Raw genomic sequence first — 57,671 nt, 5'->3', positions numbered from 1 at the left:
CACGCCGTGAATGCATCTCTGGGGTCGCATGCCGTTTCCGGCTCCACCTGTTGATCTGGAATCGTGTCACTGGGAAAGTCCGGCCTTTTTAGGCCATCAGTTGAGCCCCTGATTCTTATGGCATGTCGAGTCGGGTTTTGTAGGCGGTGGTTTTGTTGATGTTCCAGCCGGCGATGATGCCGGCTCCGAGCATTTGGTCGGTGAGTCTGGCGAAGCGGTAGCCGGGGTCGGTGTCGAGGGCGAGTTGCATGTATTGGTGTGCTTTGGAGCCTCGGCCTTCCCACCAGTTGATGTAGCCGATGGTGGTGAGGATGGGTGCGGCGTGTTGCGGGCTGGTTCTGGTGTACGCGTGGAGGAGGAGTTGTTGGGCCCATTCGATGCGCGGCCACTTCGGCGCAGTCTCCGTTTGCGCGAAGAGGATGTGTTGGGGTGGTTCGTCGATGCCTGGGATGTCGGCCATGAGCCGGTCCCTGATGTGGGGGAATTGGAAGTTCGCGATGAGGGTGGCGCAGTCCTCGTCGGTCGGGAAGTCGTTTGCGCCGAGCATGGCCTTCCAGAGTTGGCTGGCTTGTAGCGCCGCTTGATGGGGTGTCTGGGCTCGGATGGTGTTCATGAGATTCTCGACGGCGATGGCGTGGTCTGCTTCGTCGGTCGGTGTGGGAAGGATGATTCGATTGGTGGGTTCGATGGTGCTGCCGCGGTAGATGAATTCGGCGTTGACGCGGCTGTATTCGGTGGTGCTGATGGGCAGGCTGATGTCTTGTCCGGGTTCGCTGTCGTAGGGGGAGTATGTGTCGTCGCTGACGAAGATTCCGTCGCGTATGGTGATGCCGTTTTCGGCGAGGACTCCGGTGAGTGCTGCGATGGTGGCTGCATGCGGTTTGGGCTGGCCTGGTTCGGAGTGGGTTGAGGTGTAGAGGGCGAAGACGATGCTTGTCGCGCTGGTGTCGCTGGTGAGGTAGCTGCTGACGGTGCGGGCGTAGGGGAGTTCTGTTCCGGGTTGGCGGGGGAGGTCGATGCGGAGGGTGGCGCCGACTTTGCCCTTGTCCAGGGTGATGCAGACGAGGCTCTCTTGGGGCCAGAACCCTAGGGTGTGCCCGATGAAGCTGAGCAGGTCTGCTGGGTCTTTGATGGTGAGCGCATTCATTGCCCTGTTCCTTTGTGCGTGCGTTGTGTCTTTGGTCTTGTAGGCCGTTCTGATAGGGGCCCCGAAGTGCAACTCATGGGTCTGGATCCGCCAGGTCAACGCCCTGGTTATGCGCGTACCGTCCAGCGGTGATCGGGGTATCAGAATGACAAACAGCGTTGTTGCTTATGACTATTCATCGGCAGGCTGATGCGCGGCGTCATGACGTAAGCTGCCTGTTCTTCGGTCTGTGGCATCGCTTGGCGAGGATGGCTGAGCTGGGTCGGCGGGGGCTGCTTCAAGACTCGACATATGCGCCATTATGGGCATTTTTGCCAGAGAGAACACGAAAATTGTCACTGGCGAGAGACGGGAAGCCAGTACACGGTCTTGCTCTCAGTGAGGTCCGGGTTGGTGCGCTCAATCCCAAGGACGAAAGTCTTGCTTCCTGCAGAATGCGGTACAACCGGAGTGGGCAAGCCAACGCGCTCTAAGGCCTCACCGGTCACCGTTGTGTGGTGCTGGCGCTCGCAGCCGCGACTCCGAAGAGGACGAGGAAGGCGGCGCCGCACATGCGCGTCTCCTCACCGCACGAGTTGCCAGAGAATTCCTCGCCCGCATCGGCGGCGACCGGCGCCTGCTCCTCGGTATCGGCACCATCGCCGAAGACCATGCGGCACTCCCAACTTCCCGCGTCAACGCCGATCGCGCCCTTCGCGTGCTTCAACTGCGCCGGTCGCACGCGCAGCTCGTGATCTTCGACGACGTGCAGGTTGATTCGCTTCTGGTCGGACTCGGAGATCTCGCCGCCGCCCGCGGCGACCGCCCGAGCGGCACGGTCGCACGGCTGCGAGAGTACCATCGGGCACGCAACGCACACCTTGTTGAAGCTCTCCGCGCCTGGCTGGATGCCTTCGGCGACGTCGGCGCGGCGTCCGCGCTCGTGTACACCCACCCGAACACCTTCCGCTACCGCCTGCGCCGGCTCTCCGCCATTGGATAGATCGACCTGAACGACCCGGAAGCGCGCTTCGCAGCCATGATCCAGTTGCGCCTACTCACCAACGGGAAACGCCCCCGTAGCAGTCTGCGCTCACCGTCGGGCGCGAATCCGGGCCAACGTCGACGCCGATGCAGACATCCGTGGGATCGTGTTCCTTGATCACCCACAACCTGCCAGCTGGCATGTCCTGCGGCCCAGCTCGGCATCCACGGTGCGGCCGGCTTCGTGCGGCGACGTCTGCGTCTGGTCTGGTCCCCTTTGGCGACCCCTTGGTGCCTTTCGCACCCCGGTGACAACAGCTCCGGATCACCGTCGACTGGGGGCTAAAACACGCCGGGGCCGGCAACCCCGAGTCATGCTCAGTTAGGGGCTGTAAGAACGGTAACGTGGGGTTGTAGCCTGAGGGGCTCAACGTGGTTGCATCCGCAGGGCTCCATCCATGCGGATTACTTCACCGTTGATGTAGTCGTGGTCGATGATGGACAGCGCAAGCTGAGCAAATTCTTCTGGGCGTGCGAGGCGCTGCGGGAATGGGACGCCGGCTGCGAGGTCTTCTCGGATTTCCGGTGTAACAGTGGCAATCATTGGTGTTTCGACCACCCCTGGGGCAATGGCGTTGACTCGAATACCGTGAGTGGCCAGGTCTCGGGCGGCGGGTAGTGTCATCCCGACGATGCCAGCCTTGGATGTCGCGTAGGCGACCTGACCTATTTGACCTTCGTAGGCGGCGATCGAGGCGGTGTTGATGATGATGCCCCGTTGACCCTGGGCGTCCGGCTGTGTCTTCTGGATTTCAGCGGCGGCTATTGCCAAGACGTTGAAGGAGCCCATGAGGTTGACTTCGAGAACTTTTGCGAAGAGAGATGGGTCGTGTGGGCCATTCCGGCCAAGAACACGCGCCATGGGTAGGATCCCTGCGCAGTTTATGACCACCCGCAGAGGGAGCTCTGCTGCGGCCCGCTGAACGGCCCTTCGCACAGTTTCGGGGTCAGTTACGTCGGCAGCCAGATAGGTAATGCCTTCCACCGGCTGGGCATCTGCCAGAGACTGTTCCAGATCAATGGCAAATACTTCAACATTCCGTGCTGCCAAGGCGCGGGCGGTAGCCGCTCCCAGCCCGGAAGCTCCGCCAGTTACGATGGCGGCTGTGCTCTGGATGTCCATGAGCTTTTTCCTCTCGACTACGTCTTGGTCCAAGGGGTAATTGGGCCAGACGTGGGATTATTTGGTGTTCGGGTTAGATGAATGCAGAAATGCCTGTGACGGCTCGACCAACGAGCAAGCTGTTGATTTCATAGCTTCCCTCGTAGGAGTAGATCGCCTCGGCATCTGCAAAAATTTTCGCCATTTCGAAGTCGGTGCTGATTCCGTTGCCACCGAGCATCGCCCTGCCCAGAGCGACAGACTCGCGCATTCTGTCGGTGCAGCTGGCTTTGGCAAGAGCCGCCTGGTCCATGGTGAGTTTTCCGCTGTCTTGAAGCCGGGCCATCTGAATCATCAGCGATAGGGACAATGTGGCGTTAGCCATCATCTTGGAAAGTTGGCTTTGGATGATTTGGAACGAGGCAATTGACTTTCCGAACTGGTGCCGTTTTAGGGCGTACTCTCTGGCGACGTCAAATGCGGCAAACTGTTGTCCGACAGCCTGCCAACTGACCCAGACCCTCGAGTTGCGTAGCAGGACATTGGTGTCCCTGAATGATGTCGTTCCGGGCAGCCAGTTTGTGAACGGGATCGTGACGTTTTTGAGCACGATGTCAGCGTTCTGCACGATGCGTACAGCGGTCTTGTTCTCAATGGCTTGTGTCCGAAATCCTTCCCGGTTCTTCTCTACGAGGAAGCCCTTAATCTCGTTATCGGACACGTCTTTTGCCCAGACGAGGACATAGTCGGCGAACGTGCCGTTCCCGATCCAACGCTTGGCACCGTTTAGGACCCACTCATCTCCAACGCGTTCAGCGGTAGTACCAATGGATCGAGATATATCCGATCCGTTCTCAGGTTCGGTCAGAGCAAAGGCACCGATCTTCTTCAGTGCCAGGAAGTCCGGAAGGAGGTTCCGCCGCTGCTCGTCAGAGCCCAGATCCTGAATCGCGGTTGCGACGAGCTCGTGGTGGACGCCAAAAAAGGTGGAAATCGATGTGTCGGCCCGTGCGAACTCCATTTGGATAAGCCCGCTGAGGAGATGGCTGGAAGCGTTCAGGCCGGAGAGGTTCTGAGCTGCAAGTTTGGGCAGCAGCTCAAACGGGAACTCGGCACGGTTCCAGTAGTCCGTTGCAATGGGCCGTACCTCACGCTGAAGAAAGGCGCGGGCTGTGTTGTATCGATCGATCTCCTCATCGGTGAGGAGATCTTCCAGCAACAAAAGGTCCCCGTCCGGATAGGGTGTCCCGTGGTTAGCGTCTGTGACGGCGGGCAGGGCTTCTTCTTTGAACGGTGTCATGGCGTATGTCTCTTCTTGGCTTGTGTAGGACCGCACGGGTTTGGCGGCGAGGGCTGCCCGGCTTCGGCGGAACCCTCCTTCGAACGCAACCCATAGAGCACATCCGTCTCGCGTTACTTCCTCGACTTCCCCGGACTGGAGGTGAATGTGTTCCAGGGTTAACTGGTTTGCGCGAGATTGCGGCTTTATCCCGCTAGAGTAGCGACAGCCCCGGCTCGGTCATGATTGCGGCAGTGTCAGCCAGCAGCCGAGACCCTTGCTGTCCATCCATCACACGGTGGTCGAACGAGAGAGCCAGCTGCAGAACCGACCGGATACCGAGCCGTTCACCCTCTTCGTCCTGTATCACCCAAGGCATCCGGCGGACGGTTCCCACAGCGAGGATGGCTGTTTCGCCAGGGTTGAGTATCGGCGTGCCCGTATCGATTCCGAACACACCGATATTGGTAATGGTCACCGTCCCGCCGGTCATGGCAGTCTGGGGTGTTTTTCCCTCTCGGGCCGCGGAGCCGAGGGCATTGATTCCCAGGGCAAGTTCCTTCAAGGACAGGGCCTCTGCGCCCTTGATGTTCGGCACGACCAGACCTCTTGGCGTAGCGGCTGCGATCCCGAGGTTTACCTTTCGCATTTGGACAATTTCCTGTGCCGCTTGGTCCCAGCGCGAGTTTGCCTCCGGGGTGTCGCGGAGCGCCTTCAAGAATGCCTTGGCAACGAACGTCAGCGGGGTCAGCTTGACCTCCCTGAAATCCCGGCGTTGGCCCACCTGCCGAATAAGCTCAAGAGACTTCGTCACGTCGACACTGACGAACTCAGTAACGTGCGGCGCAGTGAATGCGGACTTAACCATGGCCGCCGCGGTGTGCTTGCGGACTCCCTTGATGGGGATCCGCAGTTCATCATTGTCTGCAACATCAGTCCCGGCTCCCGGGGAGTCTTGCCCAGCCGCATTGGACGCTGTACTTGCGGATGCTTTGAGGACGTCTTCGCGCGTCCTGACTCCGCCTTCCCCTGTAGGGGCGATAGTGGCCAAATCCAGGCCAAGATCTTTGGCCAGCTTGCGGACCGGTGGGGACGCTTTTGGCGGACCCACCACGGGTGTCACGGGTGCAACAGAGGGTCGCTCCGCGGGCACCTCACCTTTCACTTTCCTTCGCCTCCGGTGCGTGCCGATTTCCCGGGCACCGTACCCGACCAGGAGCTTGGGGTCTTCTCCTGTTTCGTTGGCCGTTAGGGCTTCCTCTGCCGGTGTTGGTGGGGTTTCCGTTGACCCGGTTTCGCCTGTTTCGATGCTGATGATGGGGTTCCCAACGTCTACGGTCTCGCCGGCTACGGCATGAAGTTCGTGGACTTCTCCGGCAAACGGAGATGGAAGCTCCACCAATGACTTAGCGGTCTCGATCTCGACGATGGCCTGGTTAACCTCGACAATATCGCCGCGTTTGACGAGCCAGGTGACAATCTCGGCCTCGGTAAGGCCTTCGCCGACATCCGGCAGGGAGAACTGTTTGATGCTCATGTTTGCGTCTTGTCTTCTAGTAGGTGAAGCTTCGGTCGATACCGTCGAGAATGCGGTCCAGCCCGGGGAGCCATTCCTCCTCGAGACGGCTGGCAGGATACGGAGTGTCGTATCCTGTTACGCGGATGACCGGCGAAATCAGCGAATAAAATGCTTCGTCCTGTACCCGTGCGGTCAGTTCTGCTCCCAGACCGACGGATCGTGATGCTTCGTGGGCCACGACGAGACGGCCTGTCCTCTGGACGGAGGCAACGACTGCCTTGTCGTCGATGGGTGACAGGGATCGAAGGTCAATCACGTCAATGTTCCGGCCCTCTTCCTGACAGACGTCGGCGGCTTTCATTGCTACCGGCACGAGTGCGCCGTAGGTCACGAGAGTCAGGTCGGTGCCCTTCCGGACCGTCACAGCTCTGTCGAGGTTTGCCGGGGTGGTGGTGTTGGTGCTTACGTCGCCCTTGAGCCAATAGTTGCGTTTGGGTTCCAGGAAGATGACCGGGTCGTTGCTGCCAATGGCGAGCTTCATCATGTCGTAGGCATCCTGGGGGTTGGATGGGCTCACGACTTTGAGGCCGGCAGTGTGTGCGAAGTAGGCCTCGGGGGACTCGGAATGGTGTTCAATGGCCCCGATACCACCGCCGACTGGGATCCGAATGACCACAGGTAGGGTAACTGCGCCTTCCGAGCGGTGCCTGTATTTTGCCAGTTGCGTGATGATCTGGTTCATCGCTGGGAACACGAATCCGTCGAACTGGATTTCACAGACGGGGCGGTAGCCAGCCATGGCAAGCCCGATGGCGCTTCCCACAATGCCGGCCTCACCGAGCGGCGAGTCAACAACGCGGTGGTCCCCGAAGGTCTTTTGGAGGCCGTCGGTCACACGGAAAACTCCGCCGAGTTGACCGATGTCTTCCCCAATAAGCATCACTTTCTCGTCTGCCTCCATGGCGTGCCGCAGCCCGAGGTTCAGAGCGTGGGCAATAGGCATCCGGCTTGTCACCGCGGTCATTCCGCTGCCTCCACAAATTCCAGGTGTTCGTTCATCTGCCGCTCGAGTTCATCCGGCAATTCGGCGTAGGTGTTTTGAAATGGTGACGCGTGCCCAGGGACGGGAAGTGCACGGCATCCTGACCGAAGGTGTTCGGCGAGGGCTTTTCCCCGACGGGAAATGTCTTCGACATTTGCGTCGTTGAGCAGCCCTATGGACTGCAAGTAGGTCCGGAGACGGTCGATGGGATCCAAAGCTGCCCACGCATCATTTTCAGCAAGGGTCCGGTAGCGGCCATCGTCGTCTGAAGTGGTGTGCGGGTTCCTGCGGTACGTGAGGGCTTCAATCAAGGTTGGCCCTTGGCCGGCACGCGCGGCTGCCAGCGCTTCGCGTGTTGCTGCCAAGCAGGCGAAGACGTCGTTGCCGTCGACGCGAACACCCTTGAATCCATAGCCTTGGGCGCGTTGGGCGACAGATACCCTGCTTTGTACTGAGTAGGGCGCTGATATAGCCCATTGATTGTTTTGGCAAAAGAAGACCACAGGGAGGTTCTGAGCTGCCGCCCAGACAAAGGCCTCATTGGTCTCGCCTTCACTGAGGGCGCCGTCGCCCAGGAATACCAGGACGGCCCGATCACGAGCGGGGTCTCCGGTGCCGACGTCGCCATCTCTTAGGATGCCCATAGCATATCCGACGGCGTGAAGAGTTTGGGCGCCAATTACCAGCGTGTAGAGGTTGAAGTTGTTTTCAGTGGGGTTCCACCCGCCGAGGGTAGTTCCGCGGAAGAGCCCCAAAAGATCCACCGGATCAACGCCTCTGCACCAGGCAACACCGTGCTCCCGGTAGGTGGGAAAGACGACATCCCGGGGGAGGAGCGCGTGAGCTGCCCCTATTTGTGCTGCTTCCTGTCCCAGCATTGAGGGCCAGAGACCCAGTTCACCCTGTCGTTGCAGGGCGATAGCCTCCGTGTCGACTGTTCGGGCCATGAGCATGTCGTTGTACAGCGCAAGCACATCGGTCGAGTCCGTCTCGAACGGCAGTTCCGGGCTGGAAGTGAAGCTTCCTCCAGCGTTCAACAACGAGATAGGTTCGCCGTTCATGGTTGTTCTTTCCTCCCGGCACCGAGCCGGGTCCGGACCAGAGTGTAGGCAGCATTGCCGGGCGTGGTCGAGCGTTCCAGGGCAATTCGGAGGATCTCCGTGACGGTCAATCCGATGTGACCGATGCGCATCCCGACCTCGTCGGGCTGGATCACGTCAATCTCGGACGCGACCTGAATCAGTCCCCCGGCATTGGCTACATAGTCAGGCACCCACAGCACCTCCTGGGCCGCGAGCTGATTCTCCACATCTGCGTTCAGCAACTGGTTATTGGCTGCCCCGCACACCAGACGTGCTTGAATCGATGGGACAGTTTTTGGGTTTAGGGTGGCGCCCATGGCGCACGGCGCGTACACGTCGACTTCAGCGTCGATCACTGACGGTGCGATGCGGATGCCAGGGTGCTCTGTCAGCGCACGTTGCAACGACGCCGGATGGGATTCAGCGAGGACTACGTCAGCGCCGGTTTCCAGAAGCATGGTGATCAGCTGCTTGCCGACCTTGCCGGCTCCTTCGACGCCAACTGACCGGCCCGTGAGGCCTTCGCTGCCCCAAATGGTGCTCGCAGCGGCGGCCATCGCAGTGAAAACACCGAGCGCGGTCGAGTAACCGCTGTCGCCAGACCCTCCTTTTGTTGCATTTCGCCCGACCACCCATTTGGTCGATTCACCGATGTGGTCCATGTCTGAGGACGTGGTGCCCACGTCGCCAGCGGTTATATAGGAACCAGCGAAGGAGTCGACAAAACGCCCATAGGCCCTCAGCAATTCGGGCGTTTTAATGGTGGCCGGCTCTCCGACGATCACAGCTTTTCCGCCACCCAGCGGCAAACCCGCTGCTGTTGCTTTGTAGGTCATGCCTTCGGAAAGCCGGAGTACATCGTTCAGGGCGGCGGCATCGCTTTCGAAGGCGAAGAATCTCGTTCCTCCGAGAGCCGGACCGCGGACCGTATTGTGAAGGGCGACGATGGCATGCAGGCCCGTTGCCTCGTCCCTGAAGACCTTGACGCTTTCATGGGTTCCTGCCAGCTCACGTGAGAGGTCGGTTACTACACCGCCTCCGAGATCTGTTGTCAAAGTGGAAGACATGCTGGCTCCTCTGTCAGGTAGTCCAAGGGAAACAAACGGATATGTTGGACTAACTGTCAATCTACGACTTGATATGGTCAACTCAATTGCCAACAACTGCACATCTCGCCAATGTGATTGATCCAACCAGGAAGGCTTCTTGACATTATGACCAGAATTGATCGCCTCGATTCAGAACTACTGAAGCGTCTTAACCTCAACGCGCGGGCGGGGGTTGCCGAGCTGGCCGGGCAGCTCGGAATATCCCGGAATACCGTGGTTGCCCGTCTTCAGAGACTCGAGGACTTAGGGATACTGAAGGGCTACCAACCTGTCATCGATCTCGAAGCCGCCGGGCTTCCCGTCCAGGCTTTCGTAGGGCTGGAGCTGGATCAACGCCAACTCGCACAGGTAATCACCGCTCTAGGCGAAATCCCAGAAGTTCTCGAGGTGACAACGCAGGCCGGCAGGGAGGATCTCCTGGTCAAAGTAGCAGCCGCAACTCTCACGCAGCTGCAGCAAGCCGTGGGGCGGATGATCGCGATCCGGGGAGTTCGGCATTCGAACACGACAATGTCAATCAGCACTCCCATGCCCTACCGTGTACAGCCTCTATTGGATCACTTGACCAGCGAAGCCGGGTGGGGACGATCTACAGCTCTACCGGGCTAAGCCATCGTCCGCAAGGTTGAAGGGTTTGGCAGGGCCCGGGTTCTTTTCATCCAGGTGCTGCTGCTTTCCCTCCGCCATTAAGATGGCGTGCGGTCCATCAGGTTCCCTCAGTCCAGCCCCTCCGATATCTGCCGGCGGGGTGTCGCTGCCAGTTCCCTCATAAGCAGTCCGAGTCCGGCACACGGGACCCGGCCGCCTCCTATGACGCCGAATCGCGTTGGACTAGGCCCCGGCAGCGCCTTGGGACACGGCAAATCCGTTTTCTGGAGCGACCCCTGTTGTGGCAGGGAATTCATGCCGCGGTCCGAGCCTTGGGTGTTCGACGTATCTGCTCACTCGGAACCAACTTGGTCAGAAGCACTAAAAAGCCGATAATCGACGTTCGGTCAAACTACTCAAGCTCGGCAGCGATGTTTTATGGCATGTCGAGTCGGGTTTTGTAGGCGGTGTTTTAGTTGGTGTTTCAGCCTGCGATGATCCAGGCTCCGAGCATTGGTCGGTGAGTCGGGCGAAGCGGTATCCGGGGTCGGTGTCGAGGGCGAGTTGCATGTATTGGTGTGCTTTGGATCCTCGGCCTTCCCACCAGTTGATGTAGCCGATGGTGGTGAGGATAGGTGCTGCGTGTTGGGGGCTGGTCCGTGTGTAGCATGGAGGAGTAGTTGTTGCGGCCACTCGACGCGGGACCATTGCAGTGCGGGACTGCCCCGGCTTTCGTTGACTCGGGGTCTTAGGCCGTTATGAGCGCGGTCCGGTTGATTGTTTCAAATTCAATGGGCGTGAGTTTTCCCAGCCGTCGTTGCCGACGCCGGCGGTGGTAGGTTCTCTCGGTCCAGGTTGTGATGGCCAGTCTAAGTTCCTGTCTGGTGAGCCACCGCTGACGGTCCAGGATGTTCTTTTGCAGCAGTGAGGAGAACGACTCCATCGCGGTGTTGTCCGCGCAGGCCCCGACCCGGCCCATCGATCCGGCGGGACCGGAACTGGGACCCACGATCCGAATGCACCACGGTCCCTGCAGGTTTGCGTGCCCTCACCGCGTTCTCCAGTGCCGCCACGGCCAGCGAGGATTCATCCGCGAGTCCATCGAATACCCGACGATCCTGCCGGAATAGACGTCCTTCACCGCGCAGAGGTAGAGCTTGCCCTCGGCCGTGGGATGTTCGGTGAAGTCTGTCAGCCACAGCTCGTTCGGTGCCACGGCGGTAAAGTCCCGCTCGACCAGATCGTCATGAACTGGCGGCCCGGGTCTGCGGTTCAGGCCGCGTTTCTTCGAGAACACCGACCAGATTCCGTGGTCCCTGCATAGGCGCTGGACCCTGTTCTCGCCCGCCGTGATGCCCTTCCCAGGAAGTTCGTCGGCGATAAACCGGTACCCGAATGCCGGGTCGTCGGCGTGAATGTCCAAGGCGGCGTTGACCACGTGCGCATCGATCCAGTCCCGTTCTGTTACCGGGCTGGCTCTCCAGCAGGCGGTTGCGCTTCTTTAGCTCCCGCATCTCGGCCGAATCACCGCCGGCAGGTCCGGCTCCGGATTCTTTACGTTCGGCAATGGCAATCCACCGCTTAGGCATTGTGACTGACAGCCCGAAATCTTTTGCAATCTGCGCCAGAGGCGCTTCGCCCTTGCGGGCCACATCAAAAACATCCTGGCGGAACTCCGCCCCATAAGCCGTGGGCATGGTCAACATCCTTCCACGAGCACAGGCTCGCTAGGTCAAGGAGTCAACAAAACCGGGGGCAGTCCCACCTGTTCAGATTCGGAAGGTGTGGGCAGAAGAAGAGATCCTCAGTAGGCATTCACCCGGGCTCCGCTTCTTGCGAGCCTGTTCATGGATTGAGAACCACCTGCGTGCTGGTTCTGTGCTGGTCACTACACCACGTGTGTGGGCAAGTGAGCGCTGCTCAGTCAGGCAAGCCAGCCTATCTAGACTTCTGCCAAATCGGTCCCAAGGGCTGTGACCGGAAGCATGGTCGTAGACGAGGACGTCGCTGCGCTGCTGAGAACTTTCTCGACAGCCTCAGTCACCAGGGTCAGTGCACTGCGTAGCTCGTCCTCGGTGTGTAGTGCCGTGATGAAGAAGCGCAGCCGCGCCTGGTCTTTGGGTAGCGGGGTAGAGTGGCGGGTGCGCCAGCAGGCCGCGGCGGAATAGGGTGAAGGAACTTTCCAACGTCGATCCGCGTTCTCCCAAGATCACCGGGCATGATGGGTGTTTCTGCGGAGGTGCCTTGTCCAGCCCCAAATCGTTGGCAATTGCGCGCGCGTCGCTCACCCGCTGCTGTAGCGTCCGTAATCGGTGAGGTCCGCGATCGATCACCGACAGTGCCGCTGATGCGGCCGCTGCGCTTACTGGCGCCAATGCTGTTGCGAAAACGTAAGCTGGGCAGTGGCCGCGCAGGTATGCGACGAGGTCTGCGTCGCCAGCAATGTAGCCGCCGCTGCTGCTGAGTGACTTCAACAGCGTGCCCATTCACAGGTCGACGTCGTTGCGGGCAACGGCGGCGTGTTCGGCAATGCCTCGGCCCGTTGCACCCAGAGTGCCGAGTAAATGGGCTTCGTCGACCATCAACTGGAAGTCGTACTTTTTCTTTAGTGCGACGATCTCGCGAAGGGGCAGATTCGCCGCCCATGCTGTAAGCGCTCTCAACCAGTACAAAAGTGCGCCTGTGTTGGGGCGCATACCGGCGCAGTGCGTCTTCGAGAGAGGTGTTGTCATCGTGCGCGAATCCGACGAGGGTCGCGCCCGATAGTCGGATGCCCTCCAACCCGCTTAGGTACAGCAGACTGTCGTGGATGACCAGATCGTGCGCATCGAACAGGAAGCCGATGGTGCTGGCGTTGGTGGCGAAGCTCATCGCGTCCTCGGTGCCCAGGAACTGAGCTATGCGCCCATCGAGAACTTCGTGTGCCGCGGTCTGGCCAGCCACCACTCGGCTCGCAGACGACGAACTGCCAAACCGATCGAGGGCGTCGTACGCTGCCTTCCAAGTGCTGCGACAGCCCCAAGTAGTCGAAACTTGAGACGTTGAGGATGCGACGGGAGCCAATGTCGATCTGAGTGCCCCTCGTGCGGTCCCGGCTGATGAAGAAGTTGCCGTGTAGGGGGAGCCGATGGCGCGAGGCCTGCTGCTGGATTGCGATGATGTCCTGGTGCCAACGGCTCCAGCGGGCAATTTCGAAGAAAGACAGGTGTTCTCTCCCTGGGTTAAGGTTGTTATGCAGTGGGTGCGGCAGCCTCGCGCACGTGGGTGACTATGGATTCCTTCGTCTTCGCCCTAGTGCCTTTGCTGGACCTCTAGTCAATGGGCCCACAGGGCGGAGACGATGGATATCCCTGATGTTGCTCTATTCCCCGACCGTAGTTAGCGCAGCCTCCCTTCGGCCTGCTGTTTGCTTGCCCAGGCCTCGATGGCCCGGCCGCGTCGACCCTTGACCTGCTGAGAGAGGTTCACCCAAGTCTCGGTCATCGCCTAGTTTGCGAGCGAGGTCAGGTGGAAATGATCAACAGCGACCGCGGTGCGGGGCAGCCACATCCACAAGGCTTTGCGGAACGCCCCGGAGGGGTCGATCGCGACGACCTGCACAGCCAAGCGCCACTCCAAGGGCCGGGCGAACAGCCATTCCCCGACGCCCCTGTGGGTCGCGGGCGTCGACCACGCCCAGGACCTGTCAGGTGTCCAGGTCGACGATGGTTGTCATCCAGGGCTCGAACCGGGTCCACGCCTTTGTGACGGGTCCTGAAAGTAGCGCACGGACGGAACCGGTGTTCATCGATGCCGAGCATCCGCGGGCTGAGTTTGTCCACTTCGGGCAGCCGTAGCAGGCAGACCTCGGTCACCGCTGCCCGGACCATCCACCAGGAAACGGCGAAGTCGGCGGCGGCTCCGACACTGGCCCTGGAGCGGGCACGGGGCAGCACCTGAGGGGTGGATTCAAAGAAGGACAGCCGGTCGCACGCGACTTCTTCGCAGTACCAGCGGTACTCGGGCCAGGGCACGTCCACGGGCCCGGCGACGGGAATATCGCGGAGTCGTTGAAGGCAATGTTCCTTCCTCCGGGACGCAATGGCCCCACAGCTCGGGCAGCTCGGAAGCTGGTCGGTTTCGACGATCACTTGCCGCCGGCCGGCGATAACAGCGGTGGAAACGACACGGTAGTCGAGCAGATTGAAGAATGGCAGGGTCAACTGGGACCACGGTAGGCTCGATGGCTCGCGGTCCTGTTCTAGGTTGAATGCTTAGACACACTCATCCCAGCAGGGCCACGGGCCCCTTGTCTTCAACGACACGAACTCATTTCCCCAGCAACCACGATGAGCCAGTTTGATGCCTACCTTCTCGGTCTGATGGCCTTGGACCACTTTGATTTGAAGATTCTGAGCTGCGCACTTGAGGACTACGAAGCAAATCCCACCTCAAGTATTTATCGGCAGCGCTGGTTGAGGTCGGTCCCTGGACGCGCTGGCCGACCCAGCGCATCCCGGCCAGGTTGAATACTCAGTGTTTGGGGCCAACGCGCAAGCACCGATGCGCCCTTTGAGTAGCCGAGCGGCGGCAGATTATTCGCCTGCTTGGCCAGAGTGATCATGGTGGCGCCTTTTCGTGGCCGATGAGCCGAGCGCTCACGGCGCGGCCGCGACCGCTACCTGCCGCCTGGCCTCGTCGATGGTGGACATGATCGAGACCATCTCATCGTGCGGGTGCAGCGGTGACTCGGTCCGGCTCTCGGCAACGTAGGACGCGAATGCCGTCGCCTGGTATCCCAGCCCCTCGTTCAGGGTTTCGAAAGCTTCGTCGCGCCAGGTCGCGGTCGTCTCGGAACCGATCGGGCCGGTCGTGAGCGTCACGCCGGAGGGACCAAAGAAAGGGCTCGCCAGTTCTATCCGCCCGGCGGCACCCATGATCGTTGCGATCACAGGCATGGAGGTGATAATCGAGGTGGACACGAGAGCGGTCGCTCCGCTCGCCGAGGTGAGGAGGAGGTCGGCGCGTGCGTCCACGCCGGTCGGTGCGAGCACTCCCGCCGCTGTAATGGACGTCGGAGAGCCGAGTACCGACGACGCGAACGAGATCGGGTAGATGCCGGCATCGAGCAGTGCGCCTCCTCCGAGTTCTGCGTTCCACAGGCGGTGGGTGAGGTCGAAAGGCATAGCAAAGCCGAAGTCGGCCCGGATCAGCTGAACCTCGCCGATGGCTCCGTCCGCGAGGAGTTGGCGGACGATATCCGTTTGCGGCAGGTAGCGCGTCCACATCGCCTCCATCACTAGCACCCCGGCAGCGCGGCCAGCGGCCGTGATCGAGCGCGTCTCACCCGCTGACATCGCGACAGGCTTTTCGATCAGGACATGCTTGCCGGCCTGGATCGCCTCGAGCGCAAGTTCATAGTGCAGGGTGTGCGGCGTCGCGACGTAGACGACGTCGACGGCCGGGTCCGCTATGAGCGCCGACGAGCTGTGGTGGACCACAGGGATGCCATGCTCGGCCGCGAACTTTTGGGTCTTGGCAGCGTTACGGGCAGTCACTGCGACCGCGCGCTGCGCTGTATGCGCATGCAGTGCGTGCACAAAGCTTGCGGCGATCCCCGTTCCGACGATGCCCCAGCGGAGGTGTGGGACGGAGCCGGGGTGGATGACCCTGGGAACAGGCAGAGTACATGACATGAGGAACCTTAACGATGAGGGGACGAGAGGAGGTTGAGCTTAGCTCGTGGCACCAGATATTGCTAAGTCTGGCACCGAGCGCGGCCATCGCGTGACGATCGCCTGAAGCGAAGGTCCTCGCGATCCTTTCGAATCCTGCCCGTTAAATCTCATCCGGACGCGCCGAAGCAGCGCTCACCCTATGCAGAACACGGGGCACGCCGACCTGATAGTCGATCCCGACGGACAATGGCCGGATGGGGAGCTGAATACAGCGGTTGGTTATCACTCTGCGGGCGGACTCCGCTTTTTCTCATCAGGATCCGGGCACGACCTGGTTTGCACCCATGTCGGCGACCTCGCATAGGTCGCCGAAGTGGCGGCTGAGGGCGCAGGCGAGGTGAGGGTGCGTATCGATGACCGGCACTGGTGCTCACTGGTGCTCGAAGAGCGGAGGGTGAGTTGTGGTCCAGATTGGGGACGGGCGGCAGAGCATCGCCGAAGTGTCGGTGCCGCCGCCTCTGGTGGTTTTGCGCGTTCAGGCGGCTGAGTTACTTGATGCGCCTACACCGTTCGGGCATTCAGGGCCAGACGAGATTGTCTTCTCAGTCGACTCGGGGCTCGACGCCACGGAGATCGCACGACCGGAGGGTTTACTGGCGGGATAATGGCTGTCGGCTCGGCGTCCACCGACGGTCGAATCGTCTCGGTCCGCTACGAGCCGGTACTAGATTCGTATGCGTCTGCACGGGGCGAGAATCGACGCCTCCCCGTCGCCGGTCGTTGCCGACTGAGTTATTCCGACGTGAGAATGCTAGAAGTTTGCTTCGGCGTGGCAAGCGACGCTGCGAAGAGAAAGACGACCTTTGACCAGACCATGGCAGACGACCGAAGTGTCGATGCTCAGCGCGCGGACGTACGCCAATCCCTACCGCGATGTGGAGCCCATCATCACCTTCACCGGACCGGACGGCCGTCGCCTCGACCGGCCAGCATTTTGGGACGGGGACCGAACGTGGCGGGTTCGCTTCGCCGCCCCCTCCATTGGTGACTGGTCCTATGCGGTGGAACAGCTAACCGGCGATCCGGGTCTCGACGCCTGCCGGGGCTTGATTCCGGTTGTGGACGATCCTGACGATCGAGCGATCTTCGTGCATGGTTTCCTTGAAGCGGCGCCGAATGGACGATACCTCCAGTACGCTGACGGGACTCCCCTTCTTCTGGCTCGGCGATACCCATTGGCGGTTCGCTAAAGAGTCTTGGGATGCGTCGAACAAGCCGGGCTGGTCGTCACAATTCAGGGGCACAGTCGACCGCCGCGTCGAACAGGGTTTCAACGTATACCAGTCGAACATCCTGTCGTTCGGCGGCGGATGGGAGAGCCCCGAGGTATGGGTGAACGGAGCGACCTACGGCAAGCTCAACGTGACGTACTTCCAAGCCGTGCTCGATCCCCGGATGGCCTATGTCGCAGACGCCGGGCTGGTCAATGCTCTCGGCTAGCCTGGCACGGCGCGGTCGACGCAGTCCCGAACGGTCTTGCCCGATTCGCCCGGTACGTCCTCGCCAGGTACGGGTCGTATCCGGTGGTTTGGACGTTGGGCGGCGAGGTGGCGGGTTATGACCGGCTCCTGCGACAGAGTCGGATCGAAGGGTGGCGTCACATCGATCTCGCTCTTCGTGACGAAGACGGGTACGGGCAGCCGCTAACGGCACATCTCACAAACTAACGTCCGATCGCGGACTATTACCAGGGGGAGGAGTGGCTGACGTTCACCACGCATCAGCACGGACACGGTGACCTCGATATGAGCGTGCACCAGTACCGTGATCACCTCGCTTCCTTCTCCGGCGTTCCTTTGATCGAAGGGGAAAGTATGTACGAGGGCGTCACGAGCGTCCAGCCTGTGGCGCGTAGAGCCGCGTCAGATACTATGGTGCGACAGGTCGCGTAACGGGCGATCCAATCTGGATGCTGCGGCTACAGTTACGGCGCCCAAGGTTGCTGGAATAACGCGTGGGAGTACGGGGAGTCCGCCACGATGTGGGGCGACCTTCCCTGGTACTTGGGAGTCGACCTGCCCGGGGGCGCGCAGATGGGGCTACTCCGGCGGTTCTACGAGTCGATCGATTGGATGAACCTTCTTACCGCCCCATCTGCATTCGACGCTGGTGGCATCGTCAATGCCGTCGTCTATCCGCCCGTCGTGTCCGCGGATGACCAGCGACGGACCGTGGTGGCGTATTTCGGGGAGATTATCGGAGCGACAAGGGCGCGCCGGCGTACACCGGACTGCTGCCCACGGCGTACAAACTTCGCTGGTTCGACCCCCGCACGGGCGACTACGCCGTCGTTGCAGAGGACGTTGAGCCTCTTGCCGGTCGGATCGACGGTCCTCCGAAGCCGACTACAAACGATGACTGGATACTGATCGCTGAGGTTCAAGACCCGTCAGACGGCCCGTCGTGACGGGTTCGAGTGTGGTAGCAGTAGCCGCAGGCTCCGCCGTCGGGCCGGATGTCCACGTCCTCAGCTGATCCCCGACGGGCCAGCATCTGCGCCCGCCAGCGATCCAGCGTGGCCGTGAAAACACGCTCGTCGGCCCTGTACAGCCCAACGTCCGGATCCACCAGCATCCGCGGGACGAAACCCGGAACGGCACCACTCACTGCAACCCCTAAACCATGGAAACATGCAATAGATGCAGGAAACCTATAGCTTTCAGCCGTAGTGGATCAAATCCAGATGACGCGCGCTTGATCATGAAGGTATACAAAACTGCTTCTGAGCTGCGGAAACGCCGAAATCTTCAGCAGACGGGAGTTCTCGCAGCTACTTCTACTCCCGTGCTCTTAACGACCTAGTCCGGCACGCACGAGGGAAAAGGTTCGTCAAAGAGTTCTAAGCGGTCTCCGGATTGTTCCTCACATACAGAGCTGCATCGACTCGTCATCGGTGGGGCGCCAAGACAGGCACCCCACCGGCGGTCGGAGCTGAAGCATCACTCAGTCTCCACCTACTGAAAGCGCCTCGTCAGAGGCCCTTACCTGATGGCGAAACGATTATCTTCACCGCGCTCTCACTATGGTGGAGCAGAGTGTCAAAACCCTCACTTATCAAACCGTCCAGACCTATCCTGTGTGTCACAAAGGGTTGCAGGTCAATGGCGCCAGAACCCAAGAGCTTGATCACTGCGGGGTACGAGTTCACGTATGCGAACGCGCCTCGCAGATCGATCTCCTTGACCACGATTTTGAACATGTCAATCCCTGCCCGATCGCCCCAAATTCCTATCACCACTAAGATCCCGGCAGGTTTTAGAGCGTCGACGAGGGTGTCGAGTACGGGCTGTGCGCTGCTGCATTCAAAAGCTACATCTGCGCCGCGCCCTTCGGTCAGTCGAAATACTTCCTGGGTTACGTCAATCTCTCTTGGGTCCAGAACATAATCTGCGACGCCAGTGTCCAAGGCCTTTTGCCTGCGGAGGGAGCTGAGCTCGGAAACGATGACGGTTGCTCCTAAGGCCTTCAGCACTGCGGATGTCAGAAGGCCGATCGGACCGGCTCCTCCTACGACGGCGACTGCTCCCTTGCTAACTTCAGACCGCTCCACAGCGTGATACGCAACAGACAGAGGCTCAACCAAAGCTGCCTGATCCAGAGGCAAGGAGTCCGGAATCGGGTGGACCCACCGCTGTTCAACGACGATTCTTTCCCCAAGTCCGCCGCCCCGACCACTCAAACCAATAACGCCGAGGTCTTTGGACAGGTGGTAATCCTTGCTGGTAGGTCCTGTGTCGACATCGTCGCGGACGATGTAGGGTTCTACGACAACTCTCTGGCCGGGGGCAATATCTTCGACTCCTGGCCCGACCGCGTAGACCGTCCCGGAGAACTCATGACCGAGCGTGACTGGCAAGGACTCTCCTGATGCGGCGTGACGTTGGCCCGGCTGGGGGCAAAAGATGGGCCCTTCAAGGTATTCGTGTAAATCGGTGCCGCAAATGCCGCACCAGGCCACCTCAATCCCTACACTGCCTGGCGTCAGAGTCGGTTCTGGAATGTTGTCGATCTGGATCTGTCCGCGGCCGTAATAGCGTGCTGCTTTCATCGTCTACCCTTCGTAAATCATCGTTGACTGTGTACAGAGGTAATGTCTGGCTGCTCGTTTCTAGGACGCCTAGCCTCAGCAATTGCAGTCGAAGCCGGGCTTGCTAACCCGGAGCCGTTGGTTATGCCAACTCCGGGTCGATCCGCGTGCCGATTGTTGAGGGGGTCAAGGATTCCTTGAACAGGGATTGGGCGACGGTGCTATCCGCCCGCTCGTCGCGCGCAGCCGGCGCGAGACTATGATGCAGCAGAGGTTTTGAAACACCTGCCGTTGGTTCTAAGTTCAGGCCCCTAAAGGCTTTGGGCTTGGATAGGGATACCCCTACGGGTGCCCCAGATATTCGGGTCAGAGAAGAGCCTCGGGACAAGGCCTATCGTCAGATGCAGCCTCTGCGCAAATCGAGTGGTGACACATCCAAAATGGGAATATACGCGAAACTTGTGTTCCGCCAAGGACCCGACCCTGTTAGCCGACGCTTAGTCTGGCACTGGCTTCTGCTAATCGGCCGATAAGTTCTTCCTGCGTATCGGCGAAGCGTGGGGACGGCGAGGAAATCGTAATGCAGGCGACTACGTGGTCGGCTTGGAAGATTGGAAAGCAGACGCAGTCTACGCCGAGTTGGAACTCCTGCCGATCGAAAGAGTAGGCACGCTCGCGAATAGTCTCGAGTTCTTGACGGAAGGTCTTCTTCTTAGTGATGGTGTTCGGTGTAAGAGCCGTAAAACGCATCCGTTCGATAGCCGACTCCCGCACATCCTCGGCTGCGAAAGCCAGCAGTAGTTTGCCGCTGGCCCTTGCGTGAATATTGTTGGAGTATCCTGTATCCAGTCCGACGACCCGGACTGCATGAGCCCCTTCTGCCGTCGCTAGAACCTTTACAGCACCGCTGCGCCAGACGCTTAGATAGGTTGTTTCTCCTGTGCTCTGGGCGAGTGAGGCGATGGCACGGGCGTAGTTCGACGGAACGATGTCAGCCCGCGAATAGGCGTCTGAGATGATCGCGGCCCTCGGTCCAAGGCGGAAGTAGCGCCGTTCGTCCTTCGTCACCATCCCCTCTGCTGCCAGCGTTGTCAGAAGGTGGTAGGTGGTGGGGAGTGAAAGCCCGAAGCGCTCAGAGACCTCTCTAGATTGAAGTCCCTCAGACTCGGCTATGGCAAGCAGAATCTGCACTGCACGACTGACCGATTGGATTCGGGTCTGGCTCTTGAGGTCGGGATCCTCGATTTTTATAACCACAGCTTCATTCTACCTTTCACTATATTGAAGTACTTTAGGTCGTGGGTTACTCGGCCTCATCGCATACCTTGTTTCGGGTCCTTGCTCTGACTTGCATCCTCGGTTCCTCTCTCCCTAATGAGTTGGTGCCTTCGGCGCGGCAGCGGATTGCGCCCATTACTGCACGGACCATCTGGCTACAGGATGAGAGTCACGGGAAGAGTCCGCCTACCTGCCTTCCTGTGCTCAGTTTTTCGTGACTGCCATTCCCAACTTCCCCCCATGACGCTACTATGTGAAATGGATTCAAGATAGAGATAAGTTGTACTTTTGGTACTCGACCAGTTGTCGACTTGAGAAAGCAATGGTGCTTCATGACCAGAGCTACCACTGCATCGGGCAAGAGACTCGGATTGTGGCTCGCGAAGGCCCGCCACCGGCAATGCGCCACCGCTGAGGTCTTCAAACCCCAGGGGCAAGTGGGGAACTGGTTAGAGGCTGCAGCCACGGGTTGTAAGACGTTCCCGTAGCAAGCTGCAGTGGGGGACTGCGCGCAGGAACCATCTCCTGGAGACGTCCAACGAAATCTGGACCGAAAAATGCAATGATGCGACGACTTTTTGTCGGTAGGAAGGATACAGATCCAGATGCAAGATCGACAGATTGTAGTAGTGACGGGTATTTCCAAGGGGATCGGGAGAGCCATCGCACTGCGTGCCGCGGCGCAAGGTGCCTGTGTAGCGGGTATCCACCGCGGAAGTGATCCAGAGGCGACTGAGCGTCTCTCTACGGAAATCTCCGCGCTCGGCGGAACGCCGCTGATCTTGACGGGCGACACCGGATCTACAGCGGATGTGGACCGGCTGGCTGGATCGGTTTCAGAGCGCTTTGGACGGGTTGACGTCTGGATAAATAGCGCTGCTAGTCTTCTGGTTCAGCCGTTTCTCTCGATGGCAGATGAGGACTGGATGTCCATCATCAACTCGAATCTGATGGGTTATATCCGGGGCGCAAGGGCAGCCGCTGCCATCATGGTTCCAGCTGGACGGGGAAGCATAGTAAACATCAGCTCGGTCGTTGCAGATCAGCCGCCCAAAGAAATGACCGGGTATGTCGTTGCGAAGGGTGGCATCTCCGGCCTGACACGGTCGCTGGCAGTGGAACTCGGTCCCTTGGGCGTCACGGTGAACTCGGTATCCCCTGGCGCGACAGAGACGCCACTTAATACTGACAGTTGGACCGACGAAGTCCGGGCGACCTATCGAGACCGCATTCCGCTGGGTCGGATCGCTACTCCCGAGGAGATCGCCGATGTTGCACTGTTCCTCGGATCGGACGCAGCCCGCTATGTGACTGGCCAGACGATTTCCGTAGACGGAGGCCTTCTGCTTAACGGGTCTGTCGGTCACAGGCGCCTGGCGACGGCGGAGTCGGCAGCATGAGCATAGTTCTTGCAAATGAGTATGCAGAACTGGTGCTGGTCCCCGAAAGGGGAGGGGAGGTAGTCCGCTTTGCTCGGCCGGGGGGAAGCAACGGGCTAGCCCATTACGCGTGGGCCTCCCCTAATCCTCCAGATCGAAACATCCGCTATGGGTCGACAGAGCTTGACTGGCTGGCCGGGTATCGGGGGGGATGGCAGGTACTGTTTCCGAACGCTGGTGCGGAATGTCTTATTGATGGGGTTCCGGTCGCGTTCCATGGAGAGGGATCGATATCCGGGGCCTACGTGATTGATCAGACGCCCACGTCGTGCACACTGTCGGTCGGCTCTCGGCTTCCTCTTGAACTGACGAGAACGGTACGGATTTCAGAGGGTGCGCCTACTGTGCAGATTGAAGATTCAGTCCAGAACGTAGGCATTGGGCAGGCATCCTTTGTGTGGGGTCATCACCCGGTGTTTCCCCTTACTGAGGGCAGCGTTATTGACGCACCTTCTGCAAAGACTGAGGTTGAACCGAGCAAAGCAGGCGGCCATCTTCTTCGATCTGGTCATTGGCCACGGCTCGAGGGACATGATGACACATGGGAAGACCTGGCTCGATCACCCGGGGAACAAACTGAGCGGCTAGTGTACGTTCACGACCTCCCCGAGGGGTGGGCGGCACTTCGTCACCTCACTGGAGACGCGCCAAGCGTAGCGATCTCTTGGGACGCTATTGCGTATCCGCACCTGTGGTTGTGGACTTTAGACGGAGCCGATGGGTTTCCTTGGTATGGACGAGCCCGTATGGTGGGAATCGAGCCCCAGCGCGCGTGGCCCTTCGACGGGCTTAGAGGGGCCATTGAGCGAGGACAGGCCATAACCCTCGGCCCCGGGCAGACCGAATCCTCCTGGTTCACCATGACTCTGATGACAAGCGGAGATAAGCCCGTGACTGGTGTCGACCGGTCCGGGAGGGTGCACCATGGCTGACCGGATCACTAGGTCCGAGGCATGGTTGGTTCAGCTGCCCATGCCCCACGAATTGGTGCTCGGGCCCATAACGTACACGACTCGCGACTACGTCGTCCTGCGGTTAGTTACGGAGTCGGGCTTCACTGGTATGGCCGTCGGCTACACTCGGCACACGCCCTTGATGGAGGCACTCGAACTGCTAATCCCTCAGCTCAGGGATATCGGAGTCAACCCCGGCGAAGTCCAGCGCACGCTAAAGGGTCGATTCTCCCCGGGATGGGGCTCTCTTGTCCGAGCTGCTTCCTTGATCGATATAGCCCTGTGGGATATCAACGCACGGAGAAGTCGGCAATCCCTTGAGGACTTCATGGGATCGCGCGAGTCGCCGGTTCCGCTGATGGCAGTGGCCGGCTACTTCCTGGAGACCAGGGGCAAGACTGCCGTTCTGGAGGAGATCGAGCGTTTCGTCAGCGAGGGCTACACGACCATAAAGCTCATAATCCCTGGACACGACTTGGATCACGATCGGGGACTGATCCAGGACATTAACCGAATCCTCCCATCTGACGTAGCCCTCGCAGCCGATTTCCACGGTGCCTTTCACTCGGTCGCGGAGGCACTGCAGTACAGCGAAGGCCTGGCCGGGTGTGGGCTTCGGTTCATTGAGGATGCCTTCCCGAGCTATGAGGGTGATCTTGTATCCGCCTTTGCACGCGCTTCGGGCACCCCTTCCGCCGCGGGGGAAGATGTGATGACCCCAGCCGCACACCGGGCACTGTTGGACGGTGGCGTCAGTTACCTCCGGGCAGATGCAACCGCCACTGGCGGCTACACTGCCGCTGCAGCAAGCATCGCAGCCGCCGAAGATGCAGCCGCATGGGTCGCTCCCCACGTTTGGCCTCATATACATCACCCGATCTCATACATCTCCAACCGTGTCGCCATGATTGAAACCATTCCTGGTTACGTCGGAGCCGATCCTGTCGTGGACCTTCTTCTTGAGGATCTGCCCATCGTGGGCGGCACGTGGTCCCCGCCCGAGCACGAAGGTCTGTATCTCCCTCTCGATTGGTCAAGAGTTCAATCATCGGCCAGTGCTGCTCGGACCTGGTCCCTATGAAACCTACTTCCGTATCCATCTGTTCCCTTGCAAATCACCATCTCAAAGAAGAGGAAACGCAATGAAAATAGGAATCCTGACCGCGCTGTTCGACGGAAAGCCGTTGGACGAGGTAGCAACGTATGTTGCCGAACTTGGCTACGAAGCTGTCGAGCTCACCACATGGGCCGGCTCTGGTCATTTCGATCTCGACCGAGCCATCAAGGATCCTCAATACAGCCGGAACCTGAAGAAAATGCTTGACTCGCGGGGGCTGTCCATCTCGGCGCTGTCGGACCACTTGTCAGCCCAGCAAGTGCTTCCGCCGAACGATGCCAGTTTTGATGATTGGTCCCCTACAACCGACAAGCAGGAGATGTTCGAATATGGGAAACAGCACCTGCTAAACACGGCGCGCGCAGCATCTGATCTTGAAATCCCGGTCGTTAACGGCTTCTTTGGCTCGACCGTCTGGGGGTCGTGGTACACGTGGCCGCCCAAGCACCTGGAACTCTACAACGAAGGCTGGGACCTGTTCGTAGAGCGCTGGAATCCTATTTTAGATGAATTTGCCAAGCTCGGAGTTAAGTTCGCTCACGAAGTCCACCCGACCGAGATTGCATACAACATCTCCACGGCACAGACCGCCGTCGAAAAGCTCGACCGTGACGACTGGGGCTTCAATTTCGATCCCAGCCACTTCATCTGGCAGCAAATCGACCCTGTTGTCTTCATCAAGACTTTCGGTAACCGGATCCTTCATGTCCACGCCAAGGACTTTGAAGTGCAGGAAGACGAGATTCGCCGCGACGGGGTACTTTCGACCGGGTCATGGCGGAACATGCACCGGGCCGCGCGGTACCGCGTGGTCGGTTGGGGCCAGGTGCCGTGGAAGAGGGTTATCACGGCTTTGTTGGAAGTTGGCTACGACTACGTCATGTCCTACGAGCACGAGGACCCCGTAATGAGTGAACGCGACGGTGCTGAAAAGGCCATCGATTACCTGCGCCCCCTCATTGTGAAAGAACCGATGGATCCCGAAGCCCACCACTTCTGGCTCGTCTGAGACAAGGAAAGGGAACTGCGATGACACAGGACCTTCCAGCCTTCTTTACCCAGGGGCTGATGAAAGATGACAAACGGGAAGTCCCAGCCATCGGCATTGGGATGCTCGGTTATTCGTTCATGGGCAGGGCACATACAAACGCGCTGAAAAAGATCACATACACTTACTGGCCGCCGCCGATGCATCCGGAATTGGTCGGCATTGCTGGTCGCACCCAGGATGCAGTCGACGAAGCAGCTCGGCGATACGGTTATGCCAAATCGACAACGGACTGGCGCGAACTCGTCCAAGACCCAGCGATAGGGATCTTTGACAACACCGGACCCAATGACCAGCACAAGGAACCAACCATCGCCGCCGCCAAGGCTGGTAAGCACGTAATTTGTGAGAAACCTCTTGGCCGCACCGCCGATGAAGCGTACGAGATCTGGACCGAGGTCGCCAAGACCGGCGTCAAGGCTATGACCGCCTTCAATTACAGGTTTTTCCCTGCCATCCGTTTGATCAAAGAGCTGCTCGACGACGGAACGCTCGGGGAAGTACGACACTTCCGTGCACGCTACCACCAGGAATGGCTGGTCGACCCCAAAAGCCCCAGCTCATGGAGACTCGACAAAAGTATCGCCGGCTCAGGAGCGCTCGGGGACTTGGGCGCACACATCATCGACCTCTCCCGTTACCTTGTGGGCGAGCCCGTGAGCGTTTCGGCGAACATGAAAACGTTTGTGGAAGACCGTCCCGGTGGGCATGTTGACGTAGATGATGCCTTCGACGCCATCATCTCCTTTGATACCGGCGCCCTCGGCACTCTAGAGGCCACCCGGGTTGCACCCGGCCGGAAGAATCACATGCGCTTCGAAATCAGCACGACGAAGGGCACCGTGATCTTCGACCAGGAACGCATGAATGAGATCGAGCTGCACCTTGCCGATTCAACACCCGGACCCAAAGCGCAGGGATTCCGTACCGTTCTCGTTTCGGAAAATTATCACCCCTACTGGGAGCACTGGTGGCCGCACGGCCACATGATTGGTTGGGAAGACAGTTTCCTGCACGAACTCGGTCATCTCTTGCAGGCGATTGCAGACGACACCGAGATCGGCCCCCACGGCGCGACTCTTGAGGACGGATACCGCTGCGCCGAGGTCACTGACGCTATCGAGCGGTCCGCCACTACCGGCGTCCGACAAGAAATCGTCTACCGGGAAGCATCTGCCTCGCGTGGTGAATCAGCGGGACAGAACCATGATCCAAACTACGTCGGCAAGCGCTAGAGCGTGACATAGCGCTGGCTTGCAGCAGCAGGCCAGCGCTATGTGACCTTGGTGTCTGCCGCGCCGACGTTCCTGTCTCACGCCTTTCATGGGGGCTCGGTGCGGGCCCCGCACCGAGCTCCTTGACATATCTTCCCTCCGGCGCGGCTCTTGGCCGCTGTGCAAATGGGAAAGTCTCATGACCAACGTCCGAGCCCATAACCGTCAGCTCTATCCGGTCGTTGAAACCCCATCCTTCGATAAAGCAAGATCTATTCGGATTCGTAGGATCATATCGCTCGAAGTAAACCCCGTTAAGCGGAGCCGGACGCGCCACTGCCGGGCACCGGTCCTGGGTGGGGCTTGGGTAGCGAACCTTCTTTTTGGTGCCGGGACGGGAGGCAGGTGGTCGATGACGCCACGGGCGTCCTTATTGCAGACCGGCTGCCTTGGATTCCGCAATCCATAGCTCCTCCATAAGTAAACTCGACGGTCTTCCGGCGCTGGAATCAGAAGTGAGTGAAGAATGCCGTCACGTGTACCGTCGGAGGGACCGAGCGCATCGGAGGCGAGTTCCCAACTGTCATTCCTTCCGGTGTGTATCCACAATTGGACGGAATTAGAGGATTCATTCGTTGAAATACGCAATGGTGATCGAGTCATTTGCGCTGGAGTTGTTGACTCAGTCACTGCCGATGGCACAATTCTCTAAATACAGCCCCCGTCGGATCAGCGGAGGCTCTACGAATAGTCGGCCTCATATAGTGTTTGGGTTTACGCGACGCTGCCGCCGGACTCAGGTGTACGTACCCTTCATAGCTAGGTGTACTGCCTCGGGAGTTGGTTTGCCGACTGGCGGGGCGTCTCCCTCTGCGGCTGGTTTCGGTGCCGTAGAACTTGGCGTAGGCCCATCCGTCGTTGAGGATTCCGTGGAACCGTTCGATTCAGTTGTTGGTCTGTGGCCCGTAAGTGCGGGGTCGTTTCGGGGTGATGCCCAGCTCGGCGCATGCCGCTTTCCAGACGTCGGAGACGCAGGCCGATCCGTTGTCCGAGAGGACCCATTGGGTGGCGAACCACTGCCACGGCCGTTGAAGAATGTCAATGGCAGTGACGGCTTTCTCGTCGGGATGGATTTCAGCGTAGGCGATGCGGGAGTAGTCATCCAGCACCGTGTGAACGTAGGCGGTGCCGTTGCGGGGGTGATTGCGGGTCCGCTTATGGCCGTAGCGTGCAGCTGAAAACCCTTGAGTTCTTTCGTTCTTCGACCCGGCCAAGGGAGCGGTGCCCGCCGCCGTCGGGAATGTTCCCGAACTTGACATCGACGTGGAGCATCTCGCCCGGGACTGTGTGTTGGTAGCGGCGGATCGGGTCCCCGATGACCCGGTCAATCTGGGGCAGCCGGCTGATCAGCGGAAGCATCGCAATTTCCGCCGCTATGCCTAGCTCAACAGACGATGCGGTCCCCCACGTATCCAGGGATCATGCGGACCCCGGGGCGGTGGACCCCCTGGCCCATTGCCTCGGCGCAATTTCGTCTGCGGTCACTTTCGCCGCCGACTCCCAGCCCGATCAGAACGTGATAAGTGCTTTGATGATTCCGTCCTCTTTGGTGCGCATCAGTTCGAAGGCCTTCTCGACGTCCCCGAAACTAAAAGTGTGCTTGGTCAGAGGCGATGGGTCGAACCGACCGCTTGCAATGAGACGCAGGATACGGCCGAGTCATTCGCTACCTCCTGGGCACAGACCACCGCATATTTTCTGATCTCCGTGCCCCAGTCCGAAGGCATCAACATCAATGGGAAGAGCATCCTTGCTTTCGTGGTAACCCACATTCGACAGCCGGCCCCGAGGGTTAAGGACCCGGAACGCGGCATCGAAAGTTTTTGTGCTCCCGAGGGCTTCGATTGAGGCATCGATCCCGTCCCCGTGGGTAAGCCCCAGAGTCTGTTCGACGGTGTCGCCCAAACGCAGTTCGCAATTCTCAGCGCCCATCAAACCGGTGGTGAGCATGTCGGAAACATAGACAGCCTGCGAATCGGTCACATCATCGGGGATAGGGTCAAGTTGCCGCGAGCGTTGTTCACGAAGAAGTACTCGACCAGATTGCCGTCTCTGGCTCCTGTTGCCATATAGCCTGCCAGCACCCCCGCAATGTGAGGTGTGGCCGGACTGGCAGAAGAGACACTCGAAACACGGGGTGATGGCCCCGACAGCAACCCGGTCGCCTACATTGCAGCCTTCGACCGCAGAGCCGATTGCATGTACGACACCCACTGGCTCATGGCCGAGGGTTCGACCGTCTGGAACCGACAGCGCTCCTCCCACCGTGTGCACGTCCGATGTGCAGATCATTGCGGCGGTCGTCCTAACTACGGCGTCATTAGGGCCTGGTTCAGGGATTGCTTTCTCGACCAGTGCGACCCGGCCAACCTCGGCCAGAACCAACGCTTGCATCGTTTCCATAGCGACTCCCTTGTCGTCTTTGGATCATAGTTTGAAGATTCCTTCATATTACTTCACTTCTTCGGACTGCGATAGAGGGCTAGGTGGGCCGTCAACTTGTACTATTTGAAATTGATTGCATATAGACAGGATTGAATGGTCGTGTCATGATCAGTTATCGCTCATCAAGTGAGTCAGGTTCGGCTCTCGGCGGAGAAGAATCTCGGAATTACGAATTGCGAGTTCTCCCGCATCCCAGGAGATTCCCTGACACCCCCGTTCTGAACCGTTCAAAGACAGCCTAAATCCCGGCCCATGGTCGGTGTTTGTCCTGCGCGGAACAACATTCCCCTGCATCCTCCCGGAGTCTTCATGTCGTCAGCACTTCATCCAAATACCCAAACAGGCCCCGCCCCGGTGGCAAAGCAACTCGCACGAGCCGATCAAGCTGCGTGGGTGGGGTTCCTTGGTCGCAACACGCTATGGATCGCATTAGCGCTCCTCGTTTTGACGCTCTCCATCATCTCGGAGCCGTTTCGCAACCCGGCGAATTTCCAAAACATCCTCATGCAAAACTCCGTCATTGGCATCGTCGCGCTCGGCATGCTGGTAATGATGATCGGTGGCGGATTCGATCTGTCCGTCGGCGCTGCGGGAGGGGCGGTCGGCGTCCTAGTTGCCTACTTGTCCGGCCCCTTAGGCCTGCCTGCCGCTATAGTCGCCGGGATAGCACTCGGGATGCTCATCGGGTTGATCAACGGTCTCATCATCGCCCGGCTCCGTATCAACGCTTTCATCACCACCTTCGCGGTTGCAAGTATTATCACCGGCATCCTGTTTGTACTGACATCGGGCCGATCTATTAGAGGCTCATCAGATGCCTTGACCGACTTTGCCTTTCAGCTAGTCCTCGGCGTCCCCGTACTCTTTCTGGTGTTCATCGCATTTTCCATCGTGACCTACCTGTTGCTTTCTAAGACAAAATGGGGGCATTGGGTGTACAGCGTTGGCGCCAACGCAGAGGCAAGTTATCTCTCCGGTGTCCCCGTACTACCCATCAAAATCGCCGCCTTCACCTTCGGCGGCCTCGCGGTCGGGCTTGGAGGGATGTTCCTTTTCGGACAATCCGCCGTTGGACAACCCACGGCGGCAGCAGACTGGCCTCTGAACGCGATCGCGATCTGCGTCATCGGCGGAACATCCTTGGCTGGCGGAGTGGGGCGAGTTGGCAATGTTGTGGCCGCAGTTTTCGTCCTTGGAGTCGTTTCCACAGGCCTTAACCAACTGGGTGTCTCGCCCTATTGGCAGCCAGCGGTGACTGGAACCATCATTCTCGTCGCTGTTGTCTCCGACCAGCTCACAAAATCTCGCAACAGCGCTTAGCTCTTTACCATCCATCCATCACGACCCAACAAAGGACACACAATGACGTGGTTCAGTACCAATCGCAAAGCCGCGCCAGTCGCACTGGTCAGTGCCCTGGCAATGATCTGCCTCAGCAGTTGCACATCAGCCGCCGCCCCCGGGAGCACGGACCCCGCAGCCTCCGGACAATGCTCCAAAGTCACCGCCCTGGTGAACGATGTGCAGAACCCTTGGAATGCAACTCTGGCCCAAGGCATGACGGACCAGGCCACTAAGCTCGGCGTTAACCTCACCATTCAAAATGCTGCCGGCGTTATCTCCACGCAAACTTCTCAGCTGCAGCAGGCTGTGACATCCAAGCCAGATGGAATTCTCCTTCAGGCCACTGAGTCCGACGGCCTCGTGCCAGCAGTGAAAATCGCCAATCGCAGTTCGGTTCCTGTAGTGACGGTCAACGCCAACGTTGGCCAAGGCGCTGACGTAGTCACCTTCGTCGGGGTAGATCAAAAAGACTATGGCATTGCCTTGGCAAAGCTTGTAGAGGAAGCTCTTCCCAATGGCGGCAACGTCGCCGTAATTCAGGGTGTCGTCGGGAATCCTGTTGAGATCGACAGAACTGAGGGCATCAACGAAACATTTGCAGCCAACCCCTCGATCAAGGTCGTGACCACAGTGACCGACTCCTGGAACAACGCAGACAACTTGGCTGCTGTTCAGGATCTTCTCGCCAAATATCCCAAGGGAACCCTCGACGCCGTGGTAGCTGAAGGGCCTGAAATGTACGTCGGTGCTCAATACGCAGCGAGCATCGGCAGGAACGACGTGAAATTCATCGCAGGTGATTACCCGCTGGAGGTCAAAGCCGCAATAGAAGCAGGCCACCTCTACGGCACCATTCTCCAGGACGGTGCCACCATCGGAGCAAGAAGCCTGGATGACCTTTGCTCACACATCACCGGAAAGTCCGTCCCCACTCCAACAGACTTCATAGATCTTCCCTCAATTACCAGCAAGAACGTAGCCACCTTCCAAACCAGCTGGCACTGGTAGAACCTGCTGCGGGGAAGGCCGGGAGCAAAACGCCTCCCCCGCAGCGTCGAGACGTAAGCGATCAAATGACAGGACCACCGTGACAAGAACAGGGCATCAAGACCTCCCGCCTACAGGGAGCAACACAGTATCAAGAGTACGAATGGAGAAAATATCTCAAACATTCGGCACCACGAGGGTCCTCAACGAAGTGGACCTTATCGTCAGCCCTGGTGAAGTCCACGCTCTCGTGGGACAGAACGGGGCCGGTAAGTCCACGCTCATGAAAATTCTGGGCGGTCTCTACCCAGAGCACAAAGGACTCATCGAGATCGATGGCCACCCTGCCCAACTGGCGAATCCCCGAGCAGCACTGAAGCACGGCATCGGGATGATTTACCAGGAACTCAGCCTCATCCCCACCATGTCAGTGGCCGAGAACATCCTACTTGGCATAGAACCGGGAAAAGGACGCTACAGCCGCCGAGGAATCCTTGCCGCCGCGATGAGGGTCGTCAAACGAGTGCCCATGCTCTCGGAGCTCCCCCTGAATGTCCCAGCAGGCGAGCTCAGCACAGGACTCCAGCAACGAGTGGAAATCGCTAAGGCACTGGCCCGCGATGCCCGGGTGCTCGTTATGGACGAGCCAACAGCACGGCTATCAGGCCCTGAACGCGCCGATCTTCGAGACCTCATACGTGAGCTTTCAGCTAATGACATCTCAATCATCTACATTTCGCACTTCCTCGAGGAAATCTTCGAGTACTGCACAGCACTTACGGTGCTGCGTAACGGCACTGTTGTCGATAGGGGTCGGACATCAGACTTCACAATCGGCTCGCTGACTCGAAGTATGCTTGGCGCCGAACTCGCTGCAGAAGAGTTTGATCCGGCACATACCGGGCGCCCGCCTGCTACGGGGATACCTGTCATTGAGCTCACCGGCGTCTCAGGTCCGCGAATTGCCGATGTAGACCTTTCGATCCACAAAGGAGAAATCATAGGTCTTGCCGGCTTGGTCGGCTCCGGGCGGACCCGATTGGCAAAGACCCTCACGGGGGCGGAATCCATGACAGCGGGAACCCTGTACATGGACGGGATACCAAAAACCGTAGGGAACCCACGGCAGGCACTGAAAATGGGAATAGTCATGCTTCCAGAGAATCGCAAGACCGAAGGGCTAATCGGCATTGCTTCTGCACGGGAAAACATGATCCTGAATGCCCTCGACCGTGGCCTTACTCGGTTCGGCCTCGTCCGCAGTAAAACCATCCTCGGTGAGTCCAAGAAGCAATTCGCCGAACTGGAAATCAGGCCCAACACGCCGTCTTTGCCGGCGGCACGCTTCAGCGGAGGAAACCAGCAGAAGATCCTGCTGGCACGAGCCCTTCTAGCAAAACCTCGGGTTCTGATCATCGATCAACCTACTGCCGGCGTCGATGTAGGGACCAAAGCTCAAATTCATGGACTCATTCGCCAAGTGGCATCGGAGGGAACTGCCGTACTAGTGGTTACTGATGACCTAGACGAGATGCTTGCTCTCACGGACAACGTCCTGGTTCTTAAATCAGGCCGCGTCGTCTCACGCCATGACCGACGGGGGCTGGACCGGAAACGCCTCGTTGACTCCATCTCCGGAGAAGGCAGTCCGTCCTCTTCGCCTCTTTCCAGTGTGTAATCGCGGCGGGCCATTGCGGATGCTAATGACTCGATAGCTGCAGCGACAGCCGATTCTAGGTAAGGCACCGTCCCACTGCCCCGATTTTGGAGCAGGTTTCGGGTGGAGTCCGGCCCGTACTCGGGCGGGACTCCACCAAGGCCCTCAAATTCAGCGTCCGCGGTGGTTGCCGCTGAGCACATCGGCCGCATAATGATCACCGCAAACGTCATGTGGTGTTGACATTTCCGAAAGACGGCCTGGGGCCAAGAAGACAACGCCTCCGAATAAGGGGACTGGCACACGCCGCGGTGTTTGATCTTAAATGCGGCGATGAGGTTTGTTCCACTGATTCAGGCTTGAGGCCGGGCGTTTTCAACCAGCAGACTTTCAGATCATTGGCGTCTTCCAACTGCCAGATTGCCCGGCCACCGCTATGACCGCTGTTCCGGCCGCGGCCAAAGCGCCGGTACTTGTCCAGACGCTCGAATATCCCTTCGTTGCACTCTGCTTTGCCGAAATTGAGAATCGTTGCGCCCGGCACCCAGGTCGCCTGGAGTTTTTCGAGTGGGTAGTGCCTTTCTGGGCGTCCGCTTCCTGGGACGACGAAGACAGGTTCTGTGGTCGTCTCCCGTACGACAGCGTAGACGCCATGATCAGTGGGATGTCGGATAAGGGAATTTCGCTGAATCGGATGAATCCTTCGAAGCCTTGGTCACGTAACCAGTGGATATCCATGTGCATCGTCCCTTTCTTAAGATCGACGGCAGTAATGTCGTGGCATCCTTCGCGGTGATTGAACCGGCGGGTGATCCGCCTGGGACTACCGCGGGAACCTGAGCAGTGAAGGCGCGCCCTGCCATCAAGATAGGGCAACCGTGTACTGCATGCACGGCTGTGCAACCTATGCAAATTGGCTGGTGGGGGTTCCCGATGTAGGAGTGGACGCAGGAACTTTGGAGCCGTGGTCGACGGGAAGTCGCGGGTGCTGCTCAACGCCCTATCCGCTGTCATCGGGATTGTTCGGTGACATCAGCGGTAGATGACATGGGTGGGGCGTGCCGCGCTGCGACTTTAGAGTCTCTGGCAATGTACGAGGAAAGTACTCCAGCCGCTGCGAGGGCGTCGGCGGCTGCGGTGTGCGCTTTCCCGGTTTCAATATGGAGTCGTTTACAGGTGTCGGCTAGGGATGCGCTCTCGCCAGGGTAATAGCTCCTTGTTAGTTGCATCGTGCAGACAACAGGCCAGCTTGGGATCATCACTCCCGCTCGCTGGAACTCCGATCTGAGAAATCCTAGGTCGAAGGCTGCGTTGTGTGCGACCACAGTTCGTCCGACTAGCTGTTGCTGAATGTGAGGGAGGACGTCAGTGAACCGTGGGGCGCTGCGGACGTCGTGATCAGTGATTCCGTGGACGTGGCTAGGGCCAGTTGATTGCTCGGGGTCGACAAGGGTTGACCAAGTGCCTTGAACGGTTCCTTGTTCGTCGACATGCACAATGGCAATTTCGACAATACGGTCCCGCTGCGGTGAGAACCCGGTTGTTTCGACGTCGATCACGGCATATGGCCCAGCTTCAGCTAGTTCAAGCATGGGCTCGGTGTTCGTCGTGACGATTGATTTTGGCCGGTAGTTTTGCAGGTCTTCCGCAAATTGGGTGGTTGCCTCGGCCAAATGTTTGATGAGTGGCCATGCTGTCTCAACGTCGAGCGCTGTGGTCGCGTAGGAGTGCGTGAGTAGTTGGTCGTCAAGGTAGACATCATGCTTGTCGCGCTCTTTGACCATGACGTTGCTCGCTAGTTCAGATGGATTGGGCGAGGGGAGGGCTGCCAGATACTTGAGAGCGGTAGCTGCTTGCGCACGCGATGTCTTACTTAGCGTCATTCCTACACCGTCGATGGTTGACTCGTAGTTTTCACTGCTGAAAAGGACATGGAGTGTGTTCATGGTTCGGTCGCCGGCCCAAGGGAACAGAATAGCGTCATCGCCCCAAGTGATGAGACGGTTCTGTCGGAGGCCTAGTCTGTCGTACGCAGTCCGGCCTTCCTGGAAGAGCGTTCGTGCCGCTTCGTCGAGGTAAGCGGGTACATCCCGAGTTTCGTAGAGCTGTTTCATCCGTTGACGAATGCCGTCGGCAATTAGGATTCCGCTACCTGAAAAGGATGGGGGCCGGCCGCCTCCGGCCTTGGTCAGGTTGATGACTTTGCCAGCGATGTCGACGTTAAGGATGCGCCACCGACGTCCGGCGAAGATCAGGAGGCCGCCTTCCACGAGCGGTTGGTCTATGGGGATCGATCCGAGCGTGCGGCCCGAGGAGACGAGCCGGTACTCCTCGGCCGTGTGGAAGGCACTGTAGAAGCTGTAGTGGTTGATGAGCCGTTCCCCCTTGGCTCCGGCCAACAGGGTGCCATCGGATGACTGCACGATGATGTCGTTGTTTCCCAAGCTGCGTAGCAACTGGATGAACATGGGTTGATCAATATGGCTGAAGGGGCCCTCCGTACAGAGGGCGCTGTAGAGCTCGGCCGCCGTCGCGCCGCCGTGTTGGGCGATCACGGAGAGAGTCTGTTGGATCAGCGTGGAGAGGTGAAGACCATCTGTATTGGGTGGCTCGTACCACTTCTCGAGCAGCAGTTCGATGGTGGCGACCGTTTCGAACAGCTCGGCACGGAGTTGGTCGACGGGAGGGGTCCGGTGATCGACTGGCCGTTCAGAGACGTAGATGCGTAGAGTTGCCGGTTTGCCCCGTCTGCCTGACCTTCCCAGACGTTGGCGCAGCGCGGAAACGCTGCCTGGAGCGCCGACTTGGGCTACGGCGTCGGCGGAACCTATATCGATGCCCATCTCGAGTGTGGAGGTACAGACCGCCGTTGTTGGAGTCCCGGCAGACCGGAGCCGGGACTCAACGTCTTCCCGGAAGTCCTTGGACAGGTTGCCATGGTGGGGAAAGAACTCGTTGACGACCCGCGCACGGTCGCTGATGCCTTTGAGTAGGTCGGCGTAGGTTTCGACACTGGCACGCGAGTTGGCGAAAACCAGGTTGTCTTGTCCGCGCAGGTTCTGGAAAAGATGGTCGGCGATTGCCAGCTTGTCCGGTTCGACCTCTATGTGTTCTTCGCCGTCGGACACACCGCCCCCGCTGGTGATGTACCCGCGTAGCTGCATGCGGAGCTCAGCGGCGTCATCGTCGTGGCCGCCGATCACATGAACGTTTTCTTCGTTGCCTGGTCTGAGGAAGCGCGCGGCGATGGAGGCGTCGGAGAGGGTGGCGGAGAGCCCGATGCGGGGGACGTGTCGGCGGATTGCCAGTTCGACCCGGTGCAGCAGCGATTGCAACTGCGCTCCGCGTTCAGTGCCGATGAAGGAGTGTAGTTCGTCGATCACGATGTACTGCAGCCCGCTGAGCATGACCGGGAGGCGAGTCCCTTGGATAACAAACATCGCTTCCAAGGACTCCGGGGTAATGAGCAGGAGTCCGTCGGGTGCTTCTTTGAGGGCGCGGCGGGCGCTGTCGCCTACGTCTCCGTGTCGGCGATGAATCGGCATGTCCACTTTTTCGGCCAGGGATTCGAGCCTGCCGTGTTGATCGTTGATCAGGGCCTTCAACGGGGAAATGTAGAGTGCCTTCACGCCACGCGCCAGCGTTTCGTTGTCCCGAGCCGCGGCTAGGGACGACAAGATTGGTAGCCAGGCCGCTTCGGTTTTGCCTGAGGCGGTAGCTGCACTGATGATGACGTCGGTGTCGCCGCGGAGGATGGGGTCGATGGCTGCGGCCTGGGCAGGGCGCAGATGTTCCCATTTCTGTTCCCAAATCCACGACTGAACACTTCGATGGAGCCGATTAAACGCTGTGTGGGCTTCTGACGCCCTAGAGCTTGAAGGCTGAAAGCTCGTCATCGGTGTCGTTCGTTGTGGGGCGGTCGTCGGCTGGGTCCTGGTCAGTGAGTAAACCGCGGGTTCGGGTGGGTACGGAAGAAGGGTCCGTGGTGGGAGCCAACGGAGCTAGGTCCGGGTTGGACTCCCGTTGGACGTTGATGCCCGTCACGAGGTCCTCCCAGGCGCGGTCTGGGTTCTGTTCTAGCACCGCCAGCAGGTCGAGGAAGCCTTTGATCGTGTTTCGGGGTGTTCGGAAGTACGCGTCGCCGATGCGCTGAGCGCAGTGGTTCATGTACTGGGTGATGCCTTCGTCGCTGATCAGGTAGGCTGATTCGTCGCCGGCGGCCTGAACGTGCCGGAGTTTGGTCAGCAGGACGTAGAAGTCTTCCGGCGTCAGGCTGGCCAGGCGCAGGACGGGTCCGGAGTAGTCCACGAGTCCGTCGACGGCGTAGCTGTTTTCTTCCAGTCGTGATTGCAACGCGGAGTAAGAGTAGAGGCCGCGGCGAGGGTCCAACAAGAAGTCTGGTGTTCCGCCGAAGAGGAAACCAAGGCTTGCTGCGCTGCCTTGGGTGGAGTCATTGAGTATCCGGAGGATTTGTTCGTAGTTGGAGTTTCGAGCTTGTGTGTTGGCCAGCTTGTAAAGGTTGACCATTTCGTCGAGGCAGACGAGGATCCCCCCGAAGCCAGACAGGCGGACAAAGCGTGCGAGAAGCTTGAGTTGGTCGTAGAAGTTGGAGTCATCAATGATGGTTCGGACGCCAAGGGCCGCGCGAGCGTCGGTATGCGTGGCGAATTCGCCTCGCAGCCACCGAACAGCATCGGACTTGAGTTGTTCGTTGCCGGTGTCGTGTCCTTGCCAGTATTTGGCGATGACTTCGGCGAAGTCGTAGCCGCCGGTGAGCTCGGAGAGTTCAGACAGGCTCCTGCGGATGATGCTCTCGACAGGTGCGCCGGTGTCCCGGGATTCCGTCAGGGCCTGCGATACGAACCGTTCCACGACGCTGGACATGGCGCCGCCGTCGGGTTTGGCTCGCGTGGCCATGTTGCGCATGAGTTCGGCGTAGAGACTGCGGGCTTGTCCTCCGGTTGCGTGAAGGCGCCGGTCGGGGGAGAGGTCGGCATGGACGGTGACGAGCTTTTGCTGCAGAGCGATGGATCGCACGACGTGTAGGAAGAACGTCTTACCGGAGCCGTAGTCTCCGATGATGAAACGGCTGCCCGAGCCGCCGTCGTTGATTCTGTTGATATCGGACAGGAGTGCTTTGACTTCGTTGACCCGTCCTACCTGTACGTGTTGTTGTCCCATTCTGGGAACGACGCCGGCGCGCAGGGATTGCAGGAGCGCGTCACGTTCGCGTGGTCGGATGGTGGTTTGAGGCGAGACGGTCATGCCAGGAGCTCCTGCAGTGCGGTCGGGTTAATGGTGAGGGTTTCGTCGCCTTCAAGGAGCGGCTCGTCGGCGGCGTCCAGTGCTGCTTCGTTGACGGCGTCCATGGCACCTTGCGGCAGTAAACCGTGCTGTGCGGAGAGGTCTTCGAAGTCGGCCCAGGGGAGTTGCGTGACCCCGGCAAGTGCGCGGACGAGGTCGGAGTGAGATGCATCCAGGTCCCCGATGGTTGAGCTGGGCTGGTTGCTTGGCGCCGAGACGGATGGACTTGGTGCGGGGGATGGTTGTGCCTGTTGTTCGGCAGAGGCCGGATCGTCCTCACTGAAGATGTCACCAAGAAGTGCAGAGACTTCCGCGGTTTCGGCCATCTTTGCTTGGATCGTCGATGAGTCGAGGAGGTACGTGCTGGCCGGCGGCGCATACTGAGTCAGCGGTAGGGGCGCGGGGATGGGAACTCCCGGATCAGGTTTTCCTGCCTGACGCACGGTAACCGGTCCCGCTGCGGCTGGGTTCGGTGCGGACATGGCTGCGTGGAGGCGGCTGGTGACGACGGCGGTGTCCAAGTCGAGAAGTTTGTAGATCTTCTGGAGGGTACTCACTTCACTCGGCGCGATCTGTCCGTCAGCGGCTGCGACGGTCACCAGCATGTCTCCCAAAGCTGCTTTCTGCGTTGTGGTGAGTGTGCTGAGCCGTTTTGTCAGTCCGGTGAGCTTCACCTCTGATGCCCCGAGCCACTGGAGATGTGCGTGGAGCCGAGTGCGTTCGGCCGAGGTTAGCTGCAGGGAAGATTCGATGTGGGCAGTCAGGTGGTCCAGTTCGGCGGGGGAGATGTCGCCGTCGGCCGCAATTACCGCGGCGGCGAGGTGCGTCATGGTCAGGGCGGTGCTATACGACGGTGTTGGAGAGTGGGGGCTTCCGGGCTCCGTGTGAAAGAGGACGACGGGGAGTTCGGGAGTGATGGCAGTGCCGCCGAAACGTACGTCGGGTTCGAGCCCGATGGCGAAGCCGTCGAGAAGTGTCGCCAGGTTAACCGCTTCAGGCTTGGAGAGTTTCTGGCCGTTGTTAGGGGGCCAGTGTTCGAAGAGCTCCTGACCTGTCAGTTCCACGCTTCGGCGTTCTGCGAGTTTTTGTGCGACCCAGGTTCGGAAGTCACCTACCGGACCTTCCGCGTCGACGAGTAGGTCGCCGGGCAGGAGAGCTGCTGCCGCAAGTGTTCCTGCTTTGTCGGTGTTGCGGCCGAGCCAGCGACTGTATGCGTCCAGTTCTGAAGTGACGTCATCGAACAAGGCTGAGAGCTTCTTTTGTGGTGCACGCTGGTTGAAGACGTCGGCGATTTCACCCATGGTCATGGTGGCGCCGCCGACTTGGGAATTGGCCGTTGTGTAGCTGAGCTGCAGATTCGATGCGCCGGGCCGGACGGTGAATCCTTCGCCGAATCGCTGCTGGTAGCGGAGGCGGAATAGCTGTGTGAATTCTTCCGTGCACCGGGTTGCCGGTGTGCGGACGGCGACTTCAGGGTGGAACCATCCCCATGCCATCGCCCATTCGGCGGGGATGGCCTTGCCGTCGGCGGCGAAGGAGCCAAGGTGTGCTCGGAGAGCTAGGGGTACGTCCCACCGTGATTCGGTCAGGGCAGGGACCTTGGGGGAGCCGTCCTCAGCCTGCAGCATCATGAAGTCGATGACGTCCACAAAGCGTGATGCGTACGATCGGAAGGAACCACTTGAGTCCTCGTATACCTCAAGCAGCGCCGACATCTCCGCTTTGATACCGGTCAGCTCGGAAGCCAACTCTGGTTGCTTGGCGATGTCGACCAGGACCCGGCGCTCCAGCCCATACATGAAGAGGAAAACGTAACCGATCGGTGTACTTGGAAGTCGGCGGCCTTGGGCCAGCCATGAGAGGTAAGCGGCTCGCCCGGCCGGCGTGATATCGGCATAGGAGGGCCAGTAGTTCAGGCATTGGCCCGCCCAGTCCGGGTTGCGGGAGTCGACCCGTAGCGTGGGGTTGACCAAGGACGGCTCCGTGCCTCCTCGCGGGGACGTGAGTTCCTGACCGGCGTAGATCATGCCAGGGATGCCGCCGCCATTGCCGAGATCCAGGAACTCTTCCGGCCCATACCACCGTGCCTTGCGCTGAACCGGCACGGCCGGCGCTGGGTCATTAGCTGGCGCGGCTTGAACCTGAGGTGCTTGGGTGAGTGCGTGTACCGTGGGTGAAGGCGTCGTATTAGGCTGAGGTGTCGCTGGAGCGGCGAGGGCATGGCTGGGGATGGAGACTTCGTTGTCTGCAGCTGATTCCAGTTCTCCGGCGAATCGAGATGCTGCCTCTGCGCTGGATACTTGGAGGGCCCATCTGAAGCCGTTTGCGTTTTCGAGCTCCAACTCCGTGTACTTCATGATGGGCAACACGGGATTGCTCTTAAACCGACGGTCCGGACCGCCCTTTTTGTTGACGTACTGCCACGTAGATCCAACCTGGACCGCGTCCGAAGGAGTCACGCCGGGGGATTCGATGAAGTTTGTCGAGCGCAGACGAATACGCAGCGAGTCATAAGTGACGTCCGCAAATGTGCCGTTATGCGCGAGGAGGATCCGGTCCGGCAGGAAATACATTGACGTCTTATCGGCCGTTACGCCGGGTACGGCAATGTTCGTCACCAGCTCCCGTGGGCCGTTGAGGCTGAAGCCAGCGATGGACCGTCCAACCAAGGATGAAGCGCCTGCGTTGACCTTTTGTTGGTGCCCGGACTGCAACGCCCCGGCCTCGTTAATGCGCCAGATCTTCTGGGATTGCCCCAAGATACTTCCAGCGTCAAGGAGCGCCTGAAATTGGCGGGCGTGCCCGTCATTGACGTCATAGAAGATCACGACGGACCGTTTGGCACGGTCCCGCTGAACAACCCACCAGATGGCAGGAATACCGAGCAGCCACACTAGGAAACCGAAAGGCATCGTGATCAGGCCCAGGAACACGACCGCGATGACGACCCAGCGAGTCAGCGGTTTACGTTTTCCGGCCTCGTTTAGCTGCTGCACAAGGTCACCTGAGGATGTAGGAGCAAGCGCCTGGACGCTGGTTCCGCGTTGGTCCTCAAAGACCACCTCTGAGGATGCTGAATCGGGAAGGATGGGGGGACCGGAAGATTGTCCGGCCTGCTTCGTTCCACCGACTGAAGCCTGATAGTAGACACCGCCGGCACCCATACGTACATAGTTGCCACGAGGACCGGAACCAACCCGAAAACCTGGAACACCAGCGCTAACGCCGAGCCCGGATTTACTCAGATTGAACCTGAACGGACCTGCCTTCAGGCTCTTCCGAACGTAAAACCCCACCATTACCCCCACACCCGGCAGTCAGCCAGAAGTCAATCGAATCAATGAGTGACATTCTTGCAGCAGCCCGTGTTGATCCTTCAACCGAACCCGAACGTGTCGTGGCAGGAGTGGGAAACTAGGTAGTCTTACTTGCCCTCTGCAGCCGCGATTGCGCTGGGAGAGGCTGCTAGGCCCCTCTGAGACTCGCCCGTCGAGCTGAATTAATAGCATCTTGGAGACGCTTCAGGCAGCCAGTCGGCAGATCCTCAAGCCTTCGGCCTGCCGTTCCCGGGTCCCGAGCTGCGAGTCGAGTAGCGCTCTGCTCAGGGTTGCACCACTGGACAATGTGAAAGAATCCACCGGACAGCACCCACAGCGGCCTATGATCCAGAGTCAACAACACCGGGGGCAGTCCCGACCTTTATTGCATAAGCTATGACGAAACGATCTTCGGGAGTCTTTGGTTGATGGAGAGCATGAGCGGTTACTCAAGTGCACTTGTTGGGTTTGCCGTCCTTCGGGCAAACTACAACGCCGACGCCCCCAGCTATATCGACAACTTCCGGGGCTTTGTTTTAGGCGTCTTAGCTGAGCATCAGGTTGAGATCCTGACTCAGGATGCCATTGCCCAGGAGATCAACGACAGTTTCGGCATGAATATTCCGGATCTTGTTGTGGGCAAGATACTAAAGCGTGCCAAGCATACAAAGCATATAGAAGCTTCTGGTAACGGCTATGTGCTTACCCCCTTAGGTCTCAAGAACGCGCCGGCTGTTCGCAGCATGCGTGATTAGTACTTGCGCCAGCAGCGGGACCTGGAGAATCGCTTCCGGAAGTTTGTGAAGTCCGAGTTCCCAGAACATCAGGACGTCTTAACGGCTTCCTTGGTGGATGAGCTAGGAACTTACCTAGAGACCCATGCAGTTCCTGTGCTGGCAAGCTCAATGAAAGGGCGGGCCTTCAGGCCTGCTGGGGACGCGCCACAAGCGCCTGGTTTGGAATAGGTGACTGCGCGTTTCGTGGCTCATTTGCATGAATGCGATGACGTGGGATTTTCATACCTTGAAGAGTCAGCGAAAGGCGCCATACTTGCTGCTGTTGTGACACTTGACACTTCTTCTTTCCGTAATTCGCTTAGTACTCTGTCTGTATATCTCGACACACCAGTCCTTATTCAGCGCTTAGGATATTCAGGTGAGGCTGCAGAAAAAGCAAGCACGCAACTCTTTGAGCTGGTCCGTAGTCAAGGTGCGTCCCTGAAGGTCTTCGAACACACTCTCCGTGAATTGGACGGAGTACTCCAGAGTGCGGAGAACTTCTCGCGCAACTCCCAGCGCAGAGAAGCCCGCCCAATCGACCTCCTCTTTCAGGATGCCGGACTGACGGCTGCGGACATCGTGCTTGCCCGCGAGCGTCTACCCGAACGAATTTCTGAGCTTGACATCAAAACAGCTACCAAGCCCGGCGACTATCAGAAGTATGGATTGGATGAAGACGAGCTAGAGAAGTCTCTTCAGGATGTTGTTCACTACAAGTCTGTCTACACCCGCAGCTTCGACGTGGAGAGCATCTCTGCAATACACAGGCTTCGCAGAGGTTTCTCGCGCGGTACGCTCGACCGCTGCGGCGCTGTGCTGCTGACTGCCAACTTGGAACTCGTGCGAGCGGTCCAGCAGTTGGGCGATGAACGTCACGAATGGCCTCTTGCCATGACCGATTCGGCGGTTGCTGGCATCCTCTGGGCCAGAAGCCCGGCCGTAGCCGCTGATCTTCCACGCAGCATGGTGTTGGCCGCCGCTTATGCCGGAATGCAACCTGACCCGCATTTCTGGTCAAAGTACTTAGACGAAGTCTCTGCTCTGGAGGCACGCGGAGCAGTCAGTGCAGATGACGCCGTAGTCCTTCGCTCGACAACTGTGGGCCGCACCGCAGTGATGGAAGAGACGCTGGGAGTGGAAGATGAAATCACCGCAGACTCGCCGCTGGCCGTCTTGAGCCGCCTGCGACATGAGATTGAACAGCCTCTAGTTGCACAGCTTCGGACCCAGCAAACTGTTGAATCTAACGCCACGTCATCTGCCAACGCTGCGGCCGAAGCTTGGATCGAATCCAGCGAAGAGTTGGACCGCCTATCCACCAAGCTCGAGAGCCAAACATCTACGACTAATCGGCTTGAGCGTCGGTTGAATGAAATACGAGATCAGCAGGCTCAGAGTCAGCTGAAAGCCAGGGCGGCGGCCGACCATAAGGCCAAGACCTTTGTCCGCAGCGCGCTGTGGATACTCTCCGTACCTTTCATTGCGCTGGTGGTCGTTAAACTCACAGATCCGCCTTGGCTCACCGCGCTCCCTGACTGGGTCCCTTGGCTTGGCGGTGCTGCAGGAGTCGTTGCTGCTGTGCTCGCCGTCTTAGACTCGATGGGGCAAGGCACGATCGTGCAATGGCTTGCTCCGGTGGAGAAGCATATCGCCGACAGCATCATGGCAAAGGAGCTAGGGAGAGCCATTCTCAAGGAAGTGCAACCCGGCGGTTCGCCGGAAGGTCGTTGAGGCCTCGCGCTAGCACCGAGGCCCAGGCCGGCCAGAACTGTCAGGTGTCGGCTTCGCGGTTCCCGATGTGGACGCTGGGCATCTCTTTCTCGCAAGAGGTGCGACGGGATCTGCCCCGCAGTTGCTAGTCCTCAACAAACCATGGTCCAATTCCGAAGTCTGCAGCACCGACAAATATTGCCAAAAGGGAGAATGGCACATCAAACAAGATCCCTGCAATACAAGCCGCTGCAAGAGATATCCCCAGAAAGCGGACCATGCGGATTTTTAGGATCTTGATTCGATTGAGGAAGTCTCCTTCCTCATAAATTGCGACATCGATTTCCCCAAGTTCTATATGCAGTTCAACTCTACCAAAACCATCACAGAGTAATTCGAGACTTTCTGTCGCTTTTCTTTGGACCACACTCGGTTTGAGTTCAATAACGCTGCTAGCCGCTGACTTAAATGACCAATCGCATCCAGCATCGGCAGACGTGCCGTGCACGACCCTTGAATAGATGCGAAAGCGGAGGCTACCCCCGTCGAAGTCCTTTCGTAGCAGATCCCTTCTTCCGTAGTTGATCAAAGCCAGCCCGGTAAGAACCGGAGTGGCAATTATGTGATCGTAGAATCTCACATGCAGCCCCCGTACCTTCACATGCTTGGACATGACGGCAGTGTGACTATAGAGGAGAACCATCTTCTTGCATCTGGTTTTCACCCGGTCATAGATGAAGGTCATCGCGAAGCCCATGAATGCAACCGCGAAAGGAATAAACCCGGGAGCACTCTGCATGACCAATCTCACCATCGATGGACAGCATCTGGTATCAGCACCCTATGTTTACTTCGGGCGGTGAAGTAGTGGAAGCTGGTATGCGGCCCCTCTTTTGTTCGCCCGTGGTCGTAACAGTTCAGCCACTTCCACCCCCGTTGTCCAGAGCGGTACCCTGGAAGGCCGCCATTGCTGTGCCACTGTGCGCAGAGGTGGGCAACCGCTTTGAAAGACCACGCAACTCCGGCGGTAGAGTCCCTTGCGAAGGCTTGTTTCGTCTTGGGACGGGAGTTCTCGCATCCACTTCCACTTCCGTGGTTTGATGGCCGATAGAGGACCTTCCGTCAATTTTGGCGGGGGAGGGCGCCAGGCGAACCGTGGCCATCAATAGGCGGTAAAGCTCTTCTATAACGAAAGGGTCAGTGAGTGACCGCCACCGAATTCGAGAACCCCAGTCAGGACCCAAGCGTACGAGGGGCGAATATGGTGGACCTTGTTTTGGGGTCGCCGGAATGGGTTCACCGAAGAGTTGACACACTAACCTTGGGTTCCGATGGCGATACGCACCGATCTATATCTCTTGACATAACGCTTCCGCAGAACCGGCGTGTGGATGGATCCGACAAGCGGGTCTTGGTGCCGTTGGCGTTCATCCGCAAAGGTGTTCTGCGTCGAGTGAGTACCGTTGGCCCGTCCAAGAATCCGTTTCCGATTCTTGAGAAGGAAAAAAACTCTAAGATCGCATTAGAAATGCTGTCTACCATGATCCCGGAGGATTGGATCCGGGGACAGGAATCTTCTGTGGAGGCGGCACTAAGTCTGGTCGTACAGTACGACGGCCTCGGAACCGCCGGAACTGATAGCCCAGCAGATCAGTTGCAGAAGCTCTTGGTTTACCTAACAGAGTCACGACAAGAAAACGCCGAGCAGGTCCAGACCATTTCTGACCTAGCAAACACCCTACAAACGCACTTCCTTCTGGTTGGGGAGCTCGAAGAAGAGTCTCTCGGAACCAGAAGCGTTGTAAAGATTTCGTACGAGCACGAGCTTGAGTTTGACGACGGTTGGGACTATTCCACTGCCTTTCGATACGACCTGCCTGACTACGGGTTCGCGGCAAGTGAGCACGTCGAGGTAGTGGTACCACCTGCCCTCACCCTGCGTGTAGTCAGTCTTGCTGAGACAGCTGGCATTGAGATCTCCCCGAAAAATGAGGATATTCCTTCGACGGAGCGCGCACGGAGTCATGTTTCCCTCCCGCCCACAGACCGCTTTGCCGAAGCATCGGTGTTTGTTGAAGTGGCTCCCTCGAAACGAGGAATTCTTCCCTTCGCGGCCATTTCCGTAACGGTTTGCGTTGCGATCGTTGGGTTGGCACTAATGGAGCGCTTTGAGTTCACAGACATAGTCAAAAGCGGTCGGGAGATACCTACGACTGCCGTTTCTCTCCTTCTCGCAGGTCCCGCGCTGTTCCTTTCATGGATCGCGAGAACGCCTGAGCATGAAATCGTGGCAAGGCTTCTTGGGCCCCTTAGGCTGTGTTTACTGATGTGCGCTGCAGTCTTTTTGGCCCTCGGCGCTGTGGCCGCTTTCCCTCTCACTCATGAAGCTTGGGACGTGTTGTGGCTGATGATCTATGGCGGAACCTTCGTGTCGCTCGGCTGGTTCATCGCGTTCAGGTTGGCCATCCACAGGAGATTGACGAAGGCCCTAGACTGGAAAGCAAGAAGCCGCAAAGACAGAGAGAGGGCAGGCAACGATGAGGCGCTCTAGTCACCACCGAGCAGAGATGTTGGCTCGAACACGCACGCCCGCTGTCGAAATTGTCATAGACTCCGGCGCTGGCTCCTTACTCGGAAGGGCGGCGGGAAAGCGCGACGTCGAAGCTACTCGACGTGGACTGGATGCAATTCGTCAGACTGCCGCTTTGCGACGTGAAAAAGCGCGGAACACCGGTGAGTCTGCTAATTCGCTGACTGCTACGCCAAGGCGCACCCCTGGTGACCCCCTTAGTTCCTGAGCGAGGCTAGATCGCATTCGATTCGTTGGAAGTGGCGCTTCATCTGGCCCAGAAAACGAAACGGCGCCTTCCTTCGCCTCACCGTGCCCGCATCAGGAAGCAATCACAACCCTCTGAGCGGATGGAACCATTTGTGCAGATCCTTAGCGTCGGGGACCGTGTCAATATCTCGCCCCAAACAGGGCCTCTGCCCATTTCAAAACCTCCGCGAAGCTTCGGATTGCAGCCAAGACTTTGCGTGCAACCCAGTCCACGGGCCCCCTTGTCACTCAGTTTCTGGATGAGTTCAGCCTCGGGCGGCCGGAGTGAATCTGGGGCCCCTTGATTCTTCGTCCGCGGGTTGCTGTAGCAGCCTTCGTGCTCCTCCCGTGATTACCGAATGAGAGCCGAATCACAATCGTAATCACTCCGTGAATCATCGGTGATCTGACGCCGATAAGCACCCATATGTCGCGTAGGCGGAGGCATGCCTCGGCCATGCCGAACCCCAGAACAGGTCTGTGCTGTCGACGCTGTGTAGGGAGTGGCCACACGCGCCAGGATGGCCAGCCAACACCGGTGTTGGGTCCTATGGGCCGACTTCCAAATGACGACAAATATTCGCGCACGATTTCATGACTATAGTCACCGTTCAGACGGCTTACTCTCCTTAGAGTCGACGCGAAGCATCTCCAAAAGTTGAGGAGTAAACACGCAAATAGTCAGCGTCCGGCCCTCAAAACGCTGACTATCCGCTGAACCGGATTGGCTAGATCCACTTCGGAGCCGCCGGGGCTGATCCGTTGGTGTCGGGGCCGGTGGCTCTGATGCTGCTGCCGCGGCCGGTGGCCCATTCGACGATGGCGGGCAGGGGGCCGGTGATCGTCGTCGGGTCCGCAGCGGTGGTGTCGCCGAACATGAGGCCGGTGCCGTTCCCGGCGCTGTTGGTCACTTTGATGAGGAGCCCGGTGTCTGTTCCGCGGGTTTTCCAGGCGCCGGTGATGTCTTTGAGGAGCCGTTCGAGGACCGGGGCTGGGATGCCGGTGAACGTGGCGCCGTTGTCCAGGTCCACGGCATGGACCCATACTTCGCGGGTGCGCATCCAGACCGTTTCGGACGCGGGAACTGTCCGTCCTTGGGCGGTGCGGACTTGGTGGGACCAGTTCTCATCCGGGAGGTCGCGCCATTCGACCGACAGGCAGACTGCGGAATGGTCGAAGAGGTTCCGCAAGGCGATGGGGGACAGTGTGGCGCCGAAGTTGATTTCGTGGTTCCGCGCTTCGGGTGAGGGGTACATGGGTGTTTCCACTCCGGTGGCCGCCCATTCAACCAGGCGAGCAATCGCGCGGGCGTTGTACCCAACGTGCGCCACGACGTGACGGCGCGTCCAGTCCGGCAGGAGCGTCCCGCCGTCGAGCTCTGCATCGGTGAGTTCGTTGAGTTTGCGGGCGAAGAACGCGGTGCCCCGCCGGGCCTGCAGGAGGTCTTCCTGCAGGCCCGGATCGGTGGCGAGGTCCTGGCGGGCTGCCATCAGGCTTCCTTGACCACGCGGTTGTTCAGTTGGCCCAGGCCCTCGATGGTGGTGACCAGGAGCTGGCCTTCCTGCAGGTACCTTTTGGGATCCTGCGCGTGGCCCACGCCGCCGGGGGTGCCGGTGGCGATCACGTCACCGGGGTTCAGGGTGATGATGGTGGAGATGTAGGAGACCAGGAACTCGGGGGTGAAGACGAGGTCGCCGGTGGGGGTGGACTGCTGGATTTCCCCGTCCACGGCGGAGGTCATGAGCGGGCCGGCGGTGAATTCGTCCTTGGTGACCAGGGCCGGGCCGAACGGGGTGGAGTTCTCCCAGGTCTTGCCTTGGAGCCACTGGATGGTGCGGAACTGGTAATCCCGCATGGACACATCGTTCAGGACGGAGTATCCGGCGATGTGGTCCGCGGCGTCAGCTTCGGCGATCCGGCGGCCCTTCTTGCCAATGATCACAGCGAGTTCGGCTTCCCAGTCCACCGTGTCCGATTCCTGCGGCAACGCCAGGTCATCATTCGGGCCGATCAGCGATTCGGTGTACTTCGCGAACAGGGTGGGGTGCTCGGGGATGTCCCGGCCCATTTCCTTGATGTGGTTACGGTAGTTGTGGCCTACGCAGATGATCTTCCCTGGTGCAGGAACGACGGCGGCGAGGTCCGCGCCGTCGAGCGCGTGCGTTGCGCCGTTGGCCGCCGCAGCGGTGGTTTCCCAGGCGGGGTCGACCAGGAGCGCGCCGACATCGGCGAACCCGGGGATCTCGGTGAGGGTGTCGCCGTCTTGGCGGACGGCCGTGGTGGCTTCAGCGGTGCGGAGGGTCAGGAGTCTCATTTACTTGCGTCCTTCGGTGTAGCTGCGGTTGAAGTTCAGTCGTTCAAAGATGGGGGCGTCGCTGAAACGGAACAGATCAAAGTCTGTTTGTGTAACAGCGTCCGCGGTCAGGGACCATTCCTGCCAGGACGGGACCACGAACAGGTCGCCCTTTGCCAGTGCTTTGGTTTCACCGTTCAGAATCACGGTGCCGGTGCCCTCGAAGACCTGCCAGACACTGGAACCAACTTCGCGGAGCGGCTCGGTGGTGGCTCCGGCGCGGAGGCGGTGGAACTCGGCCCGGATGGTGGGCATGACATCCCCACCGGTGGTCGGGTTCGAGTACCGGACAGCGGCGTGGCCCTCGGACACCGTGGCCGGGTGGCCCTCGTCCTCCAGCAACAGCTGCTCACGCAGAGCGGCGTCGGTGTGTTCCCAGCGATAGGCAGCGATGGGGGAGTTGGTGGTGTCATCCAGCCCGGACAGGGGCCGGAGGCCGGGGTGGGCCCAAAGCCGTTCGGAACGGGAAATGTCCGGGGTGGCTTCATCAGTGACGCGTTCGGTGCCGAACTCGAAGAACCCGGCATCGGCATAGTGCACGAACGGAATATCCAGCCCATCGATCCACGCCATCGGCTGGTCGGTGTCATTGTGGTGGCCGTGGAAGTTCCAGCCCGGGGTCAACAGGAAATCGCCGCGACGCATTGCCACCGGATCACCGTTCACTACCGTCCAGACGCCCTCGCCCTCGACGACGAAACGGAACGCGTTCTGCGAATGCCGGTGCTCCGGAGCAACCTCATGGGCGCCCAGGTACTGGATCGCTGCCCACAACGTTGGAGTCGCGTACGGTGTGCCGGCCAGGCCGGGGTTCGCCAGGGCAATCGCGCGGCGTTCCCCACCCCGGCCCACGGGAACCAGATCCCCGGCACGGGCAGCCAACGGGTACAAGTCACCCCAGCGCCACACATGCGGGACAGCCTTCGGGGTGGGGACCATCGGCATCAGGTCACCGATCTCCGTCCACAACGGGATCAGGTTCTCCCGATCGAAATCCTTATAGAGCTGCTCCAACTGGGCAGCTTCCTCCGGAGTGGGCTCCGGCACAACATGCGCGGCGGCCACAGATTCATGGGTTGGGTTCTCGATCATTGCTTTCCTCTCTACTTTGAGTGGGCGCTGGCAGAAGCCAGCCGTTCGGCGATATCGGCGCGCAGTTCCTTCTTGTTGATCTTGCCCACCTTGGTTGCCGGCAGCTCATCAACTACCACCAGGTGTTCCGGAATCTTGAAGGCTGCAACACCGGTATCGCGTAGAAGCGCCTGGATCTGCTCCAGTGTCACTTCCGCTCCCGGCTTCACGGTGATGTAGAGGCACAGCTTTTCACCGAGTACTTCATCAGGCATCGCGATAGCGGCGGCCATAGTGACGTCCTCAATGCGGTACACCAGGCTTTCGATCTCCTCGGCGGAAATCTTTTCGCCGCCACGGTTGATCATGTCCTTATCACGGCCTTGGACAATCAAGTTCCCGTCCGGTCGCCGTTCCACGATGTCGCCACTGGCGTACCAGCCGTCGGGAGTAAATGCCCGGGCATTGGCTTCGGGTGCACGGTAGTAACCTCGGGGAGTGTAGGGGCCCCGGGTAAGGATGGAACCGGGAACCCCGTCGGGAAGGTCATTGCCGGCCTCGTCCACGATCCGGACCTCGTCGGCTTCAGAGACAGGGCGTCCCTGCGTCGTGCAGATTGCGTCCTCGGGGTCGTCCAAGCGGGTGACATTGATGAGCCCCTCAGCCATGCCAAAGACTTGCTGCAGCGTGGCACCCAACACTGGCTTCACCTTCCGGGCGATTTCATCCGGCAACCGCGAGCCCCCTACTTGGATGACCTCCAGGCTCGCCAATTGGTTGCCACCGGTTTCCTCCTGATGCTCAATCCAGCGCTGAGCTACAGCCGGAACTGCCGCGGAGAGCGTGACGCCCTCCCGTTCGATCGCTGCGAAGGCCTTCCGCGGCTCAGGGCTGGGGAGCATCACCACGCGGCCTCCGGCGAACAGGATTCCCAGGATGCCCGGGCAGGCGAGCGGGAAATTGTGGCTGGCCGGAAGCGTGCCCAAGTAGACAGTGTCTTCGGAGACATTGGTTGGAACGGAGGTGGCCTTGATGTTGTAGGCGTAGTCGTTGTGGGTGCGGGTGATGAGCTTGGGGAGCCCAGTGGTGCCGCCGGAGAGAAGGAACAGGGCCGGCGCGTCCGGGGACGGCGCTGAAGCATCCAGTCGTGTACGGGCGCCGGCCGGGTCCGCGCCCGGTGCGAAAATCTCTTCCAGTCGCGCATTCAGAGGGTTTGCCGCGCCTGAAACAAGCACCATGTCCAGCGACGGAACGGAAGATGCGAGTTCCTCCGCTAGGGCCTGGTGATCAAAGTCCTTGATGACGTCGGGCACAGCGATGGCCCGGGACTCCGAAAGCTCCGTGAGGAAGGACAGCTCGTACTTCCTGTGCGCGGGGAGGGCCATGACTGGAACAATTCCAGCCCTGAAGCAAGCAAGCGTCAGGACGGTGAACTGCCAGCCGTTAGGCAGCTGGACCATCATGCGGTCGTCCGCCTTGAGTCCCAGTTGGAGGAGTCGCTCAGCGGCAGCATCCATGCGGTCGGCAAGTTCCGAATACGTGATCCGGACATCACCGTCCACCAAGGCAATCTTCTCCGGAAGGCGATCTGCGGTCTCATGGATGTAGCTGCCCAAAGTCCGGTCTTCCCAGTAACCCTTACGACGGAACTCCGCAGCAAGGTCTGCAGGCCAGGCGAGGGTGCCTTCGCTGGTGTGGCTGGTCATTTAAATGTCCTCCTCGACATTGATAACTACTGCGTCCAGCGCTACGAGACCGCTATGGGTCAGGCGCAGGGGATTGATTTCGATTTCGGCGATCGCCTGGTTGGAAACCAGCGCGTCGCCTAGCCTGACCAACAGTTCTGCCAGCGCCGATGTGTCCAGCATCGGCCCCGAACGGAAGCCGTACAAGAGTTCGCGGGCCAAAAGTTCAGTGGGCATGCCCTCCGCAGCCCGCTTGGCCAGCGGGGCGGAGCGTATGGCGATGTCCGCGAACACCTCAGCCGCGGTTCCGCCGAGTCCCAGAACAACGATCGGTCCGAAAACCGGATCGCGTCGAACGCCCACAACGAGGTCCACACCCGAGGGGGCCATGGCCTCCACAAGGTACTCGCGGGCTCCAGCAGCCTCAAGCTTTTCCAAGGCATGGTCCATGTCTTCCGCGGACTTGATCCCCAAATGCACACCACCGATTTCGGTCTTGTGAAGCACTGCGGCATCCAGCAACTTGACAGCCACAGGTCCACCAAGGACCTTCAGCGCTTGCTGGGCGGCCGCACGCGTGGTGCACACGCGCCGACCCGGCGTGGCAATACCAAAGGCATCCAGAAGTTCCTTGGAGCGGTTTTCGTCCCATGGGCCCTGGACGTCAGGCCATTCCAACGAGCTTGCGGGCGCCTCTGCGCGCTGGTATTGCCCTCGGGAGTCGTTCACCAAGGCGGATATGCCGTGGGCAAGCGACGTAGGCCCGGTGATCAGGGGAAGCTCATGCTGTTGTGCGGACTTACGGGTACGTTCCAGGTCCCCGTCCGGTCCGTCGACGCCGATCAGGAATGGCATGCTCCGGGCCGCCCCGGAGTTGGCCACAGCCAGCGGCAGATCGGCTACAGGTTCAGTCAGTCCATAGACAGCAACGACGTCGATTGCCTGGTCTTGAGCCACGGCGGCAACGATTTTCTCGTACCCGGGTCCGGGACGACCGGTGTCCACCGGATTGGCCTGGAATGTAAGCGGTGGAAGCAGCCCGCCGATAGTGTCCTGGCTGCTTTGCGACAGACGGGGCAGCGTTACGCCGGCAGTGTGCAGGGCATCGGCTATCAGTAGACCGGGGCCTGCTTGTCCCGTAATGAGCCCTACGCCGGGGTCTGGCATGGGCGAAAGCCGCTGGCCCGCCAAGGCTGTAACGGCAGCAACGAGCTGGTTCTCATCCTCGACAATGACTGCACCGGCCTGCTTGAGGACTGAACGTGTGGTGCGCCAAGAGGTGGCCAAAGCACCTGTATGGGACTGGGCGAACTCCGAGACGTCGTTCCGGCCCACCACCAGTGCGACAACCGGCTTGACGACGCTCAGGCGAGACACGGCATCTATAAGTGCAGGCCCGTCCGAGACTGTTTCCAGGTGCAGGGCAACTGCCTTGGTCTGATCGTCGGTCATGAGGTAGTCCAGAACGTCGGGCGCCGTGATATCCGTGCCGGCCCCTATTCCGGCAGCCAGGCTGACGCCCGCCCCGGAACGCTGGAGATGGAATGCCAGAACGTGATTGACTCCACCGCTGGCCGCAACCACGGCAACCGAACCGGGCTCCAGTTCAGCGACGCCGGGCACAAAGCTGGCCCGAAGGTTGCAGTGTGGGACAAAGAATCCGGAGGTATTCGGACCAAGCAGCCTGATGCCGGTTTCCCGGACAGCGGCCTCCACTTGGAGGGCGAATTCGACGCCGGGACCGCCGGCTTCTGCGAATCCTCCGGCGCAGACCAAGGCGGCAGTGGCGCCGCTGGCGGCGCTGTCACGCAGGGCCTGTGCCGTGGCGGACGCCGGCACGCACAGAACTGCGAGATCCGGACCGCCCGGGATAGCTGCCGCGGCGTCGGCGATGGTGGTGTGCATGCCGTTCTCTCCGCGGCTGTTCACGAGTTCAACAGGAGCCGGGTAGGTGGACAGCGACTGGGCCATGACGGCGCCAAGCTTTTCCGGGCTGGAAGAGGCGCCGACGACGATGATGCCCCGCGGTGCGAAAAGAGAGGAGAGACTATGCATTGGAAACTCCCTCGGTGACAGTAGCTACAGCGTCAGCACGTCCGGAGAGGACCAGGGTCAGATTGGATGCCGGACCCCGGTCGTCCACGATCACGGTGGTCAGGCCGCGTCCAAGCCTGGCTTCTTCCGAGAGCAGGATGCGGGTGAACGGGTTGCCGCCCTGGATGACCACGGCAGCAGCATCGGCCGGCAGTTTCTCGAAAATTGCGGCCAGTCCTTCTTCATGGTCGGGCGCGGTGAGCAGGAGTCCGGTGTTGGCGTTCGCTTTTGCCGGGTCCGTGACCAAGGCGAGGTTGTTGTCGTCGTGCTTCAGGGCGAACCCGCCCCCCTGTTCGGTGAGCCTCAATAGACGGCCATTAAAGGCCGTAGAACCTGCCGTGAGAGGCGTTTCCAGAGGCGTACTACCGTGACGATCAAGCCAGTCCTGTTCCGCGGATTCAACCAAACCCGGGTCGCGTTGACGGATTTTGTCGATGTCGATGCTGCGGGAGAAGAAGTGAAACGAGAACTGGGTTGGGTCGAAGGCGTCATAGTACCTGCCGAAATGTTCCCACCAGCTGAGCCCGCCGCGGGCCTGGTTCTGGATTTTGGCCACCTGCGGCTGGCGCTCGGCTTCATAATTGGTGAAGGCCAGCTCAAGGTCATCCTGATGCGCCGCCACTTCACGGACCAGCGTGATGGCATCTTCCATGGCCATCTTGGTGCCGGAACCCACAGAGAAGTGCGCGGTGTGGACTGCATCGCCCAGCAGAACAACGTTGCCTCTATGCCATGAATCGGTCCTACGTGTGCGGAAATTGGCCCAGCGGGAACTGTTTCCAACCAGCGGCTGACCGTCGATGTCCTCTGCAAAGAGTCTTTCCAGGAACCGCTGCGTCTTGAGATCCGAGGGTCCGGGCGGCTGGGTGGCGTCAAATTCGTCAAGCCCGGCTTTGAGCCACGTTTCCTCATCGGTTTCGACAATGAAGGTGCTCAGTTCATCACTGATCGGGTAACCATGGACGGCAAAGTTACCGTACTCGCTCTTGCGATGAAGGAACGTCATGCCCTTGAAGAGATGCGTTGTGCCGAACCATATGAACTTCGCAGTGGCCGTCTCCGTCGTATGGCCAACGTCCTCTCCCAGTTGTGCGCGAGTAGAGGAGTTTGCGCCGTCGGCCCCGACGATCAGATCAAAGTCCTTAAGCTGTCCAAGGTCCGGTATGTACTCTCCAAAACGCATGTCAACCCCGGCGTTCGTAGCCCGTTCCTGCATCAATTGAAGTAGAGTCGTCCGGTAAATCGCGGCCATGCCGTTGCCGGCGAAGGTTTTTTTCTCACCTTTAAGCCAGACCTCGATGTTGTCCCAGTGACGGCCGAAATCCCGTAAGCCATTGTGGACGGCGGGGTCCGCCTTGTTGATGCGGCTGAGAGTGGCGTCAGAGAACACCACGCCAAAACCAAACGCATCCGTTGCCTGATTTCGTTCGAATAGTACGACTTCAGCGTCGGGAACTGTCTGTTTGAACAGGGTTGAGACGAAAAGTCCGCCGGGACCGCCGCCGATGCAGGCTATGCGAAGTGCCATAGTGCCACCTTCTAGAGGTTGGGAAATCATTCAGAGAGGTCTCTGGAGTCATTATGAAACCATTTCTAGCAAGGCGTCAAGATTTTGTTACAGTTCAGTGAGTCGCGCGCTCCTTCAGAACCTCTGCCCCGGGGGCGAGCGGTTCCCCTAAGACGGAAGTCACGTAATCGGTCGCTGCAGCACCAAGTTGCTTGTGCACCGCGCTAAAGAGTCGATAGGCAGTATCACTTGGCCAGCCTCGGGGCTGGAGATCCAGCGGTAAGTAAGGGTCTCGGAATAGGAACCGACGGTAGTCGCCAATGATGCGCGTGCGGTCAATTAATGCCGCCTGTCCGCTCTTGGCGGCATTTAACTGCTGATCGTTGAGGGTTGCGTAAGTCCCAATGAAGCTTTCGTAGTCTTGGCCCAACAGGTCCAAATCCCAACACCGGGCAGCTAGTGCCCTGTCGTCGTCCCTATTCCCTGTTCCACACCAAAGAGCATCGACTTTGGCCAGGGGGTTCTCATCCGCGATTTCGCGGACCTCTGACAGGAGGTTATGTGGACTCAGCCAGGTCGAGGGCGAAAGTTGCCCAAAACCGTGCCAGGCAAGCTGTTTGCGCAACTGCTCGCGGACCGCACGCTCGGCTTCGGGGACTTGGTAAATAGCCATCGTCCACCTGCCATCCCATTCTTCCTCCCGGCGGTGGAAGATTCGCTCGCGCCCCTCGTCAAGAATTCCCAGTAGGTGCGGGGTTAGGGAGTAGACGGTCTCCCTGCCGACACGCCGAGTGGTGAACCACCCCTCTTTGCGCAATCGGGACAGGTTTACTCTCACGGTAGCTGGCTCGATGTCGAAAACAGCGAGTAGGGCAGTAATTTCAGCCATCCGAACTTCCCCGCCATCCACGTACCTAAGGTAATCCCCGTACAAGTCAAGAATGAGTGCTCGTGGTTTCCAATGCACGTCGTCCCTCCCTTCAGCGTGGCCTCGTATCCGCCAAGGCCGTGTGCAACACCAGCGGCGATGTCCCGCAACTTGATGTTACATTTAGTCAGGCTCGGCTCATACGAAGATGCATGCGCGTCTCAACCCGCTCCCGCCAACAAACCCTAGATGATGTTTGCTGGCGTTAGGGTAGCCGTATTGGCCGCCCTCGGCGTGCCAGCGGCTAGCCAACCAAGCGATGAAACCCAGACGCCGCGACCAAACCTCCGAGCGAAAGCGACTTGTCTCGTTCCAGAGAAGAAACAAGTTTCGGGTTGAAAGAATTCGTCGGTGATGGTTGCTGGGGCGCCTACCGAAGGAGCTTCCTGGCTGTGGGTCTGAGTTCCTTCTCAAAGTGAGTAGCTGCTGCTCAGGGAGGTTGGTTGGCCGGCTGACGGAGGGTTCCTTCCCGGGTGCGGCTTATGGGCTAATCGTCGACGCAATGATGGCAAACTTCGCCGCGTCAGTAATATCAGCTGGTACAGCTAGCGCACCGCCTGGGATATAAACCAGGCTCGACATGGCCAAAGAACTGATCCCTTCAGCCGGGAGTAAGCCGCCAATAATCCACGCAAATTTCTGAGACTAACCAGTCAACCTCAGCGGTGGTGCGGCAAGAGGGAGTCTTCACAGCTATAGGGTGAGCGGCGTCCATGTTCTGAAATCGATGGACGCGTGCGGGCGAACCTGCCCTAGATGGCACATCAACCGGACTTTCAGATGGCCCCTGCCATAGAGGATCGGCAATTGATCAGACGACAGACTTGCTCGCATAACTGAACTTAAGATCGGCGTCACTTCCAGGCTGCGGATGTCATTTAGGGCTCCTACGGTTTGTGTGAGAAAGGCGTATAGGTCGTTGAGATTC

The 57,671-nt window shown here is 59.3% G+C and carries 44 protein-coding genes and 5 pseudogenes; 17 read left to right on the top strand and 32 right to left on the bottom strand.

Features of this window, described 5'->3' with window-relative positions; translation table 11 throughout:
* Positions 1–115 precede the first annotated feature (115 nt).
* The gene (locus ACIQLI_RS05740) at positions 116–1,147 is read right to left on the bottom strand and encodes a DUF4192 domain-containing protein (protein WP_400385942.1); all 1,032 of its coding nucleotides are present in this window, start codon (positions 1,145–1,147) and stop codon (positions 116–118) included.
* A gap of 697 nt (positions 1,148–1,844) precedes the next feature.
* Here ACIQLI_RS05740 and ACIQLI_RS05735 point away from each other — a divergent pair.
* Positions 1,845–2,129 (top strand): helix-turn-helix domain-containing protein, encoded by a 285-nt coding sequence (locus ACIQLI_RS05735; protein ID WP_400386746.1) that lies wholly within the window; start codon positions 1,845–1,847, stop codon positions 2,127–2,129.
* Positions 2,130–2,537: 408 nt separating this feature from the next.
* Here the strand turns inward: ACIQLI_RS05735 and ACIQLI_RS05730 are convergent, their stop codons facing one another.
* From ACIQLI_RS05730 to ACIQLI_RS05705, 6 genes are all read right to left on the bottom strand, one after another.
* The gene (locus ACIQLI_RS05730) at positions 2,538–3,293 is read right to left on the bottom strand and encodes an SDR family NAD(P)-dependent oxidoreductase (protein WP_400385940.1); all 756 of its coding nucleotides are present in this window, start codon (positions 3,291–3,293) and stop codon (positions 2,538–2,540) included.
* A gap of 73 nt (positions 3,294–3,366) precedes the next feature.
* Positions 3,367–4,572 (bottom strand): acyl-CoA dehydrogenase family protein, encoded by a 1,206-nt coding sequence (locus ACIQLI_RS05725; RefSeq protein ID WP_400385938.1) that lies wholly within the window; start codon positions 4,570–4,572, stop codon positions 3,367–3,369.
* A 193-nt stretch (positions 4,573–4,765) separates the two neighbouring features.
* The gene (locus tag ACIQLI_RS05720; protein WP_400385935.1) at positions 4,766–6,088 is read right to left on the bottom strand and encodes a dihydrolipoamide acetyltransferase family protein; all 1,323 of its coding nucleotides are present in this window, start codon (positions 6,086–6,088) and stop codon (positions 4,766–4,768) included.
* A 16-nt stretch (positions 6,089–6,104) separates the two neighbouring features.
* Positions 6,105–7,094, bottom strand: coding sequence for an alpha-ketoacid dehydrogenase subunit beta (locus ACIQLI_RS05715; RefSeq protein ID WP_400385932.1), 990 nt, complete (start codon positions 7,092–7,094; stop codon positions 6,105–6,107).
* On the bottom strand, positions 7,091–8,173 hold the full coding sequence (locus ACIQLI_RS05710) for a thiamine pyrophosphate-dependent enzyme (RefSeq protein WP_400385929.1): 1,083 nt from the start codon (positions 8,171–8,173) through the stop codon (positions 7,091–7,093). The genes ACIQLI_RS05715 and ACIQLI_RS05710 overlap by 4 nt, the downstream gene beginning before the upstream one ends.
* Complete coding sequence (locus ACIQLI_RS05705) at positions 8,170–9,261, bottom strand: Glu/Leu/Phe/Val dehydrogenase (protein ID WP_400385926.1); 1,092 nt, start codon at positions 9,259–9,261, stop codon at positions 8,170–8,172. Before ACIQLI_RS05705 ends, ACIQLI_RS05710 begins: the two co-directional genes overlap by 4 nt.
* A 147-nt stretch (positions 9,262–9,408) precedes the next feature.
* Between ACIQLI_RS05705 and ACIQLI_RS05700 the strand changes: the two genes are divergently transcribed.
* Positions 9,409–9,912, top strand: a complete 504-nt coding sequence (locus tag ACIQLI_RS05700; protein WP_400385923.1) for an Lrp/AsnC family transcriptional regulator — start codon at positions 9,409–9,411, stop codon at positions 9,910–9,912.
* Positions 9,913–10,272: 360 nt separating this feature from the next.
* Here ACIQLI_RS05700 and ACIQLI_RS05695 read toward each other — a convergent pair whose 3' ends face one another.
* The 6 genes and pseudogenes from ACIQLI_RS05695 to ACIQLI_RS05670 form a co-directional block, all read right to left on the bottom strand.
* On the bottom strand, positions 10,273–10,599 hold the full coding sequence (locus tag ACIQLI_RS05695; RefSeq protein ID WP_400385920.1) for a DUF4192 family protein: 327 nt from the start codon (positions 10,597–10,599) through the stop codon (positions 10,273–10,275).
* A gap of 40 nt (positions 10,600–10,639) precedes the next feature.
* Positions 10,640–11,588 (bottom strand): annotated as a pseudogene (locus ACIQLI_RS05690) (IS3 family transposase).
* Between the two features lie 339 nt (positions 11,589–11,927).
* Positions 11,928–12,377 carry an aminotransferase class I/II-fold pyridoxal phosphate-dependent enzyme gene (locus ACIQLI_RS05685; RefSeq protein ID WP_400385917.1) on the bottom strand — a complete coding sequence of 150 codons (450 nt, stop codon included), beginning with the start codon at positions 12,375–12,377 and terminating at the stop codon, positions 11,928–11,930.
* Positions 12,378–12,623, bottom strand: a complete 246-nt coding sequence (locus tag ACIQLI_RS05680; protein WP_400385914.1) for a hypothetical protein — start codon at positions 12,621–12,623, stop codon at positions 12,378–12,380.
* A gap of 754 nt (positions 12,624–13,377) precedes the next feature.
* A pseudogene (locus tag ACIQLI_RS05675) lies at positions 13,378–13,527 on the bottom strand (transposase); the annotation flags it as partial.
* A gap of 1,001 nt (positions 13,528–14,528) precedes the next feature.
* Complete coding sequence (locus ACIQLI_RS05670) at positions 14,529–15,566, bottom strand: Gfo/Idh/MocA family protein (RefSeq protein ID WP_400385911.1); 1,038 nt, start codon at positions 15,564–15,566, stop codon at positions 14,529–14,531.
* An 845-nt stretch (positions 15,567–16,411) separates the two neighbouring features.
* On the opposite strand from ACIQLI_RS05670, the gene ACIQLI_RS05665 reads away from it, so the two are divergent.
* The 4 genes and pseudogenes from ACIQLI_RS05665 to ACIQLI_RS05650 all read left to right on the top strand — a co-directional run bounded on the left by ACIQLI_RS05665 (position 16,412) and on the right by ACIQLI_RS05650 (position 18,015).
* Entirely contained in the window at positions 16,412–16,798 is a 387-nt protein-coding gene (locus ACIQLI_RS05665) for a DUF5060 domain-containing protein (protein ID WP_400385908.1), read from the top strand.
* Positions 16,725–17,048, top strand: coding sequence for a DUF4038 domain-containing protein (locus ACIQLI_RS05660; protein ID WP_400385905.1), 324 nt, complete (start codon positions 16,725–16,727; stop codon positions 17,046–17,048). Before ACIQLI_RS05665 ends, ACIQLI_RS05660 begins: the two co-directional genes overlap by 74 nt.
* A pseudogene (locus ACIQLI_RS05655) lies at positions 16,937–17,671 on the top strand (DUF4038 domain-containing protein); the annotation flags it as partial. The gene ACIQLI_RS05660 and the pseudogene ACIQLI_RS05655, both read left to right, overlap by 112 nt.
* A 167-nt stretch (positions 17,672–17,838) precedes the next feature.
* Entirely contained in the window at positions 17,839–18,015 is a 177-nt protein-coding gene (locus ACIQLI_RS05650; RefSeq protein ID WP_400386743.1) for a putative collagen-binding domain-containing protein, read from the top strand.
* On the opposite strand, the gene ACIQLI_RS05645 is transcribed toward ACIQLI_RS05650, so the two are convergent.
* From ACIQLI_RS05645 to ACIQLI_RS05635, 3 genes are all read right to left on the bottom strand, one after another.
* Positions 17,988–18,215 carry a hypothetical protein gene (locus ACIQLI_RS05645; RefSeq protein WP_400385902.1) on the bottom strand — a complete coding sequence of 76 codons (228 nt, stop codon included), beginning with the start codon at positions 18,213–18,215 and terminating at the stop codon, positions 17,988–17,990. The genes ACIQLI_RS05650 and ACIQLI_RS05645 overlap by 28 nt on opposite strands.
* A 364-nt stretch (positions 18,216–18,579) precedes the next feature.
* Positions 18,580–19,656 (bottom strand): 2,3-butanediol dehydrogenase, encoded by a 1,077-nt coding sequence (locus tag ACIQLI_RS05640; RefSeq protein ID WP_400385899.1) that lies wholly within the window; start codon positions 19,654–19,656, stop codon positions 18,580–18,582.
* A gap of 465 nt (positions 19,657–20,121) precedes the next feature.
* A complete protein-coding gene (locus ACIQLI_RS05635; protein WP_400385896.1) occupies positions 20,122–20,892 on the bottom strand; it encodes an IclR family transcriptional regulator in 771 nt (256 codons plus the stop codon).
* Between the two features lie 626 nt (positions 20,893–21,518).
* Between ACIQLI_RS05635 and ACIQLI_RS05630 the strand changes: the two genes are divergently transcribed.
* From ACIQLI_RS05630 to ACIQLI_RS05610, 5 genes are all read left to right on the top strand, one after another.
* Positions 21,519–22,313 carry an SDR family NAD(P)-dependent oxidoreductase gene (locus tag ACIQLI_RS05630; protein WP_400385893.1) on the top strand — a complete coding sequence of 265 codons (795 nt, stop codon included), beginning with the start codon at positions 21,519–21,521 and terminating at the stop codon, positions 22,311–22,313.
* Positions 22,310–23,284 (top strand): DUF4432 family protein, encoded by a 975-nt coding sequence (locus tag ACIQLI_RS05625; protein ID WP_400385890.1) that lies wholly within the window; start codon positions 22,310–22,312, stop codon positions 23,282–23,284. Before ACIQLI_RS05630 ends, ACIQLI_RS05625 begins: the two co-directional genes overlap by 4 nt.
* The gene (locus ACIQLI_RS05620) at positions 23,277–24,386 is read left to right on the top strand and encodes an enolase C-terminal domain-like protein (protein ID WP_400385887.1); all 1,110 of its coding nucleotides are present in this window, start codon (positions 23,277–23,279) and stop codon (positions 24,384–24,386) included. Before ACIQLI_RS05625 ends, ACIQLI_RS05620 begins: the two co-directional genes overlap by 8 nt.
* A 61-nt stretch (positions 24,387–24,447) precedes the next feature.
* The gene (locus tag ACIQLI_RS05615; RefSeq protein ID WP_400385884.1) at positions 24,448–25,431 is read left to right on the top strand and encodes a sugar phosphate isomerase/epimerase family protein; all 984 of its coding nucleotides are present in this window, start codon (positions 24,448–24,450) and stop codon (positions 25,429–25,431) included.
* Positions 25,432–25,451: 20 nt separating this feature from the next.
* Entirely contained in the window at positions 25,452–26,705 is a 1,254-nt protein-coding gene (locus ACIQLI_RS05610; RefSeq protein ID WP_400385881.1) for a Gfo/Idh/MocA family protein, read from the top strand.
* A gap of 923 nt (positions 26,706–27,628) precedes the next feature.
* Here the strand turns inward: ACIQLI_RS05610 and ACIQLI_RS05605 are convergent.
* From ACIQLI_RS05605 to ACIQLI_RS05595, 3 genes and pseudogenes are all read right to left on the bottom strand, one after another.
* Positions 27,629–28,003 (bottom strand): DDE-type integrase/transposase/recombinase, encoded by a 375-nt coding sequence (locus ACIQLI_RS05605; RefSeq protein WP_400385879.1) that lies wholly within the window; start codon positions 28,001–28,003, stop codon positions 27,629–27,631.
* A gap of 400 nt (positions 28,004–28,403) precedes the next feature.
* The gene (locus tag ACIQLI_RS05600) at positions 28,404–28,727 is read right to left on the bottom strand and encodes a zinc-binding dehydrogenase (protein ID WP_400386740.1); all 324 of its coding nucleotides are present in this window, start codon (positions 28,725–28,727) and stop codon (positions 28,404–28,406) included.
* Between the two features lie 93 nt (positions 28,728–28,820).
* Positions 28,821–29,138: pseudogene (locus tag ACIQLI_RS05595) on the bottom strand (alcohol dehydrogenase catalytic domain-containing protein); the annotation flags it as partial.
* A gap of 360 nt (positions 29,139–29,498) precedes the next feature.
* Between ACIQLI_RS05595 and ACIQLI_RS05590 the strand changes: the two are divergent.
* The 3 genes from ACIQLI_RS05590 (at position 29,499) to ACIQLI_RS05580 (ending at position 33,198) form a co-directional block, all read left to right on the top strand.
* Positions 29,499–30,509: an ABC transporter permease gene (locus ACIQLI_RS05590; RefSeq protein WP_400385876.1), complete on the top strand. Its 1,011-nt coding sequence runs from the start codon at positions 29,499–29,501 to the stop codon at positions 30,507–30,509.
* A 42-nt stretch (positions 30,510–30,551) separates the two neighbouring features.
* On the top strand, positions 30,552–31,541 hold the full coding sequence (locus ACIQLI_RS05585; RefSeq protein ID WP_400385873.1) for a sugar ABC transporter substrate-binding protein: 990 nt from the start codon (positions 30,552–30,554) through the stop codon (positions 31,539–31,541).
* 142 nt (positions 31,542–31,683) lie between these two features.
* The gene (locus ACIQLI_RS05580; protein WP_400386738.1) at positions 31,684–33,198 is read left to right on the top strand and encodes a sugar ABC transporter ATP-binding protein; all 1,515 of its coding nucleotides are present in this window, start codon (positions 31,684–31,686) and stop codon (positions 33,196–33,198) included.
* Positions 33,199–34,187: 989 nt separating this feature from the next.
* On the opposite strand, the gene ACIQLI_RS05575 is transcribed toward ACIQLI_RS05580, so the two are convergent.
* The 4 genes and pseudogenes from ACIQLI_RS05575 to ACIQLI_RS05560 all read right to left on the bottom strand — a co-directional run.
* Entirely contained in the window at positions 34,188–37,073 is a 2,886-nt protein-coding gene (locus ACIQLI_RS05575; RefSeq protein WP_400385870.1) for a DEAD/DEAH box helicase, read from the bottom strand.
* Complete coding sequence (locus tag ACIQLI_RS05570; protein WP_400385867.1) at positions 37,045–38,442, bottom strand: ATP-binding protein; 1,398 nt, start codon at positions 38,440–38,442, stop codon at positions 37,045–37,047. The genes ACIQLI_RS05575 and ACIQLI_RS05570 overlap by 29 nt, the downstream gene beginning before the upstream one ends.
* Entirely contained in the window at positions 38,439–41,477 is a 3,039-nt protein-coding gene (locus tag ACIQLI_RS05565; protein WP_400386735.1) for a TerB N-terminal domain-containing protein, read from the bottom strand. Before ACIQLI_RS05565 ends, ACIQLI_RS05570 begins: the two co-directional genes overlap by 4 nt.
* Before the next feature lie 156 nt (positions 41,478–41,633).
* Positions 41,634–41,780: pseudogene (locus ACIQLI_RS05560) on the bottom strand (DUF4236 domain-containing protein); the annotation flags it as partial.
* Positions 41,781–42,235: 455 nt separating this feature from the next.
* Between ACIQLI_RS05560 and ACIQLI_RS05555 the strand changes: the two are divergent.
* Both ACIQLI_RS05555 and ACIQLI_RS05550 read left to right on the top strand, forming a co-directional pair.
* Positions 42,236–42,553, top strand: coding sequence for a hypothetical protein (locus tag ACIQLI_RS05555; protein WP_400385864.1), 318 nt, complete (start codon positions 42,236–42,238; stop codon positions 42,551–42,553).
* Between the two features lie 210 nt (positions 42,554–42,763).
* The gene (locus ACIQLI_RS05550) at positions 42,764–44,308 is read left to right on the top strand and encodes a hypothetical protein (protein WP_400385861.1); all 1,545 of its coding nucleotides are present in this window, start codon (positions 42,764–42,766) and stop codon (positions 44,306–44,308) included.
* A gap of 124 nt (positions 44,309–44,432) precedes the next feature.
* Here ACIQLI_RS05550 and ACIQLI_RS05545 read toward each other — a convergent pair whose 3' ends face one another.
* Entirely contained in the window at positions 44,433–45,086 is a 654-nt protein-coding gene (locus ACIQLI_RS05545; protein ID WP_400385858.1) for a hypothetical protein, read from the bottom strand.
* Positions 45,087–45,740: 654 nt separating this feature from the next.
* Here ACIQLI_RS05545 and ACIQLI_RS05540 point away from each other — a divergent pair.
* Positions 45,741–46,838, top strand: coding sequence for a hypothetical protein (locus ACIQLI_RS05540; protein ID WP_400385855.1), 1,098 nt, complete (start codon positions 45,741–45,743; stop codon positions 46,836–46,838).
* A 995-nt stretch (positions 46,839–47,833) separates the two neighbouring features.
* Here the strand turns inward: ACIQLI_RS05540 and ACIQLI_RS05535 are convergent.
* The 8 genes from ACIQLI_RS05535 to ACIQLI_RS05500 all read right to left on the bottom strand — a co-directional run.
* Positions 47,834–48,595 (bottom strand): maleylpyruvate isomerase family mycothiol-dependent enzyme, encoded by a 762-nt coding sequence (locus ACIQLI_RS05535; protein ID WP_400385852.1) that lies wholly within the window; start codon positions 48,593–48,595, stop codon positions 47,834–47,836.
* Positions 48,595–49,419 carry a fumarylacetoacetate hydrolase family protein gene (locus ACIQLI_RS05530; RefSeq protein WP_400385851.1) on the bottom strand — a complete coding sequence of 275 codons (825 nt, stop codon included), beginning with the start codon at positions 49,417–49,419 and terminating at the stop codon, positions 48,595–48,597. The genes ACIQLI_RS05535 and ACIQLI_RS05530 overlap by 1 nt, the downstream gene beginning before the upstream one ends.
* Positions 49,420–50,550: a cupin domain-containing protein gene (locus ACIQLI_RS05525; protein WP_400385848.1), complete on the bottom strand. Its 1,131-nt coding sequence runs from the start codon at positions 50,548–50,550 to the stop codon at positions 49,420–49,422. It lies immediately after the preceding gene.
* A gap of 11 nt (positions 50,551–50,561) precedes the next feature.
* Positions 50,562–52,235, bottom strand: coding sequence for a (2,3-dihydroxybenzoyl)adenylate synthase (locus ACIQLI_RS05520; protein WP_400385845.1), 1,674 nt, complete (start codon positions 52,233–52,235; stop codon positions 50,562–50,564).
* Complete coding sequence (locus tag ACIQLI_RS05515; RefSeq protein WP_400385843.1) at positions 52,236–54,269, bottom strand: acetate--CoA ligase family protein; 2,034 nt, start codon at positions 54,267–54,269, stop codon at positions 52,236–52,238.
* On the bottom strand, positions 54,262–55,836 hold the full coding sequence (locus ACIQLI_RS05510) for an FAD-dependent monooxygenase (protein ID WP_400385840.1): 1,575 nt from the start codon (positions 55,834–55,836) through the stop codon (positions 54,262–54,264). Before ACIQLI_RS05510 ends, ACIQLI_RS05515 begins: the two co-directional genes overlap by 8 nt.
* Positions 55,837–55,930: 94 nt before the next feature.
* A complete protein-coding gene (locus ACIQLI_RS05505) occupies positions 55,931–56,782 on the bottom strand; it encodes a PaaX family transcriptional regulator C-terminal domain-containing protein (RefSeq protein ID WP_400385838.1) in 852 nt (283 codons plus the stop codon).
* A gap of 654 nt (positions 56,783–57,436) precedes the next feature.
* Positions 57,437–57,671: hypothetical protein (locus ACIQLI_RS05500; RefSeq protein WP_400385835.1), on the bottom strand; the 235-nt coding region annotated here is incomplete at its 5' end.

Origin of the sequence: Paenarthrobacter sp. NPDC091669, assembly GCF_044756725.1 — a bacterium.
Classification (GTDB): Bacteria; Actinomycetota; Actinomycetes; order Actinomycetales; family Micrococcaceae; genus Arthrobacter; species Arthrobacter bambusae_C.
This window is presented reverse-complemented; position numbering and strand designations above follow the sequence as displayed.

Bases quoted from the DNA above. Each gene is read 5' to 3' on its own strand.
- ACIQLI_RS05740 (WP_400385942.1), bottom strand. From the start codon at position 1,147: ATGAATGCGCTCACCATCAAAGACCCAGCAGACCTGCTCAGCTTCATC.
- ACIQLI_RS05730 (WP_400385940.1), bottom strand. From the start codon at position 3,293: ATGGACATCCAGAGCACAGCCGCCATCGTAACTGGCGGAGCTTCCGGG.
- ACIQLI_RS05725 (WP_400385938.1), bottom strand. From the start codon at position 4,572: ATGACACCGTTCAAAGAAGAAGCCCTGCCCGCCGTCACAGACGCTAAC.
- ACIQLI_RS05720 (WP_400385935.1), bottom strand. From the start codon at position 6,088: ATGAGCATCAAACAGTTCTCCCTGCCGGATGTCGGCGAAGGCCTTACC.
- ACIQLI_RS05715 (WP_400385932.1), bottom strand. From the start codon at position 7,094: ATGACCGCGGTGACAAGCCGGATGCCTATTGCCCACGCTCTGAACCTC.
- ACIQLI_RS05710 (WP_400385929.1), bottom strand. From the start codon at position 8,173: ATGAACGGCGAACCTATCTCGTTGTTGAACGCTGGAGGAAGCTTCACT.
- ACIQLI_RS05705 (WP_400385926.1), bottom strand. From the start codon at position 9,261: ATGTCTTCCACTTTGACAACAGATCTCGGAGGCGGTGTAGTAACCGAC.
- ACIQLI_RS05700 (WP_400385923.1), top strand. From the start codon at position 9,409: ATGACCAGAATTGATCGCCTCGATTCAGAACTACTGAAGCGTCTTAAC.
- ACIQLI_RS05695 (WP_400385920.1), bottom strand. From the start codon at position 10,599: ATGGTCCCGCGTCGAGTGGCCGCAACAACTACTCCTCCATGCTACACA.
- ACIQLI_RS05685 (WP_400385917.1), bottom strand. From the start codon at position 12,377: ATGGGCACGCTGTTGAAGTCACTCAGCAGCAGCGGCGGCTACATTGCT.
- ACIQLI_RS05680 (WP_400385914.1), bottom strand. From the start codon at position 12,623: ATGACAACACCTCTCTCGAAGACGCACTGCGCCGGTATGCGCCCCAAC.
- ACIQLI_RS05670 (WP_400385911.1), bottom strand. From the start codon at position 15,566: ATGTCATGTACTCTGCCTGTTCCCAGGGTCATCCACCCCGGCTCCGTC.
- ACIQLI_RS05660 (WP_400385905.1), top strand. From the start codon at position 16,725: ATGGACGATACCTCCAGTACGCTGACGGGACTCCCCTTCTTCTGGCTC.
- ACIQLI_RS05640 (WP_400385899.1), bottom strand. From the start codon at position 19,656: ATGAAAGCAGCACGCTATTACGGCCGCGGACAGATCCAGATCGACAAC.
- ACIQLI_RS05630 (WP_400385893.1), top strand. From the start codon at position 21,519: ATGCAAGATCGACAGATTGTAGTAGTGACGGGTATTTCCAAGGGGATC.
- ACIQLI_RS05625 (WP_400385890.1), top strand. From the start codon at position 22,310: ATGAGCATAGTTCTTGCAAATGAGTATGCAGAACTGGTGCTGGTCCCC.
- ACIQLI_RS05620 (WP_400385887.1), top strand. From the start codon at position 23,277: ATGGCTGACCGGATCACTAGGTCCGAGGCATGGTTGGTTCAGCTGCCC.
- ACIQLI_RS05615 (WP_400385884.1), top strand. From the start codon at position 24,448: ATGAAAATAGGAATCCTGACCGCGCTGTTCGACGGAAAGCCGTTGGAC.
- ACIQLI_RS05610 (WP_400385881.1), top strand. From the start codon at position 25,452: ATGACACAGGACCTTCCAGCCTTCTTTACCCAGGGGCTGATGAAAGAT.
- ACIQLI_RS05605 (WP_400385879.1), bottom strand. From the start codon at position 28,003: ATGTCAAGTTCGGGAACATTCCCGACGGCGGCGGGCACCGCTCCCTTG.
- ACIQLI_RS05590 (WP_400385876.1), top strand. From the start codon at position 29,499: ATGTCGTCAGCACTTCATCCAAATACCCAAACAGGCCCCGCCCCGGTG.
- ACIQLI_RS05585 (WP_400385873.1), top strand. From the start codon at position 30,552: ATGACGTGGTTCAGTACCAATCGCAAAGCCGCGCCAGTCGCACTGGTC.
- ACIQLI_RS05580 (WP_400386738.1), top strand. From the start codon at position 31,684: ATGGAGAAAATATCTCAAACATTCGGCACCACGAGGGTCCTCAACGAA.
- ACIQLI_RS05575 (WP_400385870.1), bottom strand. From the start codon at position 37,073: ATGACGAGCTTTCAGCCTTCAAGCTCTAGGGCGTCAGAAGCCCACACA.
- ACIQLI_RS05570 (WP_400385867.1), bottom strand. From the start codon at position 38,442: ATGACCGTCTCGCCTCAAACCACCATCCGACCACGCGAACGTGACGCG.
- ACIQLI_RS05555 (WP_400385864.1), top strand. From the start codon at position 42,236: ATGAGCGGTTACTCAAGTGCACTTGTTGGGTTTGCCGTCCTTCGGGCA.
- ACIQLI_RS05545 (WP_400385858.1), bottom strand. From the start codon at position 45,086: ATGCAGAGTGCTCCCGGGTTTATTCCTTTCGCGGTTGCATTCATGGGC.
- ACIQLI_RS05535 (WP_400385852.1), bottom strand. From the start codon at position 48,595: ATGGCAGCCCGCCAGGACCTCGCCACCGATCCGGGCCTGCAGGAAGAC.
- ACIQLI_RS05530 (WP_400385851.1), bottom strand. From the start codon at position 49,419: ATGAGACTCCTGACCCTCCGCACCGCTGAAGCCACCACGGCCGTCCGC.
- ACIQLI_RS05525 (WP_400385848.1), bottom strand. From the start codon at position 50,550: ATGATCGAGAACCCAACCCATGAATCTGTGGCCGCCGCGCATGTTGTG.
- ACIQLI_RS05520 (WP_400385845.1), bottom strand. From the start codon at position 52,235: ATGACCAGCCACACCAGCGAAGGCACCCTCGCCTGGCCTGCAGACCTT.
- ACIQLI_RS05515 (WP_400385843.1), bottom strand. From the start codon at position 54,269: ATGCATAGTCTCTCCTCTCTTTTCGCACCGCGGGGCATCATCGTCGTC.
- ACIQLI_RS05510 (WP_400385840.1), bottom strand. From the start codon at position 55,836: ATGGCACTTCGCATAGCCTGCATCGGCGGCGGTCCCGGCGGACTTTTC.